Source organism: Roseicella aerolata, from assembly GCF_020523605.1.
Classification (GTDB): domain Bacteria; phylum Pseudomonadota; class Alphaproteobacteria; order Acetobacterales; family Acetobacteraceae; genus Paracraurococcus; species Paracraurococcus aerolatus.
Genome location: NZ_JAJAQI010000006.1, coordinates 111080 through 166763 on the forward strand (window position 1 = coordinate 111080; position 55684 = coordinate 166763).

44 protein-coding genes (1 of these 44 only partly in view) are annotated in these 55684 nt (G+C 73.2%); 21 read left to right on the forward strand and 23 right to left on the reverse strand.

Annotation, left to right across the window (positions count from 1 at the left end; all coding sequences use genetic code 11):
- A protein-coding gene (locus tag LHA35_RS05890; protein WP_226605728.1) for an ATP-binding protein crosses the window boundary here: on the forward strand, window positions 1–823 show its 3' portion. Its footprint begins 521 nt before the window's first position; 823 of the gene's 1344 nt are visible here — the last part of the coding sequence; its start codon lies beyond the left edge, outside the window; its stop codon occupies window positions 821–823.
- A 236-nt stretch (window positions 824–1059) separates the two neighbouring features.
- On the opposite strand, the gene LHA35_RS05895 is transcribed toward LHA35_RS05890, so the two are convergent.
- A complete protein-coding gene (locus tag LHA35_RS05895) occupies window positions 1060–2046 on the reverse strand; it encodes a Bug family tripartite tricarboxylate transporter substrate binding protein (RefSeq protein ID WP_226605732.1) in 987 nt (328 codons plus the stop codon).
- Window positions 2047–2468: 422 nt separating this feature from the next.
- A complete protein-coding gene (locus tag LHA35_RS05900; RefSeq protein WP_226605734.1) occupies window positions 2469–4799 on the reverse strand; it encodes a xanthine dehydrogenase family protein molybdopterin-binding subunit in 2331 nt (776 codons plus the stop codon).
- Between the two features lie 253 nt (window positions 4800–5052).
- Between LHA35_RS05900 and LHA35_RS05905 the strand changes: the two genes are divergently transcribed.
- Together LHA35_RS05905 and LHA35_RS05910 are read left to right on the forward strand one after the other, a co-directional pair.
- Entirely contained in the window at window positions 5053–5808 is a 756-nt protein-coding gene (locus tag LHA35_RS05905; protein WP_226605736.1) for a 2-keto-4-pentenoate hydratase, read from the forward strand.
- Between the two features lie 137 nt (window positions 5809–5945).
- Complete coding sequence (locus tag LHA35_RS05910) at window positions 5946–7229, forward strand: MFS transporter (RefSeq protein ID WP_226605737.1); 1284 nt, start codon at window positions 5946–5948, stop codon at window positions 7227–7229.
- A gap of 106 nt (window positions 7230–7335) precedes the next feature.
- Here the strand turns inward: LHA35_RS05910 and LHA35_RS05915 are convergent, their stop codons facing one another.
- Window positions 7336–7659, reverse strand: coding sequence for a hypothetical protein (locus LHA35_RS05915; RefSeq protein ID WP_226605740.1), 324 nt, complete (start codon window positions 7657–7659; stop codon window positions 7336–7338).
- Window positions 7660–7899: 240 nt separating this feature from the next.
- Between LHA35_RS05915 and LHA35_RS05920 the strand changes: the two genes are divergently transcribed.
- The 3 genes from LHA35_RS05920 (at window position 7900) to LHA35_RS05930 (ending at window position 10357) form a co-directional block, all read left to right on the forward strand.
- Window positions 7900–8895 carry a Vgb family protein gene (locus LHA35_RS05920; protein WP_226605743.1) on the forward strand — a complete coding sequence of 332 codons (996 nt, stop codon included), beginning with the start codon at window positions 7900–7902 and terminating at the stop codon, window positions 8893–8895.
- Window positions 8896–8929: 34 nt separating this feature from the next.
- Window positions 8930–9310, forward strand: a complete 381-nt coding sequence (locus tag LHA35_RS05925) for a c-type cytochrome (RefSeq protein WP_226605745.1) — start codon at window positions 8930–8932, stop codon at window positions 9308–9310.
- 81 nt (window positions 9311–9391) lie between these two features.
- A complete protein-coding gene (locus LHA35_RS05930) occupies window positions 9392–10357 on the forward strand; it encodes a tripartite tricarboxylate transporter substrate binding protein (protein WP_226605748.1) in 966 nt (321 codons plus the stop codon).
- Between the two features lie 7 nt (window positions 10358–10364).
- Here LHA35_RS05930 and LHA35_RS05935 read toward each other — a convergent pair whose 3' ends face one another.
- Window positions 10365–10649, reverse strand: a complete 285-nt coding sequence (locus tag LHA35_RS05935) for a hypothetical protein (RefSeq protein ID WP_226605751.1) — start codon at window positions 10647–10649, stop codon at window positions 10365–10367.
- A gap of 386 nt (window positions 10650–11035) precedes the next feature.
- Between LHA35_RS05935 and LHA35_RS05940 the strand changes: the two genes are divergently transcribed.
- The 5 genes from LHA35_RS05940 (at window position 11036) to LHA35_RS05955 (ending at window position 14493) form a co-directional block, all read left to right on the forward strand.
- On the forward strand, window positions 11036–11266 hold the full coding sequence (locus LHA35_RS05940; RefSeq protein ID WP_226605753.1) for a hypothetical protein: 231 nt from the start codon (window positions 11036–11038) through the stop codon (window positions 11264–11266).
- On the forward strand, window positions 11257–11382 hold the full coding sequence (locus tag LHA35_RS28590; RefSeq protein WP_264185389.1) for a hypothetical protein: 126 nt from the start codon (window positions 11257–11259) through the stop codon (window positions 11380–11382). The genes LHA35_RS05940 and LHA35_RS28590 overlap by 10 nt, the downstream gene beginning before the upstream one ends.
- A complete protein-coding gene (locus LHA35_RS05945) occupies window positions 11379–12335 on the forward strand; it encodes a Bug family tripartite tricarboxylate transporter substrate binding protein (RefSeq protein ID WP_226605756.1) in 957 nt (318 codons plus the stop codon). The genes LHA35_RS28590 and LHA35_RS05945 overlap by 4 nt, the downstream gene beginning before the upstream one ends.
- A 95-nt stretch (window positions 12336–12430) precedes the next feature.
- A complete protein-coding gene (locus tag LHA35_RS05950) occupies window positions 12431–13525 on the forward strand; it encodes an LLM class flavin-dependent oxidoreductase (protein ID WP_226605758.1) in 1095 nt (364 codons plus the stop codon).
- Window positions 13525–14493: a tripartite tricarboxylate transporter substrate-binding protein gene (locus LHA35_RS05955; RefSeq protein WP_226605760.1), complete on the forward strand. Its 969-nt coding sequence runs from the start codon at window positions 13525–13527 to the stop codon at window positions 14491–14493. Before LHA35_RS05950 ends, LHA35_RS05955 begins: the two co-directional genes overlap by 1 nt.
- Window positions 14494–14881: 388 nt before the next feature.
- Here LHA35_RS05955 and LHA35_RS05960 read toward each other — a convergent pair whose 3' ends face one another.
- Together LHA35_RS05960 and LHA35_RS05965 are read right to left on the reverse strand one after the other, a co-directional pair.
- Window positions 14882–16954 carry an HWE histidine kinase domain-containing protein gene (locus tag LHA35_RS05960; RefSeq protein WP_226605762.1) on the reverse strand — a complete coding sequence of 691 codons (2073 nt, stop codon included), beginning with the start codon at window positions 16952–16954 and terminating at the stop codon, window positions 14882–14884.
- A gap of 345 nt (window positions 16955–17299) precedes the next feature.
- On the reverse strand, window positions 17300–19060 hold the full coding sequence (locus LHA35_RS05965) for an ATP-binding protein (RefSeq protein WP_226605764.1): 1761 nt from the start codon (window positions 19058–19060) through the stop codon (window positions 17300–17302).
- A 123-nt stretch (window positions 19061–19183) separates the two neighbouring features.
- On the opposite strand from LHA35_RS05965, the gene LHA35_RS05970 reads away from it, so the two are divergent.
- Window positions 19184–20185, forward strand: coding sequence for an LLM class flavin-dependent oxidoreductase (locus tag LHA35_RS05970; RefSeq protein WP_226605766.1), 1002 nt, complete (start codon window positions 19184–19186; stop codon window positions 20183–20185).
- Between the two features lie 498 nt (window positions 20186–20683).
- Here LHA35_RS05970 and LHA35_RS05975 read toward each other — a convergent pair whose 3' ends face one another.
- From LHA35_RS05975 to LHA35_RS05990, 4 genes are all read right to left on the reverse strand, one after another.
- Window positions 20684–21517, reverse strand: coding sequence for a transporter substrate-binding domain-containing protein (locus LHA35_RS05975; protein WP_226605767.1), 834 nt, complete (start codon window positions 21515–21517; stop codon window positions 20684–20686).
- Window positions 21518–21807: 290 nt separating this feature from the next.
- The gene (locus LHA35_RS05980) at window positions 21808–22464 is read right to left on the reverse strand and encodes an arylsulfatase (RefSeq protein WP_226605770.1); all 657 of its coding nucleotides are present in this window, start codon (window positions 22462–22464) and stop codon (window positions 21808–21810) included.
- Window positions 22465–22504: 40 nt separating this feature from the next.
- Entirely contained in the window at window positions 22505–22978 is a 474-nt protein-coding gene (locus LHA35_RS05985; RefSeq protein WP_226605774.1) for a hypothetical protein, read from the reverse strand.
- A 93-nt stretch (window positions 22979–23071) separates the two neighbouring features.
- Entirely contained in the window at window positions 23072–24295 is a 1224-nt protein-coding gene (locus LHA35_RS05990) for an MFS transporter (RefSeq protein WP_226605777.1), read from the reverse strand.
- A gap of 174 nt (window positions 24296–24469) precedes the next feature.
- Between LHA35_RS05990 and LHA35_RS05995 the strand changes: the two genes are divergently transcribed.
- Together LHA35_RS05995 and LHA35_RS06000 are read left to right on the forward strand one after the other, a co-directional pair.
- Window positions 24470–25048: a YqaA family protein gene (locus LHA35_RS05995; RefSeq protein ID WP_226605779.1), complete on the forward strand. Its 579-nt coding sequence runs from the start codon at window positions 24470–24472 to the stop codon at window positions 25046–25048.
- Between the two features lie 128 nt (window positions 25049–25176).
- Window positions 25177–26031: an alpha/beta fold hydrolase gene (locus tag LHA35_RS06000; RefSeq protein ID WP_226605781.1), complete on the forward strand. Its 855-nt coding sequence runs from the start codon at window positions 25177–25179 to the stop codon at window positions 26029–26031.
- Between the two features lie 191 nt (window positions 26032–26222).
- Here the strand turns inward: LHA35_RS06000 and mtnC are convergent, their stop codons facing one another.
- The 4 genes from mtnC to LHA35_RS06020 form a co-directional block, all read right to left on the reverse strand.
- Window positions 26223–26915, reverse strand: coding sequence for an acireductone synthase (gene mtnC / locus LHA35_RS06005; RefSeq protein WP_226605783.1), 693 nt, complete (start codon window positions 26913–26915; stop codon window positions 26223–26225).
- A gap of 181 nt (window positions 26916–27096) precedes the next feature.
- Window positions 27097–27633, reverse strand: coding sequence for a 1,2-dihydroxy-3-keto-5-methylthiopentene dioxygenase (locus tag LHA35_RS06010; protein ID WP_226605785.1), 537 nt, complete (start codon window positions 27631–27633; stop codon window positions 27097–27099).
- 1 nt (window position 27634) lies between these two features.
- Window positions 27635–28252 (reverse strand): methylthioribulose 1-phosphate dehydratase, encoded by a 618-nt coding sequence (locus LHA35_RS06015; RefSeq protein WP_226605787.1) that lies wholly within the window; start codon window positions 28250–28252, stop codon window positions 27635–27637.
- A 142-nt stretch (window positions 28253–28394) separates the two neighbouring features.
- Window positions 28395–28661 carry a twin-arginine translocase TatA/TatE family subunit gene (locus LHA35_RS06020; protein ID WP_226605790.1) on the reverse strand — a complete coding sequence of 89 codons (267 nt, stop codon included), beginning with the start codon at window positions 28659–28661 and terminating at the stop codon, window positions 28395–28397.
- A gap of 415 nt (window positions 28662–29076) precedes the next feature.
- Between LHA35_RS06020 and LHA35_RS06025 the strand changes: the two genes are divergently transcribed.
- A complete protein-coding gene (locus LHA35_RS06025; RefSeq protein WP_226605793.1) occupies window positions 29077–30051 on the forward strand; it encodes a TerC family protein in 975 nt (324 codons plus the stop codon).
- Between the two features lie 181 nt (window positions 30052–30232).
- Here the strand turns inward: LHA35_RS06025 and LHA35_RS06030 are convergent, their stop codons facing one another.
- Complete coding sequence (locus LHA35_RS06030; protein WP_226605796.1) at window positions 30233–31114, reverse strand: hypothetical protein; 882 nt, start codon at window positions 31112–31114, stop codon at window positions 30233–30235.
- Window positions 31115–31247: 133 nt separating this feature from the next.
- Complete coding sequence (locus tag LHA35_RS06035) at window positions 31248–32219, reverse strand: Bug family tripartite tricarboxylate transporter substrate binding protein (protein WP_226605798.1); 972 nt, start codon at window positions 32217–32219, stop codon at window positions 31248–31250.
- Window positions 32220–32428: 209 nt separating this feature from the next.
- Between LHA35_RS06035 and LHA35_RS06040 the strand changes: the two genes are divergently transcribed.
- Window positions 32429–37075 carry a family 16 glycosylhydrolase gene (locus LHA35_RS06040; protein ID WP_226605800.1) on the forward strand — a complete coding sequence of 1549 codons (4647 nt, stop codon included), beginning with the start codon at window positions 32429–32431 and terminating at the stop codon, window positions 37073–37075.
- 13 nt (window positions 37076–37088) lie between these two features.
- Here LHA35_RS06040 and LHA35_RS06045 read toward each other — a convergent pair whose 3' ends face one another.
- A complete protein-coding gene (locus LHA35_RS06045) occupies window positions 37089–37586 on the reverse strand; it encodes an OmpA family protein (RefSeq protein ID WP_226605802.1) in 498 nt (165 codons plus the stop codon).
- Between the two features lie 11 nt (window positions 37587–37597).
- Window positions 37598–38824, reverse strand: a complete 1227-nt coding sequence (locus LHA35_RS06050; protein ID WP_226605804.1) for a cupin domain-containing protein — start codon at window positions 38822–38824, stop codon at window positions 37598–37600.
- Between the two features lie 142 nt (window positions 38825–38966).
- Here LHA35_RS06050 and LHA35_RS06055 point away from each other — a divergent pair, with 142 nt between their 5' ends.
- Complete coding sequence (locus LHA35_RS06055) at window positions 38967–43652, forward strand: NAD-glutamate dehydrogenase (protein ID WP_226605806.1); 4686 nt, start codon at window positions 38967–38969, stop codon at window positions 43650–43652.
- 29 nt (window positions 43653–43681) lie between these two features.
- The gene (locus tag LHA35_RS06060; RefSeq protein WP_226605808.1) at window positions 43682–44932 is read left to right on the forward strand and encodes an MFS transporter; all 1251 of its coding nucleotides are present in this window, start codon (window positions 43682–43684) and stop codon (window positions 44930–44932) included.
- A gap of 155 nt (window positions 44933–45087) precedes the next feature.
- Here LHA35_RS06060 and LHA35_RS06065 read toward each other — a convergent pair whose 3' ends face one another.
- Complete coding sequence (locus tag LHA35_RS06065; RefSeq protein ID WP_226605811.1) at window positions 45088–45786, reverse strand: CBS domain-containing protein; 699 nt, start codon at window positions 45784–45786, stop codon at window positions 45088–45090.
- Between the two features lie 207 nt (window positions 45787–45993).
- Between LHA35_RS06065 and LHA35_RS06070 the strand changes: the two genes are divergently transcribed.
- Together LHA35_RS06070 and LHA35_RS06075 are read left to right on the forward strand one after the other, a co-directional pair.
- On the forward strand, window positions 45994–46971 hold the full coding sequence (locus tag LHA35_RS06070) for a TAXI family TRAP transporter solute-binding subunit (protein ID WP_226605814.1): 978 nt from the start codon (window positions 45994–45996) through the stop codon (window positions 46969–46971).
- Window positions 46972–47212: 241 nt separating this feature from the next.
- On the forward strand, window positions 47213–49237 hold the full coding sequence (locus LHA35_RS06075; RefSeq protein ID WP_226605818.1) for a TRAP transporter permease: 2025 nt from the start codon (window positions 47213–47215) through the stop codon (window positions 49235–49237).
- An 18-nt stretch (window positions 49238–49255) separates the two neighbouring features.
- Here the strand turns inward: LHA35_RS06075 and LHA35_RS06080 are convergent, their stop codons facing one another.
- Complete coding sequence (locus LHA35_RS06080; RefSeq protein WP_226605821.1) at window positions 49256–49957, reverse strand: hypothetical protein; 702 nt, start codon at window positions 49955–49957, stop codon at window positions 49256–49258.
- A 357-nt stretch (window positions 49958–50314) separates the two neighbouring features.
- Between LHA35_RS06080 and LHA35_RS06085 the strand changes: the two genes are divergently transcribed.
- Window positions 50315–50950 (forward strand): YjbF family lipoprotein, encoded by a 636-nt coding sequence (locus LHA35_RS06085; protein WP_226605824.1) that lies wholly within the window; start codon window positions 50315–50317, stop codon window positions 50948–50950.
- A 220-nt stretch (window positions 50951–51170) separates the two neighbouring features.
- Here the strand turns inward: LHA35_RS06085 and LHA35_RS06090 are convergent, their stop codons facing one another.
- The 3 genes from LHA35_RS06090 to LHA35_RS06100 form a co-directional block, all read right to left on the reverse strand.
- Window positions 51171–52226, reverse strand: coding sequence for a glycosyltransferase family 4 protein (locus tag LHA35_RS06090; RefSeq protein WP_226605828.1), 1056 nt, complete (start codon window positions 52224–52226; stop codon window positions 51171–51173).
- A gap of 169 nt (window positions 52227–52395) precedes the next feature.
- On the reverse strand, window positions 52396–54486 hold the full coding sequence (locus tag LHA35_RS06095; RefSeq protein ID WP_226605830.1) for a YjbH domain-containing protein: 2091 nt from the start codon (window positions 54484–54486) through the stop codon (window positions 52396–52398).
- 157 nt (window positions 54487–54643) lie between these two features.
- Window positions 54644–55594 carry an SLBB domain-containing protein gene (locus LHA35_RS06100; protein ID WP_226605832.1) on the reverse strand — a complete coding sequence of 317 codons (951 nt, stop codon included), beginning with the start codon at window positions 55592–55594 and terminating at the stop codon, window positions 54644–54646.
- Window positions 55595–55684: the final 90 nt, after the last annotated feature.

Below are 55684 nucleotides of genomic sequence, written 5' to 3' on the forward strand. Positions count from 1 at the left end.
GGCGCTCGGCATCGTGCTCGCCTCCATCCTGGTGGTGCGCTGGCTGACCCGGCCGCTGCGGCGGCTGGCGGAGGCGGCGGACCGCTTCGGCCGCGGCGGCGCGCCGGTGCCGGTGCCGGAGGAGGGGCCGAGCGAGGTGCATGACGCGGCGCGCGCCTTCAACGCCATGCAGGCGCGCATCCACCGGCTGGTGGAGGACCGCACCCAGGCGCTGGCCGCCGTCAGCCACGACCTGCGCACGCCGATCACCCGGCTCAGGCTGCGCGTCGGCTTCCTGGAGGATGCCGAGGCGCAGGCGCGGATGGATGCCGATCTCGACGAGATGGAGGCGATGGTCGCGGCGACGCTCGCCTATCTCCGCGGCGAGGAGGGGGGCGAGCCGCGCAAGCGCGCCGACCTCGCGGCCATGCTGCGCACGCTGGTGGATGACGCGGCCGATGCCGGCCGCGCGGCCAGCTATGACGGCCCGGCCCATGCCGAGCTGGAATGCCGCCCCCTCGCGCTGAAGCGCGCCTTCGCCAACCTGGTCGAGAATGCGCTCGGCCATGGCGGCGCGGCGCGCGTCGCGCTGCGGGAGCAGGTGGGCGCGCTGACCGTCACCGTCTCGGATGACGGGCCGGGCATCCCCGAGGCGGAGCTGGAGCGGGTGTTCGAGCCCTTCCGGCGGCTCGATGACTCGCGCAGCCGGGCGACGGGTGGCGTCGGGCTCGGCCTTGCCATCGCGCGCCGGGCGATCGAGGCGGAGGGCGGCGGCGTGATCCTGCGCAACCGGCCGGGCGGCGGGCTGGATGCGGTGGTCACCCTGCCGCGCGGCGGGGGCTGACCGCTACGGGGGGGCGGCGGCGCGTGCTGGCCCTGCAAGGCACGCCGCGGCCGCTGCTCGATGGGCCGGCCGTGCTTTCCGGGCAGGGCACCGCATGCCGCGGCCCGCTTCGCGCGGCGGCCGGGATCGGCCACGCCGGAGCGGGCTTACGCCGATCCTGCGGAGCGAGGCCGTTCGGCGATCATGGCCGCGCCCGCCGGGATGGGGCGGCGCGCCGCGCCCGACCGGACCGCGCGCTACTCCCGCGCCAGGCCGGAGGCGCGGAGGATCTCCGTCCATTTCGCCATATCCGCCGCGATCCGCGCCTGCATCGCCGCCGGGCCGCGCTCCGCCGGCGGCGGGGCGGTGCTCGCCAGCTCGCGCAACCGCTCCTGCAAGGCCGGGTCCCGCTGCGCCGCCTCCAGCGCCTCCGCCAGCCGCGCCACCACCGGGGCAGGCGTGCCGGCGGGCGCGGCGAAGGCGTTCCAGATCACCAGGTCGAAGCCGGGCAGCCCCGCCTCGGCGAAGGTCGGGACATCAGGCAGTTGCGGGAGGCGCTGCGGCGCGCTGACCGCGAGCGCGACCGCGGTGCCGCCGCGATGCGCCGGGATCATGGTGACGGTCTGGTCGATCACCGCATCCACCACGCCGGCCGCGAGGTCGTTCATCGCCGGCCCGGCACCGCGATAGGACACGAGCGTGCCCTTCAGCTTCGCCAGGTGCAGCAGGTAGCCGGGCGCGAGATGGCTGGTGGTGCCGAGGCCGGCGGTGCCGAAGGTCACCTTCTCGCCCTCCTGCCGCAGGCGCTCCAGCAGCGCGGCGAGGGTGCGGGTGCCGCCGCGCGGGCTGGCCGCCAGCACCATCGGCACATCGGCGGCGAGGGAGATGGGCGCGAGGTCCCGCCGCGGGTCGAAGCCGCCCTGCGGGTGCAGCACCGCGCCGACCGCCATGACGCCCATATTGCCGAAGGCGAGGGTATGGCCATCCGGCTCCGCCCGCGCCGCGCGCAGCATCCCGATCAGGCCGCCGCCGCCGCCGACATTCTCGACCACCACGTTGCGCCCGAGGCCGGGGGCCATCGCCTGGGCGAAGAAGCGCGCCAGCGCGTCCAGCGTGCCGCCGGGGGCGGAGGGGACGATGATGGTGATGTTGCGCTGCGGGAAATCCTGCGCGCGGGTGATCGCCGGCATGGCCGGCAGGGTGGCGAGGGCCAGCGCGGCGCGCCGGCCGATCTTCCTGGTCATGATGCTCCTCCCCCGGACGCTTCGCGTCTTGTCGTTGAACGCGCGCCCCGCCTTGCATGCGGCGGGCCGGCATGATCATGGCCCCGGCCGGCACGCCGCCGAAAGGGGCTGCGGGAGGCTGCGGGGCTGGACCGGCGAAGGCGCGTGGTGACGCAGGCCCGGCCATGGCCTGCGCGCGCGTTGCGCCGGCCGGGTGGGGCCACCCGGCCGGGTCTTGCTCCGCAGCGGAGGACGTCCGGATCGGAAGGCCAATCCGCCGCGGGCCATGGCCCGCGGCGCAGGGTCCCGGCCGGGGGCGTTCACGCCCCTCCGCGATCCGCCCTACGGCGGACAGGCGCGCATATCCGAAGGCCTGCCCGCCGGTGCTCTTGTTTTCGGGCAGGGGTACGCGCCCGGCCGTTCACGGCCTTCCGCGGTCTTCTCTACCCGCCCGCCGCGCCGTGCAGCAGCGCCCAGACCCGCGGCGGCGTCAGCGGCATCTGCAGCGCCTCCGCCGCCGCCGTTCGCCCGCTCCGCGCCAGCGCATCCGCCACCGCGTTCACGATCGCCGGCGTCGCGCCGATGGTGCCGAGCTCGCCCACGCCCTTCACGCCGAGCGGGTTGGTCCGGCAGGGCACGGACTGGTCGAGCGCGGTGACGTAGCCGGCGATCAGGTCGGCCCGCGGCATGGCGTAGTCCATGAAGCTGGCCGAGAGCGGCTGGCCCGAGTCCGGGTCGTAGATCACCTGCTCGCACAGGGCCTGGCCGATGCCCTGCAGCGCCCCGCCGGCGATCTGGCCCTCCACGATCAGCGGGTTCACCACCCGCCCGGCGTCGTTGGCCGAGACATAGGAGGCGATCTCGACATCGCCGGTCTCGGGGTCGATCTCCACCTCGCAGATATGGCAGCCATTCGGCCAGGTGGGGCCGGAGACGCTGCTGGTGGAATCGATGAAGATCCGCCCTTCCGGCTGCTTCGCCGCCAGCTCGAACAGCCCGATGCCGCGGTCCGTGCCCGCCACCTGGATGCGGCCGTTGCGGTACTCCAGGTCCACCGCCGCCACCTCCAGCGCATCGGCCGCCAGGTCCTTCGCGGTGTCCACCGTCTTGTCGGCGGCGACCTTCACGGCGGAGCCGGCGGTGAAGAGCGAGCGCGAGCCGGCGCTGCCGAAGCCGCTGCCGCGGTCGCTGTCGCCGAACACCACATTGACCCTCTCGATCGGCACGCCGAAGACATCGACCGCAAGCTGGGCGTAGGAGGTGGCGATGCCCTGGCCCATGGCCTGGGTGGTCGCGTAGATCTCGATCTCGCCATCCCCCTTCACGGCGACGGTCACGCGCTCCTCGAAAACATTGCCGCCGGTCCATTCGAGGAAGGTAGCGATCCCCCGCCCGCGGATCTTTCCGCGTGCCTTCGATGCCTCCGCGCGCGCCGCGAAGCCCTGCCAGTCCGCCAGCCTCAGCCCCTGGTCCATCACCTGCTCGAAGCTGCCGCTGTCATAGGTCTGGCCCATGGCATTGGTGTAGGGCATCTGCGCGGGGCGGATCATGTTGCGCCGGCGCAGCTCGGCGGGGTCGAGTCCCATCCGGCGCGCCGCCGTGTCCAGCAGCCGCTCGATCAGGTAGATCGCCTCCGGCCGGCCGGCGCCGCGATAGGGACCGGTGGGCGCGGTGTTGGTCAGCATCGCGGTGAAGGCGAAGTCCACCGTGGTGATGTCGTAGATGCTGGTGGAGACCCAGGGGCCGATCAGCAATTGGATGGCGATGCCCGGGTTGCGCGGATAGGCGCCCATATCCGCCAGCGTGCGCACGCGGAAGCCGAGCACCTTGCCGCCGGCATCCAGCGCCAGCTCTGCCCGGCTCTCGGTGTCGCGGCCATGCAGGGCCGAGAGGAAGTCATCCAGCCGCGTCGCCGCCCATTTCACCGGTCGCCCGAGCTGCTTCGCGGCGAAGGCGACCACCGCATCCTCGGGGTAGAGGCCGGTCTTCATGCCGAAGCCGCCGCCGACATCGCCGACCAGCACCCGCACCTTCTCGGCCGGGATGCCCAGCACCTCCTTGGCGATGGCGTCGCGCGCGCCCGAGGGCATCTGGCTGCTCATCCGCACGGTGATGCGGTCATCCACCCTGTCATGCTCGGCCAGCACCACGCGCGGCTCCATCGAGACGGGCGCGAGGCGCTGGTTGACGAGGTCGAGCGAGACGACATGCGCCGCCGCCCTGAAGGCGGCCTCGGTGGCGGCGGCATCGCCGTAGCGCGTCTCCGCCACGACATTGCCGCCCGCCTGCGGCCAGACCAGCGGGGCACCGGCCGCGGCGGCCGCTTGCAGCCCGATCACGGCGGGCAGCTCCTCATACTCCACCAGCACCGCCTCGGCGCCGTCGCGCGCCGCGGCCGGGCTTTCGGCGATCACCGCCGCGACGGCCTCACCGACGAAGCGCACATGCCCCTGCGCCAGGATCGGCCGCGGCGGCGCCGCCAGCGCCGAGCCGTCCGGCCGCTTGAAGGGCAGGGTGACATCCATCGGCTTCACGCCGGCCCTGGCCAGGTCCTCCCCGGTGATCACCGCCAGCACGCCGGGCAGCGCCAGCGCCGGCGCCGTGTCGATCGAGGCAATCCGCGCATGCGCATGCGGGGCGCGGAGGAAGTGGAGATGCGTCAGGCCAGCCGGGGCGAAATCGTCGGTGAAGCGGCCGGCACCGGCGAGCAGCGCCCGGTCCTCGATGCGCCGCACCGCCTGGCCGCTGCCGAAGCGGCCGACACTGGACTCCATGCTGTCTGGCAAGGTCGAATCCTCCCGGGGATCGGTCGATGGTCTTGGCTGGTCGGCGTGCCGCCTTCGGACCCCTCCGGCGAAGCGCGCCGGGCCACGCCTGGCGCTGCCGATGGGCGGCCGCGGCGTGGCCGTGCTGGGCCGAGCCTAGGCGGGCCAGGCCGGCGGCGGCAAGCCGGCGCGGGGGAGGGGGCTTCATCCCGGCCGCATCCGCAGCCATGCTGCGCGCCCTGCGACGCAACGGACTCCCCGCATGACCGACAGCATCATCGAACAGGCCGCCGATCTCCTCGTCGCCATCCGCCGCGGTGCCCCGAAGCTGGCCGGTCTCGGCGCCGCCGCGCCGCGGACCGAGGCCGAGGCCTGGGCGGTGCAGCGGGAGGTGCTGCGGCGCCTCGGCGCCACAGCGGGCGGCTGGAAATGCGCCGCCCCGCCCGGCAAGCCCGCCTCCGGCGCCATGCTGGACGCCGCCGGGCTGCGCCCCGCCCCGGCGCGCTGGCCGGTGCCGCCCGGGCAGAAGATCGGCATCGAGACCGAGATCGCCTTCCGCCTCGGCCGCGGCCTGCCGAAGCGCGCCACGCCCTACGCGCGGGAGGAGGTGCTGGACGCCGTCGCGGCCGCCTTCCCGGCGATGGAGATGGTGGAGAGCCGCTACCTCGACCCCGCCGCGGTCTCGCCGCTGGAGGCGATGGCCGACAGCATCGCTCATGCCGGGCTGGTGCTGGGCGCGGATGTGCCGGGCTGGCGTGGCATGGACCTCGCCGGCCTCACCGTGCGGCAGACCTGCGGCGGGGCGGTGCAGGTGGAGAAGGTGGGCGGCAACCCCTCGGGCGATCCGGTCACGCCGCTGGTCTGGCTGGCCAACCACCTGCCGACGCTCGGCCTCCAGTTGGAAGCGGGGCAGGTGGTCACCACCGGCAGCTGCACCGGCCTGCTCTGGGTGGATGGCGGGCAGCGCGTGACCGGCGGCTTCGCCGGCTTCGGCGAGGTGGTGGTCGATCTTGACTGAGCACGGCAGGGACAGGGGCGCCCGGCCGGCGCCCCGGAGCCTTGTTCCCGCCCGCCCGGCCGGTGCCGGCGGGGTGCCTTGCCGGAGGCCGGCATCGCCTCGCCCGGAGAATGCCGGCCCGACCGTCGGAGGGGCCGATGTCCCGGGGCCTTGACCCGGCCCGCGCGGCCAATGGCGGCCCCACGGCCGGCGACACATCGCCCCACGCAACCGGAGCGGCCCCGCCTGCCGCCGCCGCGGTGCCGCCGCGCCGGCGCGTGCTCCTGGCGCTGGCCGCCGTGGTGGCGCTGAACCTGCCGCTCGGCACCGTCTATGCCTTCAGCGTCTTCATCCGGCCGCTGGAGGCGGTGCTCGCCGTCAGCCGGGCCGAGCTCTCCTTCGTCTTCGGCCTGGCGCTCGTCGCTTTCACCCTGGGGATGAACCTCGCGCCGCTGTTCGCCCGCATGGCCTCGGCCCCGGTGCTGATCGCGGGCAGCACGGCGGTCACCGTGCTCGGCATGGCGCTGGCCGCGACCGCGCCGGGCATCGTGCAGCTCACCCTGGGCTACGGCCTGCTGTTCGGGCTCGGCGGCGGCGTCGCCTATGTCGTGCTGCTGCAGGGCGTGAACCTGATGCTGGGCAGCGCAAGGCGCGGGCTGGCCAATGGCTTCATCGTCAGCCTCTACCCGGCCGGCGCCATGATCGGCGCGCCGCTCTTCGGCTGGGCGCTGGCGCAATGGGGGCTGCGGCCGACGCTGGGCGGGCTCGCCGGCACGCTCGCGGCGGCGGGCCTGGTCTCCGCCCTCCTGGCGGCGGCGGCCGGCATGCGCATGGCGCCGCCCGCGGGCAGCCCGGCAGGGCCGCCGCCGGAGCGGCAAGCCTCGATCTTCTGGCGGCTCTGGCTGATCTTCTTCCTGGCCGCCGCGGCCGGGCTCACCGTGCTCGGCCAGGCGGCGGGCATGGTGGAGGCCTATGGTGGCACCACGGCGCTGGCCCTCTCGGCCACCACCGCCATCACCGGCTTCGTCGCGGCGGCGCGGATCGGCGGCGGCTGGCTGGCGGACCGCTTCCCGGCGCCGCTCGTCCTGGCCGGGGCGCATGTGCTGGCCCTCGCCGGGGATGCGCTGCTGCTGCTGTTCCCCGGGCCGCTGGTGGCGGTGGCGACGCTCGGGATGATCGGTATGGGCTACGGGCTGGTCAGCGGCAGCACCGCGGCGGCGATCGGGATCTACTGGGGCGCCACCCAATATGGCCGGATCGCCGGGCGGCTCTATGCCGCCTGGTGCGTGGCGGCGATCACCCTGCCGGTCGTCGCCGGCCGGCTGTTCGACCTGACCGGCGGCTACACGGCGACGGTGATGATCGCGCTGGCCGGCAACCTGCTGGGCGTCGCCATCGCCGCCAGCCTGCCGCGGCGGCCCGTGGTGGTGGCCGTGGCCTGAGCGGCGGAGGCGCCGCGGGGTGGTCCGCCGGGTATCCCCCGACCCGGCGCCCGCTGCCCGGCCGGGGCCTGTGCCGCCAGGGCGGCTGCCGTCGTGCCGCGGACCGTCACCCGCCGGCCGGGAACTCGCCGGCCACTTCCAGGAGGTCGCGCGTCCGGATCACCCGGTTCTCCCAGACGCGGTCGAATTCGGCGACGAGGTCCTTCAGCGCGGGCGAGGCGAGCACCGCCTCCGCCCGCGCCGCATCGGCGAATTCGTAGAAGGCGATGTGCACGGAGGGGTCGGTGCGGCTCCAGCAGCGCCAGGCGCGCTTCGTCTCGAAGGCGCGGGCGGCGTCGGGCAGGTGCTCCGCCTCGTACCAGCGGTCGAAGCGCGGCCGGTCGGCCGCTTCCGCCACCACCGCACGCACCATGAGATAGGCTTTTGCCATGTCCGTTCTCCCTCCCTCGGGTCCGTCCGGCCGCGGCGGCCGCCGGACCCGCCTGCGATCCGATCTGGGCGCGGTGGGACGGCATTGCGAGGGCAGCGGCCCGGCCCCCCTGGCGGCCGGGTGGGCTGGTGGCCCGAAGCGTCCCCGGCCGGCGCCGCGGCAGGTGAAGCCGGCCCGCCCCCTCGACGTTCCGCCGCATGTGCCCCAGCTTCAGCCTCACGCCCTCAGGGAGGACCCCGCATGCAGCGCCGCAGCCTCTTCGCCCTTGCCGGCGCGGCCCTCGCCGCGTCTGCGGCCCGCGCCACCGCCCCCGTCCCGCCCGGCTACCGCGTCACCTGGTTCGATGCTGCGGCACCCGGCGGTGGCCGCGTCGGCGCCCGCGACATCACGGCGGCGGGCGACGGCAGCTTCTGGTTCTGCGGCCAGCGCAACGGCACGCTGAACCGGCTGGACCCGCGCGACGGCAGCATCCGCGTGGTCCCGCTCGGCCAGGGCGCGGCGCCGCATGGCGTCATCCGCGGGCCGGACGGCGCGGCCTGGGTGACGGAGGGCGGCCAGAACGCCATCGCCCGCGTCGATCCCGCCGACCACAAGGTCCGGCTCTGGCCGCTGCCGGAGCGCTTCGCCAATGCCAACCTCAATACCGGCGTCTTCGATGCGCGCGGCACCTACTGGTTAACCGGCCAGAACGGCATCTATGGCCGCTTCGATCCCGGGGCCGAGCGGATGGAGGTCTGGGAGGCGCCGCGCGGCCGCGGCCCCTATGGCATCACCCGCACGCCGCAGGGCACGCTCTGGTATGTCTCGCTCGCCGGCAACCACCTGGCGCAGATCGAGGACCCGGAGACCGGCCGCGTCCGGATCGTGGAGCCGCCAACGCCGAACCAGGGCGCCCGCCGCGTCTGGTCCGACAGCGCCGGCCGGCTCTGGATCAGCGAGTGGAACAGCGGCAATGTCTCCCTGCACGATCCGCGCGACGGGTCCTGGAAGGTCTGGAAACTGCCGGGGCAGCGGCCGCGCGCCTATTCCGTCTGGGTCGATCCCTCCGACAAGGTCTGGCTGACCGATTTCGCGGCCAATGCGATCCTGCGGTTCGACCCGCAGACGGAGGAGTTCCTCGGCTTCCCCTCGGACCGTCCGGGCGCGAATGTCCGGCAGATGGATGGCGTCGCCGGCGAGGCCTGGGGCGGCGAGAGCGGCACGGACCGCATCATCCGCATCCAGTACGGGCTGTGATGCCGGGGCGCGCGCATCCTCCCCGCCGGGCCGCATGAGGTCCGCCGCCCTCGCCTGGCTGCTGGCCGCGCTGCTGCCCGGTCTCGCCATGGCGGCCGAGGGGCGGCAGGTGTTCGAGCGGCGTTGCGCCTCCTGCCACGCAGCGGCGGCCGGGGGGCCGGCCGGGGCGGGGCCGAACCTCGCCGGCCTGATCGGCCGGCGCGTCGCCGGCGACCCGGAATTCGACTACTCGCCCGCGCTGCTCGCGGCAGGCGAGGCCGGGCAGGCCTGGGATGCCGCCCTGCTCGATCGCTTCCTGGCCGACCCGGAGGAGATGTTCCCCGGCCTCTGGATGGGCGCGAACGGGCTGCCGGGCGCGGCGGACCGCGCCGCGGTGGTGGCCTTCCTGGCGGCGATGCGTCCGCATTCCGATTGACGCCCCGCGCGCCGGCCCGGCAGGCTGCCGGCAAGGAAGCCCGGCCGCATCCCAGGACGGCCGGCCCGGGGAGGACAAGCCATGCACCGCAGAGGCCTGCTGGGCGCCCTCGCGCTCTCGGCGCCCGCCATCCGCGCCGCCGCCGCACAAGGGGCCGATCGCTGGCCGAACCGCGAGATCCAGCTCGTCACCGGCTTCGGCCCGGGCGGCGGCACCGATCTCGTCGCGCGCGCGGTCGCGGCGCATATGGAGAAGTCGCTCGGCGTCCCGGTCGTCGTGCGCAACACGCCGGGCGCGGGCGGCACGCTCGGCCCGACGCGCATCGCCCAGTCCAGGCCGGATGGCTACACCTTCGGCCTGGTGGGCTTCTCTGCGCTGGTGGTGGCGCCGCTGACCATGGACGTGCCCTACAAGCCTTGGGAGAGCTTCGACTTCCTCGGCATCACCTCGGAACTGCGGATCGGCATGCCGGTCGGCCCTTCCCTGCCGCAGGTCCGCACGCTCGCCGATTTGATTGCCGAGGGGCGGAGGCGCCCGCTCACCGTCGCCAGCACCAATCCCGGCTCCGCCGTCAGCTTCTTCGACCTGGCGCGGATGACCGGCATGCAACTGACCTATGTGCAGATCAGCAGCATCACCGAGGCGGCGAGCCAGGTCGCGGGCGGGCATATCGACAGCTACACCGGCACCTCGGAGATGATCGGGCTGGTGAAGGGCGACAAGCTGCGCATGCTGGCCAGCGCCAGCATCGACCGCTGGCCGGAATTCCCCGAGGTGCCGACGCTGATCGAGCAGGGCTACGAGTCGGCGACGCGCCAGCTCATCATCTGGGCGGGGCCGGCCGGCCTGCCGCCCGCCATCCGGGACCGGCTGGAAGGGGCGCTGATGGCCGCGGCGCGCGACCCGGAGGTTCTGGCGCGGCAGCAGGCGGCGAGCATCGCGCCGCGGCCGGTGGGCCGGGTTGAGGCGATGAAGCTGATGCAGGAGGTGCGGCCGGGCGTCGAGGCGGCGCTGGATGCCTCCGGCATGGTGCGCAAGCGCGGCTGAACCCGCGCTACGCCCCGGGCCGGGCGGGCGCGGCCAGCGCCAGCAGCAGGGCGCGGCCCGGCCGCGCCGGCCTGTCCGGCACCGCGGCCGCGATCATGGCCGCCTGCTCCTGCGCCAGCACGCGCGGCAGGCCCGGCCGCAACACCACGAGATAGGCCACCAGCTCGGCCAACGCCGCCTCCGCATCGCAGCCGCTGGCGAGCAGGCGGCGATAGCGCCGCGCTGCGCCGCGAAGATGCGGGGCGAACTCCGGCGACGGCCCGCCAGGGGGCGGTAAGGGGGCATCGGGCATGCCTCTGACTAGAACATAAGATGAACAAACTGGCCAGCAGAACTCATGCCGGGGAGGGCACGCCGTGCGCCGGCCGTCATTGCGCGACAATGAATCGTGGAAAATAGGATTTCACGAAAATGCCGCTTGACGCAATACGAACCATGATCGCTAAATAACCTCGCCGCCGACGCATTCCGCGTTGGCGCCGCGGGATTTGATGGATGCAGCTTGCACCGCGATACCAAGCGCTAAAGCGCCACCGCCGTGATCACGGGCCCTGCATGGCCCGCCATCCCGGCGCGCGCTGTCGGCGCTGACCCACCGGGCGCCCGGCGCCCGCACCCCCAGCCCTTCAGACCCGGGCCGCGGAGCATTCCCCTGCCTCGTGGCCGGCAGGATTCCCCATGCACACCTCCCGCCCCATCGAGGTGGAGGGACGCTTCCTCGGCGTCGCCGTCACCCAGGCCACCGATCACCTTGATTCGGTCTGGCGCTTCATCGCCACCGACCCCGCCGCCCGCGATCTGGACGGCATCACCTTCCCGAGCCCGGCCGAGGCCCGGCGTGCCGCCGGCCAGGTCGTGCAGCGCGACCGCCGCCCTGCCGGCCCGCAAGGACCGGCGGAGTGGCGATGATCAGCCTCGCCCTCCGCACCCTGTTCGTCCTCGCCGTGCTGCTTGCCGTGCTGGCCGTCACCGGCCTCGCCCAGCCGCCGCACCTGCCCACCCTCATCACGGATCTCTCCCGATGATCTCCCGCCGCCTGCTGCTCGGCGCCGGCCTCGCCGCGCCCTTCGTCACCCGTGCCCATGCCCAGGGCTTCCCCGAGCGGCCGATCCGCTACCTCGTCCCCTTCACCCCCGGCGCGACCAACGACAATGTCGCCCGCACCATGGCGCGCGCCCTGCTGCCGAGGCTCGGCCAGCCTGTTATCGTCGAGAACAAGGCCGGCGCCGGCGGCGCCATCGGCGCCCGCTTTGTCGCGGAGGCGAAGCCGGACGGCCATGTGCTGCTCAACGCCTCGGCCGCCAACCTCACCATCGCGCCGCACCTGAACCCGGTGGGCTACGACCCGCTGCGGAGCTTCGCCCCCGTCGCCCTGGCCGGCGAGGCCTTCGCCCTGGTCGCGGTCAACAACGACCTGCCGGTGCGCAGCCTGCCGGAGCTGATCGCCCATGGCCGGAAACATCCCGGCGCGCTGAACTACGCCTCCCCCGGCATCGGCTCCGTCGCCCAGCTCCGCGCCGCGCTGCTGGCCGATGAGGGCGGCATCGAGGCGGTGCACGTGCCCTTCCCCGGCAGCGCCCCGGCCGCGACCAGCGTCATCGCCGGCGACTGCCACATCCTGATCGACCCGATCGCCGCCCCGCATGTGGAGGCCGGGCGGCTGCGCGCGCTCGCCGTGGTCGGCGCCACGCGCTGGGATGCCTTCCCGGATGTGCCGGCCCTCGGCGAGTTCGGGATCGGCCAGGAATGGCCGGGCAGTGGCTGGTTCGGCATGGTCGCGCCCGCCGGCACGCCGGCGCCGGTGGTGGCGCGGCTGAATCAGGCCTTCAACGAGAGCCTGGCCGAGCCGGAGGTGGAGGCGGCGCTCCGCCGCTTCGGCCTGCGGCCGGAGGCGGTGGCGCCGGAAGAATTGGCGCGGCGCCTGCTGGCCGACCATGCTGCCGCCGGGGAGGCGCTGCGGCGCCTCCGCATCGCCTGACGGCGGCGGATCGATGGCCGAAGCGCCACGCGGCGCGGCGGCCTGAACCGATCCGCCCGGAATGCAGTTCGGCAGGCCAAGGAAGGAGGCGTCGCATGGCCCACCCCCTCGAGTTCATCGGCATGATCTCCCACCGGCGGCAGTCGGAGATCCATCCGCCCAGCGGGCCGGTGGTGGACCCGGACTACATCCGCCGCTTCGCCCGGGCGCATGAGGAAGCGGGCTTCGACCGCATCCTCATCGCCTGGGGCAGCACCGGCCCGGATGCGCTGCTGGTGGCGAGCCAGGCGGCGGCGGCCACCAGCCGCATCGGCTTCATGGTGGCGCACCGGCCGGGCTTCATCGCGCCGACGCTGGCGGCGCGGCAATTCGCCACCTTCGACCACCTTTCGGGCGGGCGCGCCGCCATCCATGTCATCAGCGGCGGCAACCCGGCGGAGCAGAAGCGCGACGGCGACTTCCTGCCGCATGACGAGCGCTACCAGCGCAGCGAGGAGTACATCGCGCTGCTGAAGCGCCTCTGGACCGAGCCGAAGCCCTTCGATCACGCAGGGACGTATTACCGCTTCGAGCAGGGCTTCGCCGAGGTGAAGCCGCTGCAGCAGCCGCATATCCCGGTCTTCTTCGGCGGCTCCTCCGACATCGCGATCGAGATCGCCGGCCGCCACGCCGACACCTACGCCTTCTGGGGCGAGACGCTGGAACAGGCGCGCGACACCATCGCCCGCATCCGCGCCAGCGTGGCGAGGGCCGGGCGCGACCCCGCCGCCATCCGCTTCAGCCTCTCCTTCCGCCCCGTGCTGGCGGCGACCGAGGAGGCCGCCTGGGCCCGCGCCGACCGCATCCTGGCCCGCATCAAGGAGTTGCGCTCGGCCGGCTCCGGCGGGCCGAAGCCCGAGAGCGTGGGGTCGCAGCGGCTGCTGGAGGCGGCCGCGGGCGGCCGGGTGCGCGACAAGCGGCTCTGGACCGAGGTGGCGGCGGCGGTCGGCGCCGGCTCCAACACCACCGCGCTGGTCGGCACGGCCGAGCAGGTGGCGGACAGCCTCGCCGATTACCATGCGCTCGGCGTCACCACCTTCCTGATCCGCGGTTTCGACCCGCTGGAGGATGTGGCGGAGTATGGCCGCAGCCTGCTGCCGGCGGTGCGGGCGGCCATCGCCGCGCGCGGCGCCGCCCCAGTGGCGGCGTGATGCGCCTCTCGCGCCGGGCGGCGCTGCTCGCGCCCGCCGGCCTGCTGGCCGCGCCGGCGCGCGCCCAGGATTTCCCCGAGCGTACGGTGCGCGTCATCGTCCCCTTCACCCCGGCCGGCCAGACCGACCTGATCAGCCGCCTGGTCGCCCAGCGGCTGCAGCAGGATTGGGGCAGGCCGGTGCTGGTGGAGAACCGGCCGGGCGGCAATGCGCAGATCGGCGCCGATGCCGTGGCGAAGGCGGCACCCGATGGGCACACGCTGCTCTCGATCACGCTCACCCATGCTGTCAATGCCTCGCTCTTCCCGCAGGCGCCCTACGACTTCCTGCGGGACCTGCAGACGCTGACCCTGCTCGGCTCCCTGCCGCTGGTCGTCGTGGTGCGAACCGGGGCACCCTGGCGCGACCTCGGGGCGCTTGCCGCCGCGGCACGGGGCGGGGCGCGGCTGGCTGTCGGCTCCTCCGGCACCGGCTCGCCGCCGCATCTCGGGCTGGAGCTGTTCCGCCGCGCGACCGGGGCGCGGGAGACCCTGACGCATGTGCCCTATCGCGGCGGCGCGCCCTCCGTCACCGATCTGGTCGCCGGCAATCTCGACCTGCTGGTCTCCAACCTCCCGGAATGCATCGCCCAGGTGCAGGCCGGCCGGCTGCGGGCGCTGGCGGTGACGGATGGCGCGCGGCACCGCCTGTTGCCGGAGGTGCCGACCACGGCGGAGGCGGGGCTGCCGGCGCTCAGGATCACGAGCTGGACGGCGATCCAGGCGCCGGCCGGCCTGCCGGAGCCCCTGGCGCAGCGGATCGCCGCCGCCATCCGGCGTGCCCTGGCCGATCCCGCGCTGCGGGAGAAGGCGTCGGAACTGGGCTTCGACCTCATCGGCGCGGATATGGCGGAGTCGCGCCGCTTCGTCGCCGCCGAGGTGCAGCGCTACGCCCAGCTGGTGGCGGAGGCGAATATCCGGGCGGAGTAGCGCAGGGCGCGGAACGCCCGGCAGGCATCGCAGCGGCGGCGTCGAGATCGACGGCCCGGGGATGCGTAGTGCCAGCGGCGTGACTCGAACCTTCATCCCGAACGGCGCCGCCACGGATACGCGGGGGGCGGCGTAGCACGCTTCGCGGAGCAGACTGCCCGGCGATCGAGGGGGCCATATTGATCGGGCACCATCGACGGCTGGTGGTTCATGCGCATCCCGGCAGGAGCGCCGCAACTGCGGCGGGCCGTAGCCGCCGACCCGATGCGGGCCGTCGGCCGCATGGCATGGATCACCGGGCAAGGCTGGTGATGGGAGGGACGGCCGCATGGGACACAAGACGCTGGCCGCTGCGCGCCAGGTCCCAGGGTGGAGGCGCGGCGGGCGTTCAGGTCGCAGCCGCCACCCGCGCCAGCGGCAGCTCCGCCTCCAGCACCAGCCCGCTCGCCGGCCAGTCGCGCCGGATCCGGCCGCCGAGCTGGTTCGTCAGCGTCGCCTCCAGCACCCGCGTGCCGAAACCCTCGCGCTCCGGCGCGCCGGATGGCGGCGGGCCGCCCCGCTCCACCCAGCGCAGCCGCAGCAGGCCGGCCGCGCGGTCCACCGCCCAGGACAGGGCGACCATCCCGTCCGGCACGGACAGGGCACCATATTTCGCCGCATTGGTCGCCAGCTCGTGCAGCGCCATGGAGACCGGCTGCACCGCGCCCTCCGCCAGGCTCAGCGCCGGGCCGTCATAGGAGACCCTGGGGCCGTGCTCCTCCCCCGCCAGCACGGTGGCGACCTCGCCCTCGGCCAGCGCGCGCAGGTCGGCGCCGCGCCCGCCGGCCTCGGCCAGCAGGAACTGCGCCCGCGCCAGTGCCGCGACGCGCCCCTCCACCAGCCGGATGAACTCCGCCGTGTCGGTCGCGCGGGTCATGCGTACCGCCGCGCCCACCAGCTGCAGCGCGTTCTTGGCCCGGTGTGCCACCTCCTGCGCCACCAGCGCGCGCCGTTCCTCCGCCGCGCGGCGGTCGGTGATATCGACATTCACCCCGATCAGCCGGTTCCCGGCGCCGCCGCGCCCCATCAGGCGCCGCCCACGTCCGAGCATCCAGCGCAGCTCCGGCGGCCCGTCCGGCCGCGGCCGCAGGATACGGAATTCGGCCTCATAGGCGCCGCGCCGGAGTGCCTCGCGTGTCGCCGCCTTGACCGTGGCGCGATCCTCGGGATGCACCAGCCCGAGGAAGCGGCCGACGCTGATCGTCGGTTCCCGCTCCGGGTCCAGGCCGAACAGCGCGTATTGCTCGGGCGACCAGCGGCTCAGCCCGGTCTCCGGGTTCCATTCCCAGATGCCGATGCCGGCCGCCTCCTGCGCCAGGCGCAGCCGCGCCTCGCTCTCGGCCAGGTCCTGTGTGCGGGCGGCGACGCGCTGCTCCAGCGTCGCATTGGCCTCCGCCAGCGCCCGCTGCCGTCGCCAGACCGCGCCCGCCATGCCGAGCAGCAGCATCCAGGCCGGCAGGCCAACCGCCAGCGCCCCCGTCGCGTGCTCCCACCAGCGGCGCCGGATGGCGGATTCCGGCCGCGCCGCCACGGCATAGACCGGCCAGCCCTCGACCCGCTGATAGACCGCCAGGCGGTGGACGCCGTCGAGGGTGGAGCGGGTGGTGGAGACGGTGCGCTCCCCGCCCTGCGCCATGAAGGCGAGCAGCGGGGAGTCGGCGGCGATGCGCAGCGGCGGGCCGCCCGGCCCGAAGCCGGCGGAGCGGGCCAGCACCTCCCCATCCGTCCGCACGAGGGAGAGCACGTCCTCCGGCCCCGGCAGCAGCCGGTGCAGCGCCGCGCTGGCGTTGTCGGTATAGACCGAGACCTCGACGATGCCGTCATAGCCCCCCGGCACCGGCGGGTTGCCCGACTCCCGCCGCCGGCGGCTGACGGCGAAGAAGGGGCGCCCGTCGATGCGGCCGATATGAACGCGGCTCACATGCGGCTCCGGCACCGCCGGGTCGCGCAGCGCCTGGTTGAAGTCCCGGTCGGAGAAGTCGAGGTCGCGCGGCACCGGGAAGAGCGTGGCGCCGACCAGCAGCCGCGCCTCCCGGTCGAAGGCGGAGAGGGTCAGCGGCCCGCTGCCATCCGCTTCCCGCCCCGCGATGCGGATGAAGGCCCGGTGCAGCCGTGCCTCATCGGCGCGGATCTCGGCATCGGAGAGGCCGGCGATCAGATCGTTCGCACGCTGGATCCGGAGGTCGTGGCCATCCAGGACACGCCGCAGATACTCGGCGGCACCCTCGGCGCCGTGCAGCATCTCCTGCTCGGCATCCCGCCAGGTCTGCTGCCAGCCATGCCAGGCGGCGCCGGCCATCAGCAGCGGCGGCAGGGCGAGAATGCCCGCAAGCAGGGCCATCAGGCTGCGGCCAGCGCGATGCGGCGGCGGGTCGCCGCGGACCTGCGGGGCCGCAGGCTCCACCGGCCGCAGCACGGTCATCCTCGGTTCCCCCGATCCAGCCCGCCGAATTGGGCGGGGTGGCGCAATAATCCGTCAAGCAAAGAGAAGAGGGGCGACATCACGGAGGCGTGTGTCTGATCCGGCCTTGCTTTGGGGTGAAAAACGGCGGCTATTTTCTTTCCAAAGTTGATGGTCCTGACCAAAATCGGGCCGATCGGGGTGCTGCGGGCGGGGACCATCCCCGCACAGGGCAGATCGCGGGAGGGCGTGAACGACCGGGCGCGTGATCCTGCCCGAAGAACAAAGAACGGCAGCGGATCGGCCCCCGGTCCTGAACGCCATCCGCTGCGGCCGGGCGCGGCCGCCTGCCGTGCCGCGGCGCGATCAACAGGCCGTGGCGGGGCTGTCCGCCGCCACCGCCCCGGCCTTCGGCATCGGCAGGGCGGCCAGGGCGGCGGCCATCTGCCCGCCGCTGACCGGCTTGCGCAGCAGGGCGAAATCGCGCTCCGCCGCCTCGTCCTCGACATCGCCGGCAAAGCCGGTCAGCAGCACGGCAGGCAGGCCGCGGCGGTGGAGGCGGGCGTGGTCGATCAGCGCCAGTCCGCTCATCCCCGGCATGGAAAGGTCGGTCACCAGCACGTCGATGGGTGCCGGGCCGCGCAGCAGCGGGATTGCCGCTTCCCCGCTCTCGACCGCGGTGACCCGGCAGCCGAGATCACGCAACTCGGCGGCCACCGTCTCCCGCACCGGCCGCTCGTCATCCACCAGCAGGACCGCGAGGCCGCAGAGGAGGCCGGGGGGCGGGGCCGGCGCGGCGGCGGCGCAATCCTCCGGCCCGGCCTGCGGCAGCCAGAGCGTCACGGTGGTGCCCCGGCCGGGCGCGCTCTCGACCAGCATGCCGCCGCCCGATTGCTCGGCGAAGCCGCGCGCCATGGCGAGGCCGAGGCCGGTTCCCTGGCCGACCTCCTTGGTGGTGAAGAAGGGCTCGGCGATGCGCGACAGCACCTCCGGCGTCATGCCCATGCCGGTGTCGCGGACCGCGAGCCGCAGATAGGCGCCGGGCGCGAGCGCGACGGGGTGGGGGCCGGTCACCTGCTCGGCCGTGGCCGAGAGGGTGAGGGTGCCACCCTCCGGCATGGCGTCGCGCGCATTCGTGGCGAGGTTGACCAGCACGGTCTCCAGCTGGGCCTTGTCGGCCAGCAGGGGCGGCAGGGGCGCGGTGGCCTCGATGCGGATCGTCAGCGGCCGGCCGAGGGTATGCGCCAGCATGTCGTGCAGCCCCTCCAGCAGCGCCGGCGCGTCCACCGGCTCGGCCTGCAATGCGCCGCGGCGGGCGAAGGCGAGGAGGCGGTTGGTGACGGCGGCGCCGCGGGCCGTGGCCTCCGTGACCAGCCGGGAGAGGCGGCGGATCGCCTCCGGATCCTCGGCGCGGCGCTGCATCAGGCCGGTCGCGGCGCCGACCGCCTGCAGCACGTTGTTGAAGTCATGCGCGATGCCGCCGGCGAGCTGGCCGAGCGCCTGCAGCCGCTCGGCATGGGCGGCGCGGATCTGGGCCGCCTCCCGGGCCGCGACCTCGGCCTCCACCCGCGCCTGCAGGTCCTGGTTCACCGCCTGCAGCCGGGCCTCGCTGGCCGCCAGCCGCTGCCGCACCGCCTCCCCCTCGGCAAGGGCCGCGCGCAGCTCCTCCTCCCGCCGGCCCAGCTCCGTAAGGCGCTGCGCCAGCTCCCCCGTCAGGGCGGCGTTGCGGCGCTGCTCGGCCCGCACCCGGGCGAGCGAGCGGTTCATGACATGGATGACGATGCAGTCGACCAGCAGGATCACCGCGAAGAAGACCAGGGCGATCACATCGGCCGTGGTCTTCAGCGCGAAGGAGCCGGCCGGCGGCATGAAGGAATGCCAGGCGGCCAGGATGCTGAGCGCCGAGACCAGCAGGCCCGGCCCCAGGCCGCCGAGGAAGGCGGTGAGGAGGACGGCGGGGAAGAAGGTGAGGAAGGGGAAGCCGGTCGGCGGCAGCACGCCGACCAGGGCGAAACGGGCCGCCAGCGCCAGGGCGAAGGCCAGCAGGCCGGTCGCATAGCCGCGCCAGTGCGGTCCCTGCGTGTCGCGTGCCAGGCCGGCTCCGGTTTCGGGGGGGGAGGTTTGCATCAGCCTGTCGCAGGGAGGTGGAAACCAGGAAGCGAAATCGCCCCCGCTCTGGTTTCCTACCGGCTTCGGCGGGCGTTGGGGAGGCCGGTTGGACCCTCGGCGCTTCATGCCAATATCAGGGCCATGGCCCATCTTTCCATCCTCGATCTCTCCCCCGTGCCGGAAGGCAGCGATGCCGGCGAGGCGCTGCGCAACTCGGCCGACCTCGCCCGCCATGCCGAGGCGCTGGGCTACAACCGCTTCTGGATGGCCGAGCACCACAACATGCCGGGCATCGCCAGCGCCGCGACGGCGGTGGCGCTGGCGCATGTGGCGGCAGGAACGCAGCGCATCCGGATCGGTGCCGGCGGGATCATGCTGCCGAACCATGCGCCACTGATCATCGCGGAACAGTTCGGCACGCTCGCCGCGCTGCATCCGGGGCGGGTGGATCTCGGCCTCGGCCGCGCGCCGGGGACGGACCAGGTGGCGGCGCATGCGATGCGGCGGAACCTGGCGGGGGATGTCGATGACTTCCCGCGCGATGTCATGGAATTGATGCGCTACTTCGAGCCGGCGCAGCCCGGGCAGCGCCTGCGCGCGGTGCCGGGGGAGGGGCTCGACATCCCGGTCTGGATCCTCGGCTCCTCCACCTATGGCGCGCAGCTCGCGGCCATGCTGGGGCTGCCCTATGCCTTCGCCTCCCATTTCGCGCCGGCCATGATGATGGAGGCCATCGCCGCCTATCGCGCGGAATTCCGCCCCTCGGCGCGGTTGGCGAAGCCGCATGTCATGCTCGGCATCCCGGTCTGCGCGGCGGAGACGGAAGCGGAGGCGCGCTTCCTCTTCTCCTCCCAGCAGCAGGCCATGCTGAACATCCGCCGCGGCCTGCCGGGCAAGCTGCCGCGGCCGGTGGAGGGGTTCGAGGCGCAGCTCGACCCGCGCGCGCGGATGGTGCTGGAGCATACGCTCGGCTGCGCCGTGGTCGGCGGGCCGGAAGCGGTGCGGCGGGGCATCGCCGACTTCATCGCGCGCACCGGGGCGGATGAGCTGATGGTGACGGCGCAGATCCACGACCACGCCGCGCGCAAGCGGTCCTACGAGATCCTGGCCGGGGTGCATGGGGAGATGGCGAAGGCGGCGTAGGGCGGATCGGCCATCAGGGTTGCACGCCGATCCGCTGTTGAGCAGGCGGCGGCACCGTGGTGCGCCCGGCCAGGGCGGGTCCCGCCACAGCGTCTCGACCCGGCCATCCGGGCCAGGGGCTGCCCACCCGCCCGGGCGGGCTCCGGGCCGGGAGTCTCATACCGACCGGCATAAATGCTGACGCATTTATGCGGCCTCAGTCGCCGGCGCCGCTTCGCGGCTTGGCTACGCGCCACTTGGCGCGGCGCCCGTTAGGGCGCTCAGCCGCCTTCGACCGACCGGCGTCAATTCTGGCTTGCAGCCGCCATCGGCGGCCGAGGCCACGTGAATGTGTCAGCATGTATGCGGGACGGTGTCGTGCAACGGCCCGGATGCATGACCGCATCCGGGCAGGAGCGCCGCAGTTGCGGCAGGCGGCAGAAGCCGCCTCAGCACGGGCTGGCGCCCAGGCTGCAGGCCACTGATCATGGCCGGTGGCATGACGCGGGCCGCACGCCCTCAATCCGGTGCGACATGCACCCCGCGCAGGCCGGCCTGCCCGATGGCACGCGCGATGCTGCCGTCCCGCTTCATCTCCGCGACGAATTGCCGGAGGTAGTCGAGCCCCTCCGCGCCGCGTCCCTTCGGGAGGGCGATGGCCATCTGCACGACGTTGAACCGCCCCTCCAGGATGCGCGCGCCGGCCGGCAGCCGGGCCATGACGCCATGCAGGAAATGCGCGTTCTCGCCATAGGCATCCGCGCGGCCGGAGAGCAGCGCCTCGCGTGCCGGCTCGGCGCCGCCGGGCAGCCGCACGATCTCGGCATTGCGGATGCTGCGGGAGAGGAAGAGGTCCGGCCCGCTGCCGCGCGGCACGGCGATGCGCACGCCGGGCTGGTCCATATCGGCGAGGCTGGCAAGCCGCGAGCCTGGCGGGACCAGAAAGACATTGTCCACTTCCATGAAAGTGGGGCTGAAATCCAGGAATTGGCCGCGTGCCGGGTCGCGCGCGGCGAAACCCGCATCCCAGGGGATCTCGCCCGCCAGGCTCTCGGCATACTGGGCCGGGGTCGCATAGGGCACCGGTTCCAGCGGCACGCCCAGGCGCCCGGCCAGGGCGCGCGCCAACTCCACCGAGACGCCCACGGGCGCGCCCGTGGCGGAATCCCGCTGCACCAGGACGGGGTTGGAGAGGATCAGCGCGGCCCGCAGCCGGCCGGTCGGCGCCAGGGCGGCCCGGGCGGCCTCGGGCACCGGCTGGGCGCGGGCCATGCCGCGGGGGATGGCGGCCGCGGCGAGGAGCGGGGCGGCCCCCCGCAGGACCCAGCGGCGCGTGCACGGCAAACGCGGCATGGCGGCCTCCTGCCCGGATGCGGGCCCGCCGCGGCAGCCTGCGGCCCCGCCGCCGCAACGGTCAACGCCGCCCTGGCAGGCTGATCCGGTCAGGCGGCGGACATGGCGCGGGAGAGGGCCTACCGGTCGACATGGGTCCCGACCTGCGGCCGCATACATGCCTCAGCAATTAAGCGGCGCAGGATGATGCGCCGGCGGGCGGGACCCGGCGGTCATCCGGTGGAGGGACGCCGCTCCGGACCAGCGACCCATCCCCTGGGGCAGGCCGCCGCGCCGGTGGGTAGGGGGCGCTACGCCCCGAGCAGCCGCCGCAGCTTGCGCACCGCGCTGTCCGGCGTGGTGAAGACCGGCCGGCCGGTCGCTGCCGCCACCAGCGGGGCGGCGCGCGCCAGGCTGAACTGCGCCAGCGCGATCACGTCGCACTCCTTGAGGCGCAGGGCCGCATGCGCCGCCAGCCGGTCATGCTCCGCCGCATCGCCGCGGTCGAGCGCGGCGAGCGAGCCTTCGGCATGGCAGGGCAGGATCTCCACATCGCCGGGGAATTCCGGCGGCATGCTCTCCAGCGTCGGGGCGAAGGTGGCCAGCAGCCCGAGGCGCGGCCGGCGCCCGCCCGCCGCCTCGCGCGCCGCCGCGACCGCCTCCTCGATCATTGCCTCGTTCGGCTTGAGGACGGGCATCGGCGCGCGCTCGGCCGCCACCGCCTCGATGCAGGGGCCGAAGGCGGAGCAGGTGAAGAGGATGCCGTTGGCGCCCGTGCCGGCGGCATAGCGCGAGAGGGTGAGGAACCGCTCCGTCATGGCCGGCGTCAGCGACCCGTCCCGCGCCAGATCGGCCGAGAGGCTGTCATCCAGCAGGTTCATCAGCCGCGCCTCCGGCCAGAGCCGGGCGAAGGCGGCCTCGATCGGCGGCGGGGAGTGGCGAAGGGCGTGGATCAGCGCGATGCGCATGGCTGGAACTCCGGTCCGGCTGGCCGTTGCGGGCCGCCGCTCACTTCGCCGCCGTGGTGCAGCGCTTGAGGGTGGAGGGGAATTCGGTGCAGCCGGGAAAGGCGATCTCGTCCGGGCCCTTGCGCTCCACCCGCAGGATGTTGGGATTGCCGCCGCAGCCGAAGCCGGCATCGGGCGGCATGCGGTTGCCGAGCGGCCCGACCACCGGCGCCATGGGCGTGAAGCGGAATTCCAGCCCGTCCGGCTGCAGCGCCACCGTCTCGATCGTGCGCTGGCGATAGGCGGTGTCGAGCACCGAGACGCGCATGACGACGTCGCGGGTGAAGATGACGGTCGGGCTGCCGAAGCAGGCGGGGGTCCCGGTATCCCCGGCGGGGTAGAGGCCACCGGTCCAGACCCCGAAGGTCCATTCATGCGGCGGGCCCTGGCGCTGCTGCGCCCCGGCATCCACGGCCCCGGCAAGCGGCAGCCCCAGGGCAGCCAAGGGGGCGAGCAACAGGGCCCAACGCCGCATCCGATATCCTCCGTCCAGGTAAGGGGGCTGTTCTAGCCCTGAACCGGCCAGGGCCCAAACCGGCGCGAACCACCGGGCGTCCGGGACACCCCCTCAGGCCGGCACGGCCACCGGCTTCGGCGGCCCGTCCTTCACCGGCATGTGCACGATGGCGGCGAAGGCGGCGGCCAGGATGGAGATCACCCACATCAGGTCGTAGCTGCCGGTCCGGTCGAAGACCAGGCCACCCAGCCAGGCGCCGGTGAAGCCGCCGATCTGGTGGGCGAGGAAGACCAGCCCGAAGATCGTCGCCAGCCAGCGCATGCCGAAATTCCGGGCGCAGAGCGCCACCGTCGGCGGCACGGTGGAGAGCCAGAGCAACCCCATGACGGCGGAGAAGATGAGCACGCTGGCCGTGGTCTTCTCGGCGAACAGGAACACCGTCATCACCACGCCGCGGGAGGCATAGATCCCCACCAGCAGCTCCCGCCGCTTCCAGCGGGTGGAGAGTTCCCCCGCGAGCAGCGAGCCGGCCACGTTGAACAGCCCGATCAGGCTGATGGCGCCGGCGCCCACCGCGGCCGGCAGGTGGCAGGAGGCGACGAAGCCCGGTAGGTGGATCGCCAGGAACGACACATGCATGCCGCAGACGAAGAAGCCGCAGCAGAGATACCAGAAGGTCGGGGTCCGGAGCGCGAGGCGGAAGGCCTCCATCGCCGTCTGCTCGGCGACTGCGTCGGGGGCGGCAGGGGCCGGCCGGTCGTTGAGCGGCAGGGCCAGCGGGATCATCAGCAGGGAGGCGAGGGCGACGCCCACCAGCGCCATCTGCCAGCCGAAGCCGGTGATGCCGAGCTGGACCAGCGGCACCACCAGGAACTGCCCGAAGGAGGAGCCGGCGGTGCCGAGCCCGACCGCCCGGCCGCGCTGCGCCTCCGGCAGCAGCCGGGTCAGGCTGGCCATGATCACCGGCATGCCGGCGGCCGAGACGGCGAAGCCCATGACCAGGCCGGCGAAAAAGGTGAAGAGCGGCAGGCCCTCGGACAGCGCCATGCCAAGCACGCCGATGAGCTGGAGCAGCGCCCCGCCCATGATGACCCGCCGGCCGCCGATCCGGTCCGCGATCTGGCCCATGATCGGCTGCGAGATGCCGTTCATCAGCACCTGCAGCGCGATCGCGAAGGCGAAGCCGGAGGCGGACCAGGCATGCGCCGCGGTCATCGGCGCGAGGAAGAGGCCGAAGCTCTGCCGGAGGCCCATGGCCAGGGCGGCGCAGACCACCGCGCAGCCCATGAGCACCCCGACCGTCACCGCGGGACCCCGCGACACCTCGCCTGACATCGCGTGCTCCTGCTGCTGCGATGCGGCATGATCCCATCGCGGTACGTCCCGCCACAACCCGCCCCGGACGCATGGCGGCCTTTCCCCGCCATGACTCTGCCGCAAGGCAATCGGCTTTGAATTGCGCCGCGGGCAGGGGCGTGCGAAGCCCGCCGCAACCGCAGGGACCCCTTCATGCTTCGTGCCCTTTATGACCGGGTGCTGGCGCTGTCCGCGCACCGGCACGCCCCGGGCTGGCTGGCCGGCGTCAGCTTCGCCGAGAGCAGCGTCTTCCCCATCCCGCCCGATGCCATGCTCATTCCCATGTGCATCGCGCGGCCGGACCAGGCCTATCGCTACGCCTTCATCTGCACCATCGCCTCGGTGCTCGGCGGCATCGCGGGCTATGCGATCGGCTACTACCTGTTCGAGGCGCTGGCCGAGCCGGTGCTGCGGGCCTATGGCTATGCCGATGCGCTGCTGCGCTTCGAGAGCTGGTACGAGCAGTGGGGAGCGACGGTCATCCTGATCAAGGGCCTGACGCCGATCCCCTACAAGATCGTGACGATTGCCTCCGGCGCGGCCAAGTTCAGCTTCGCGATCTTCATCGCGGCCAGCGTGGTGACGCGCGGCGCGCGCTTCTTCCTGCTGGCCTTCCTGCTGCGCCGCTTCGGCCCGCCCATCCGGGACTTCATCGAGCGGCGGCTGACCCTGGTGACCACCAGCGCCGCGGCGGGGATCGTGGCGGGATTCGTGGTGCTGAAGTTCCTGTAGGCCGGGCCTTCGGCCGAGGGCGCGTCCTGTGCCCTTTGCCGAAGCAGGCCTTCGCCGCCGGAGCGGTCCCGCCCGGTTGATCGCCGCCCGGGCGGGTGCTGTCCTGCCACCCTGGGGAGGGCCGCGGCATGGACACAGGCAAGCTGCCGACGAGGGATGGCCTCGTCTTCGAGGTCTCGGTCGCCGGCGATCCGGCGGCGCCGCTCGTGCTGTTGCTGCACGGCTTCGCCGTCTCCCGCCACCTCTATGATGCGCAACTGCCCGCCCTGGCCGCGGCCGGCTATTTCGCCGCGGCACCCAACCAGCGCGGCTATTCCCCCGGGGCGCGGCCGGACCCGGCCGACCGCGCGCAATACGATATCGAGCTGCTGATCCGGGACGCGCTGGATCTGGTCGAGGCCCTCGGCCATGGCGGGCGGCGCTTCCATCTGGTCGGGCATGACTGGGGCGGCAGCCTCGCCTGGGAGATCGCGGCGCATTGGCCCGAGCGGCTGGCCTCGCTCACCATGCTCTCCCGCCCGCATCCCGGCGCCTTCGCCCGGGCGCTGGCGGAGGATCCGGAGCAGCCCCTGCGCTCCCGCCACCACAAGGCCTTCCTGGAGCCGGATGCGGTGCCGAAGCTGCTGGCCGATGACTGCGCCTGGCTGCGGAACCGCCACCGGGCGCAGGGCATCCCGCCAGGCCAGACGGAGAAGCACCTGTCCGTGCTGGGCAATGCGCCGGCCATGGAAGCGGCCCTCGCCTGGTACCGCGCCCGCGGCACCGTGCACCGGCCGATCCCGAAGATCCGGGTGCCGACGCTCTTCCTCTGGGGCGATGCCGACGACACGGTCGGGCGCATGGCGGCGAAGGGCACGGGCGACTTCATCGCGGCGCCCTACCGCTTCGTCGAACTGCCCGGCATCGGCCATTACGCGCCGGACCAGGTGCCGGAGCGGGTGAATGCGCTGCTGCTGGAGCATCTGGCGGCGCATCCGGCCTGAAACGGATCACGGAGCGGCGTAATGCCGATCCGCTGTGGTCCGCCCGCAGCCGCGCTGTGCGCCAGCGGGCGCGTCGGTCACGCCCCGCGACGGCGGAACGGGATGCGGCGTTCAATCCCGTGGAACGCCTCAGCCAGGCCGGGCCGAATTGCCGAGGACGTTGCCGGGGCGGGCGAGGCGTCCCGCCCGCGTCACGCCGCCGGCAGCCCGAAGCGCCTGGCGACGCCGGGGAAATCGGCCTCCTCCGGATGCCGGCCGGAGGCCAGCGTGCCATCCGCCGGCCGGACGAGCTGGCAGACCCGCATCCCGGCCGCCGCCGCCGCGTCCAGCTCCTCCGCGATGTCGGAGAGGAAGAGGATGTCGCCCGGCGGCAGGCCGAGGGCGGCGGCGATCGCCGCATAGCTCGGCGCCTCCCGCTTCGCGCCGACCCGCGTGTCGAAGAAGCCGCGGAACAGCGGCACCAGATCGCCATGTTCGGTATGACCGAAGAGGTCGCGCTGCGCCGCGACCGAGCCGGAGGAATAGACGGCGAGGGTGACGCCCCCCGCATGCCAGGCCCGCAGGCAGGCCGCGACATCGGGCCAGAGATGGCCCTTGAGCCGCCCGTCGGCATAGCCCTGGCGCCAGATCAGCCCCTGCAGCGCCTTCAGCGGCGTGACCTTGGCATCCGTTGCCATCCAGCCGCGCAGCGCCGCAACCGGGTCCTGCCCCGGCGCCGCGGCGCGCACCTGATCGAGGATCGCCGCCACCTCCGGCGCCGATCCCTGCGCCGCGAAGAAGCCGTCCAGCGCCGCCTCGGCAAAGGGAAAAAGGCGGTCCTTCACAAAGGCGATGCTGGTGGTCGTCCCCTCGATATCCATGAGGACGGCGCGCGGGCTGGTCATGCCGGACAGGCCTCTCTCCGCTTGGCGGCGACAGCGCCGATCGCGTGGGGCCACGGAAGGCCGCACGCGACCGGGCGCGAAAGACTGGAATTTTTCGCGGATCGGTGGCCCGGGACAGCAGCGCCAATCCGCGGCGTCGGGCGGTGGCGCGGGGGCGCCGGCCGCCCCGGGATGGGCGCGGTCAGGCCGCGACCGGGAAGCGCTCCGCGATGTCGCTGCCGGTGAAATGCGCCACCCAGCCGGACTGGTCGGTGAAGACGCGCAGCGCGGTGAAATACGGGCGCTCGCCGGCGTCGAACCAGTGCCGGGTATTGGCCGGCACGCTGATCAGGTCGCCCTGCACGCAATGCGCGTCCCAGACCTTGCCGTCCACATGCATGACGAAATCGCCGCTGCCGCGGACGAAGAAGCGCACCTCATCCTCGGTATGGACATGCTCCGAGAGGAACTTGGCGCGCATCGCCCCGGCCTGCGGGTGGTCCGGCGTCAGGGAGACCACATCGGCGCTGCCCGCGCCTGTCTCGCCCATCAGCTTGCTGAGATAGGGGCGGTAGGCTTCCAGCACCTGCTCGTTCGTCGCGCTCTCGGGCAGGGCGACGCCCTCCCAGCGCTCGAAGCGCACCCCGATTCCCTGCAGCGCCGCGGCGATCTCGGCGGCATCCTCGGTCTTCAGAAGCTGGCGGCCGGTCTCGGCCTCCCACACGGTCAGGCGGCTCATCTCAGGCGGCCCTCCTCTTCTCCAATTCGCAGGCGAGCATGAATTCCAGCGCCTCCAGCCGCATCAGCGCGGCCGGCATGTCGGCGCCCCAGACATAGATGCCATGGCCCCGGATCAGGTAGCCCGGCGGCACTTGTCCAAGTTCGTCCCAGCGGCGGTCCACCGCGGACTGCAGCCGGGCAATGTCCTGGTCGTTGTCGAAGACCGGCAGCGCGATCGCCGCCTCATGCGTCGGCAGGCCCGGGAAGGCCTTCAGCAGCTCGTAGCCTTCCAGCCGGATGCTGTCGCCGCCGGTCCGGGAAAGGTGGGTGACCGGCACGGAATGGCCGTGCAGCACCGCGCCCGCATCGGGGAAGCGGCGGTAGATGCCGCAATGCAGCCCGGTCTCGGCCGAGGGGCGGTCGCCGGGGCGGAGCGGGCGGCCGTCCAGGTCCACCCGGATCACGCCGTTGACGTCGAGGAAGCCCTTATGACCGCCCGAGCGCGTGATGGCGACGGCGTCGTCCGGCAGGCGGACGGAAATATTGCCCGCCGTGGCGGGGACCCAGCCGAAGCGGTCCATCCGCTGGCCGGCCGCGATGATCGCCGCCGTGGCGGCGGCGAAGGCGTCGTCGGACATCCTGCAACCTGAAAAGGAACGAAAGCGGGCGCCGCCCGCGCGGGAGGCGCCCTTTCTCAACCAGCCCTGGGGAAGGCAAGGCGCGGCATGGCCTGTCCGCGCCGCCCTCCAGGGGGGGCGCGGTCGGCCCGGCCGGGCCGTCTCAGGCGGCCGGGCGGCTCGTCGAGGTGGTGCTGGCCTGGTTCGGCTGGGTGGCCGCGGGGCCGCTGATGGTGCCGGCCGGCGGGGTCGCCGCGGGAGGCGCGCTTTCGGCCAGCGAGGCGTCCGGTTCGTCGTCCTTCATGTTCTTCTTGAAGGACTTGATGCCGGTGGCCAGGTCGCCCATGAGCCCGCTGATCTTGCCGCTGCCGAAGAGCAGCAGGACGACCAGCAGCACGACGAGCCAGTGCCAGATGCTGAAGGAACCCATGTGACGCCCCGATAACCCTGTCTGTTGTCGCGCCCGGCGCTGCCTTCGGGTCCCCTGGACGTCGCGGTGCGACATCGTCAGGGGACCTGCTCCGGCGGCGCTGGGCGGCCACGCCCTGCCCTGGTTCCGGCCGCGGTCTTCCCGCCCCTCGCCATGGCACTCGCGCGGACACTAGTGCGCCACCCCCGGCAGCGCAAACCCGGAGATGGGCCGGCGACCGCGCCGAGACAACGGGCTTGAAACCGGAATCGAGTTCTCCTAGCTTGGTCCCTATCCGGGCCCCTCTGGCGGTGCCGGCAGTCCCGTCTGTTCGCCGGGCTGCCAGCCGCGATGTCGGATGCGTGCAACCATTGCGCGTCCGGGCCCGCGGATTCCACCGCATGCTTCCTCCGGGCGCGCCAGAGAGGATCATGTGATGGAACCGAACATCTGGTTCTGGGTCACCTTCAACGCAGCCGTGCTCGGCCTGCTGCTGCTGGATCTCGGCGTCTTTGCCAAGAAGGACGCCAATGGCGACCCGGCCCCGGTGCCGGTGAAGACCGCGCTGATCAAGTCCGGCGCCTATGTCCTCCTCGCCCTCGGCTTCTGCGCCTTCCTCTGGACCTCCTACGGCCCGGCCGAGGAGCGTTCCACCCGCGCCCTCGAATTCCTGACCGGCTATGTGATCGAGTGGTCGCTCTCGGTCGACAACATCTTCGTCTTCGTCCTGATCTTCGGCCGGTTCGGCGTGCCGCCGCAGTACCAGCATCGCGTGCTGTTCTGGGGCATCCTCGGGGCGCTGGTCATGCGCGGGGCGATGATCCTGCTTGGCACCTCCCTGCTCCGGGAATTCGACTGGATCATGATCCTCTTCGGCCTGTTCCTGATCTGGAGCGGCTACAAGATGCTGCGCTCGGTCGGCGAGGAGGAGGGCGACCCGCGGGACAACCCGGTGCTCAAGTGGATGGAGCGCCGCCTGCCGGTGACCGACGGCTACCGCGGCAACCGCTTCACCGTGCGGGAGGCCGGGAAGTGGATGCTGACGCCGCTGGCCCTGGTGCTGGTGCTGGTCGAGCTGACCGACCTGGTCTTCGCGCTCGACAGCATCCCGGCCATCTTCGCGGTCACGACCGATCCCTTCATCGTCTACACCGCCAATGTCTTTGCCATCCTCGGCCTGCGGGCGATGTATTTCGCGCTCTCCGGCATCATCCACCGCTTCAAGTACCTGAAGCACGGCCTGTCGATCGTGCTGATGATCGTGGGCGCCAAGATGCTGGCGAACTACGTCGCGGGCGGCAAGGCGGTGCCGGTGGAATACGCCCTGGCGCTGACCGGCACCATCATCGCCGGCTCCATCGCGCTCAGCCTGTGGCGGACGCGGGGGGAGGGGAAGCCGGCGACGGTCTGACCCCGGGGCGGCGCGGGCGGCACCGCCCGCGCCACGGCAACCGGGCCCGGATGCGGTGGCGCATCCGGGCCTTTTTCATGCGCCGGCCGCAGGAGGGCCCGACCCTGGCCGGCGGCCCCGCGGCCGCTGCGCAACGCCGCCGGGCGCGCAGCCGCCCACCGCCGGCGCACCGCGCCGGGCATCACCGGCGGCTGGCCTGCACGGCCCGCTCCGGGGCGAGGGCCCGGGCGAAGAACCGGGCAATGTCCTGCCGCGCCAGCTCGGCCCGCAGCGCGTCGAAGCGCAGCGGGTCGAAGGCGGCATCGCGCGCCTGCCAGGCCGTGGCGGGCCAGAGGTCGAAGCCGTAGCCGAGTGAATCATAGCTGCGCAGCAGCACGGGATCGGTTGCCGGCCGGCCCTGCGGATCGAACAGCCGGGCGCAGCCGCCCGGCAGGTCACCCGCCCCGCCGGCATGCGGCAGGATGAGCAGGACCGGAGCGCCGCCGGCCGGGGCCGCCCCGGCTTCCCGCAGCGCCGGGCTGGCGCAGGTGGGGTAGAGCGCGGCATGGGCGCGGAAGCGCGACACCCCGGGCGGGGGTGCCGCCCGTGCCGCCAGCAGCGCCGCCTCCCCGCCCGTGCCGAGGCCGAGCAGGCCGATCGCCCGGCGCGGCCCGCCCTCGGGCGGCAGCCCTTGCTCCTCGAGCCGGGCCAGCAGGGCGACGAGCACCGGCAGCAGCGCCGGCGCGGCCTCCGCCCGCAGGCCCGGCCGCGGCCGCAGCCGGTCGCCAAGCCCCATGCCAGGCTCGGCCGGCAGGTCGAGCAGCACCACCGCCAGGCCGCGCTCCAGCATCGCCGCGGCATGGAAGGCGCCGCGGGCATCCAGGCCGAGATGGTCGGGCACCAGCACCACGGTCGGCCGGCCGGCCGCCACCCAGGCGTCGCGCAGCGGCTGGGAGGGCAGGAGATCGATCATGCCCGGTGCCGCCGGCTCGGCCGGTGCGGGGGTCGCCAGCGCCGGCAGCAGGGCAAGATGCAGCGCCAGGAGCCAGAACCCCGCAGGCGCGCAGCGGTGGACGGACGGCATGCGGGATGGCCTCCGCCGATCAGGGACCCGGCGGCGCCAGCATGGATCGGCCGCGGCAGGGTGGCGCTGACGATCGGGGGAGGGGAGGGCGGCTCCCGTCAGGGTGACATCGGGCCGGCGCCGCGCCCGGCGCTCACGCCTCCGCCTTGATTCCGAGGCGCGTGATCAGCCCGCTCCAGCGCCTGGTTTCCGCCGCGACGAAGCGCGCCGCCTCCTCCGGCCCGCTCCCCACCACCTCGAAGCCGCCGGCTTCCAGGGCGCCGCGGGTCTGCGGTTCGGCCAGCGCCTTCGCCGCCTCCTCCGCCAGGCGCGCCACGCGGGCGGGGGGCGTGGAGGCCGGCGCGATCAGCGCGTTCCAGGCATAGCTCGCGGCATCCGGGACACCGGCCTCGGCCAGGGTCGGGACATCGGGCGCCTGCGGAATGCGCCGCTCCGCGGTCACGGCGAGCGCGCGCACCCGTCCCTCCCGGACCTGCGGCAGGATGCCGGCCGAGACCACCACCATCGCCTCGATCCGTCCCGCCACCAGGTCGAGGGTCGCCTGCGGGAAGCCGCGATAGGGGACATGCACCATGTCGAGCCCGGCCCGCGCCATCAGATCCGCCATGGCGAGATGCCCGCCCGAGCCGGAGCCGACCGAGCCGAAGGAGAGCTTGCCGGGATTGGCCCGCACATGCGCGACGAAGCCGGCCAGGTCCTGCGCCGGCACCGCAGGGTGCACCACCAGCAGTTGCGCCGCCCGCACGAGCAGGGAGGCGATGGTGAGGTCCCGGCCCGGGTCGTAGGGCAGGTCCGGGTAGAGCGCCCGCGCGGTGCTCAACGGGCCGTTGATGGTCAGGCCGATGGTGTGGCCGTCGGTCGCCTTGGCGACCGCATCCGTGCCGATATTGCCGCCGGCGCCGGGGCGGTTCTCCACCACGAAGGGCTGGCCGAAGGCGCGGGCGAAATGCGCCGCGACCGCCCGGCCGGTGGTGTCCGGGGTGGAGCCTGCCGGGAAGGGCACGATGAAGCGCACCGGCCGCTCCGGCCAGGGCGCCTGGGCAGCGGCGCGGGCCGCCGGCAGCAGGGCCGGAAGGGCGAGCAGGGTGCGGCGCGGGATCGGCATGCAGGGTTGTCCTCCGGCGGGGCGTATCGGCCCGCTTCCAGCACGGCCGCTGCGGCGACGTAAAGGGCGGTCTGCCCCGGCCATTTTGCCGGATGTAACTACTTGTGGTTGTTTGGCGGACTCAAACAGCTAGCTATGGTTTTATGCTGGAACTCCAGATCGGGTCTGAAAGCGCCCGCCCAGAACAATTTCGCCCGGGAAAATCCAACATGTCCGACGACCTCCAGAGCATCGTGGCGGCAGCCCTCGGCCTGCCCCGCAGCGCCGTCCCTGGCCAGAGCATCATCGGCAAGCTGCCCGATCTCCTGGTCGAGGGTACGCCCGGCGATGACGCTTTGCAGGGCCCGCCCGGCAGCGGCCGGGCCACCCTGCTCGGCGGCGCGGGCGATGACACCTACCACCTGGCCCGCGGCTACGACATGGTCATCGAGCGGGCGGGGGAAGGGGTGGACACCATCATCTCCACCGCCCTCTCGGTCATCCTGCCGGAGGAGGTCGAGAACCTCGTCCTCCTCGGCGACCGTGCCTATGGCGGGGGCAACGCCCTGGCCAACCGCATCGAGGGGAACGACCACGCCCAGGTCCTGAACGGCGGCGGCGGCAACGACCTGCTGACGGGCGGCGGCGGCGCGGACCAGTTCCAGATGCTGGCCGGCGGCGGCTGGGACGTCATCACCGATTTCCAGCCCGGCGAGGACCGCCTCCACCTCGCCGCCTTTCCCGGCTTCGGGACGCCGGAAGCGGTGCTGGCGGCCCTGCGGCAGGACGGCGCCGACCTGCATCTCGATCTCGGCGGCGGGCAGGGCGTCACCCTGCTCGGGGTCGATCGCGCGGCGCTCTCGGCCGCCGACATCATGCTGCCGCCGGATGTCGCCATGCTCACCCTGACCTTCGCCGAGGAGTTCGACAGCTTCACCTGGTCCGCCGATGGCAGCCAGGGCTGGCGCACCACCTATTCCGGGAACGGCCGCACCCTCAGCAGCAACGGGGAGCGGCAATACTACTCGGATGCCTCGGTGGGGGTGGACCCCTTCCGGCTGGAGGACGGGGCGCTGGTGATCAGCGCCGCGCCGGGCGGCAATCCGCTGGGCCTGCCCTTCACCTCCGGCCTCATCACCACGCAAGGGTCCTTCGCCCAGCTCTACGGTTATTTCGAGGCCCGGATGCAACTACCCGCCGGCCTCGGCTGGTGGCCGGCCTTCTGGATGCTGCCGGTGGATCTCAGCTGGCCGCCGGAGATCGATGTGCTGGAGAGTTTCGGGCGGGGGGACGGGACGGTGAGCTTCACCGTCCACACCAATATCGGCGCCACGCGCGACTCCATCAGCCTGCCGGTGGCCTTCGACGGTACCGGCGGCTACCACACCTATGGCGTGAGCTGGCTGCCCGACCAGATCCGCTGGTACCTGGACGGGGTGGAGGTGGCCAGCGCGCCGACGCCGGCCGATGTGAGCCAGCCGATGTACCTGCTGCTCAACCTGGCCGTCACCAGCCTTGCCGATACCGCCGGCCCCGGCGCCGAGCTCCGCATCGACCATGTCCGCGCCTATGCCTATGCGCCCGAGACGATTGCAGCCCATGTCGACACTCGTGACACCCTGGTCAGCGATGTCGATGCGGTGCTGCCCGACGGGATGCACAATCTCCGGCTGTCGGGATCGGCGGACCTCACCGGCACCGGGAATGCGCTCGACAACCGGCTCTATGCGGGCCTCGGCCATACGCTGCTCCTCGGCCTGGAGGGGCGGGACTATCTGATCGGCGGCCCCGGCCATGACACGCTGGACGGGGGCAGCGGCGCGGACCGGATGATCGGCATGGGCGGCGACGATACCTATATCGTCGACAGCACGAGCGATGTCGTCGTCGAGCGCGCGGGCGAGGGGACCGACCTCGTCCGCAGCAGCGTGAGCTACACCCTCGGCAATGCGGTCGAGTATCTCACCCTGACCGGCATGGCAGTGATCGGCGGCACCGGCAACGCGCTGGACAACCGCATGACCGCCAATGCCGCCGGCTCGCGCCTCTTCGCGCTGGGCGGCGCGGATACGCTGATCGGCGGGGCGGGCAACGATACCCTGGATGGCGGGACGGGCGCCGACCTGATGGCGGGCGGCGCCGGCGATGACAGCTATGTGGTGGACGATCCGGGCGACCAGGTGGTGGAACTGGCCGGTGAGGGCAATGACGTCGTCACCGCCAGCCTCTCCTGGACCCTCGGCGCCCATCTGGAGCGGCTGGTGCTGGCCGGCACCGCCGATCTCGCCGGCACCGGCAACGAGCTGGACAACCGCATCTTCGGCAATGCCGGCGCGAATACCCTGGATGGCGGCGCGGGCCATGATTCGCTGCATGGCGGGGCCGGCGCGGATCTGATGATCGGCGGCACCGGCAACGACACCTTCAGCGTCGATGATGCGGCCGATCGGGTGGTGGAATTGCCGGGCGAGGGCATCGACCTCGTCTCCGCCTCCCTCTCCTGGGTGCTGGGCGCCGAGCTGGAGAAGCTGACCCTGACCGGCACCGCCGACCTTACCGGCACCGGCAACGAGCTGGACAACACCCTGACCGGCAATGCCGGGCGGAACCGGCTGGAAGGGCTGGCGGGCCATGACTGGCTGGATGGCGGGGCCGGGGCCGATACGCTGATCGGCGGCCCGGGCAATGACACCTATGTGGTCGATGATCCATCGGACCTGATCGTGGAACTGCCCGGGGAAGGCACCGACCTGGTGCGGAGCTCCATCTCCTATGCGCTCGGCGCCGCGCTGGAGAACCTCACCCTCATCGGTACGGCGGCGATCGAGGGCACCGGCAATGCGCTGAGCAACCGGCTCACCGCCAATGCCGCCGGCTCGCGCCTGCTGGGCCTGGAGGGCAACGACACGCTGACCGGTGGGGCGGGCGCCGATTGGCTGGAGGGCGGGACCGGCGCGGATTCCATGACCGGTGGCGGCGGCGATGACACCTATGTCGTGGACGACCCGGGCGACCGGGTGGTCGAGGCCGCCGGTGGCGGCCATGACACCGTGCGCAGCAGCCTGTCCTACATCCTCGGCACCCAGCTCGAGGCGCTGGTGCTGACCGGCACCGCCGACCTCACCGGCACCGGCAACGCGCTGGACAACATCCTGACCGGCAATGCCGGGCGGAACCGGCTGGAAGGGCTGGCGGGTTATGATTGGCTGGATGGCGGGGCCGGGGCCGATACGCTGATCGGCGGCCTTGGCGACGACACCTATGTGATCGACGACCCGCAGGACCTGATCGTGGAACAGCCCGGGGAAGGGACCGACCTGGTGCGGAGCGCCATCAGCTACACGCTCGGCGCCGCGTTGGAAAATCTCACCCTGACCGGGACGGCGGCGATCGAGGGCACCGGCAATGCGCTGGACAACCGGCTCACCGCCAATGCCGCCGGCTCGCGCCTGCTGGGTCTGGAGGGCAACGACACGCTGACCGGCGGGGCGGGCGCCGATTGGCTGGAGGGCGGGACCGGCGCCGACCTGATGGCAGGCGGCGCCGGCGATGACAGCTATGTGGTGGACGATCCGGGCGACCAGGTGGTGGAACTGGCCGGCGAGGGCAATGACGGCGTCACCGCGAGCCTCTCCTGGACCCTCGGCGCGCATCTGGAATGGCTGGTGCTGGCCGGCACCGCCGGGCTCGCCGGCACCGGCAACGAGCTGGCCAACCGGATGACCGGCAATGCCGGGCGGAACCGGCTGGAGGGGCTGGCGGGCGATGACTGGCTGGATGGCGGCGCCGGAGCCGATACGCTGATTGGCGGCCTTGGCGACGACACCTATGTGATCGACGACCCGCAGGACTTGGTCGTGGAACAGCTCGGGGAAGGGACCGACCTGGTGCGGAGCGCCATCAGCTACACGCTCGGCGCGGCGGTCGAGAACCTCACGCTTATCGGCATGGCGGCGATCGGCGGCACCGGCAACGCGCTGGACAACCGCATGACCGCCAATGCCGCCGGCTCGCGCCTCTTCGCGCTGGGCGGCGCGGATACGCTGATCGGCGGGGCGGGCAACGATACCCTGGATGGCGGGACGGGCGCCGACCTGATGGCGGGCGGCGCCGGCGATGACAGCTATGTGGTGGACGATCCGGGCGACCAGGTGGTGGAACTGGCCGGTGAGGGCAATGACGTCGTCACCGCCAGCCTCTCCTGGACCCTCGGCGCCCATCTGGAGCGGCTGGTGCTGGCCGGCACCGCCGACCTCGCCGGCACCGGCAACGAGCTGGACAACAGGATGATCGGCAATGCCGGGCGGAACCGGCTGGAAGGGCTGGCGGGCGATGACTGGCTGGATGGCGGCGCCGGGGCCGATACGCTGATCGGCGGCCTCGGCGACGACACCTATGTGGTCGATGATCCATCCGACCTGGTCGTGGAACTGCCCGGCGAGGGCCTTGATTCGGTGCAGAGCAGCGTGACCTTCACGCTCGGCGTGGCGCTCGAGAATCTGCGGCTGACCGGGACCGCCCCGATCGCCGGCACCGGCAACGAGCTGGACAACCGCATCATCGGCAATGCCGCCGCGAATACCCTGGATGGCGGGGCAGGCAATGACTGGCTGGATGGCGGCGCCGGCGCGGATTGGCTGATCGGCGGCACGGGCGATGATACCTTCGCCTTCGCGCCGGGCTGCGGCGCCGACACCGTGGCGGATTTCGGCCTCGGGCGGGACCGGCTCGACCTGCGCGGCTTCCAGGCCCAACTCTCCGACCTGGTCATCACCCCCACCGGGGGCGATATCCTGCTGCAATTCGCGGGCGGTGATTCGATCCTGCTGAAGGGCGTGACCTCTGTCACGCTGCAGGGGGACTACGTCCTCGCCTGAGGGCGCGGTGCGTTCAGGGGCGCGCCGCCGGCCGCTCCGCCTCCGGCGCGCGCGCGGGAGGGCGGGCCGGGGCTTCGGTGCCCTCCGCGGGCCTGGCCGCCCCTGGCACCACCGGCATCAGCACCACCGTCACGCTCCGCTCCTCCGGCACCGCTCCGCGGGCGAAGGCGGCGCGGCGGGCCTCGGCGCGGATGCGGTCGCGCTCGATGCCGAGCTTCGCCAGCGCCGCCGCCACCTCCCCCGCGCGTTTCGCCGCCAGTTGCAGGCCGGATTGCGCCCCGCCCTCCTGCGGCCCGGCATGGCCGAGGACGCAGAGGTTGCGCTCCGGCTCGCGCTTCGCCCGCTCCACCGCCGCGGCCAGGTTGGTCCGTGCCGCCTCGCCCGGCGCGGTGGCGCCGCGGGCGAAGGGGATGGCGAAGACATCCTCCTCCAGATGTTCGGCCCCGACGCAGGTGAAGGCGCGCGGCTGGGCCAGGGCGGTGCCCGGCACCAGCGCGGCGAGAAGCAGCATGGCGGGCAGCATCAGGCGGCCGCCAGCAGGCCGGCATCGCGCAGCCGGGCGAGCAGCGCCGGCGCATCCACCGCCGGATGCGCGGCGCGCAGCTCCGGTTCCGCCACATCCGGTCGCGCCAGGATCCAGCCTGCCGCCTCGGCCTCCGGCGGCGCCAGCGGCAGGCTGCCCTGCGCGGTCCTGATCACCCAGTCCGCGCCGCGCCGCACCGGCCTGGTGCCCGGCGCCAGCACCTTCCAGGCGGGGGCGTCCTCGCCGGCGCCCGCCGCCGCGACCTCCGGCGCCGCCAGCCCGCGCGCCGCCAGCAGGTCGTTGCCGCCGCGCTCGAACCGGTAGCCGGCGACGAAGCGCTCCAGCACCTCCATCACCTTCGGGTCGCGGCACAGCTCCGCGAGGCGCTGGCCGAGCAGCGCGGCCCGGCTGGTGAGAGCGAATTTCGCGGCGGCCGAGCCGTCCTGCCGCGGCAGCGGCTTGCGGAACTCCGCATCGTAGAGCGCCCGCTCATGCAGGATGTTGAGCAGGTCCATCCCGAGCGGCGCATGCACGCCATAGGCGATGTGGACCGAGGCCGGCGCCTCGGCCAGCGCGTCATGGTACCAGCCGCGCGGCAGGTAGAGGAGGTCGCCCGCCTTCAGCAGCACCTTCTCGCGCAGCCTGCCCTTGGCCTGCTCATGCTGCGCCTGGCTCACGGTGCGGAAGGCCGGGTGCGGGATGGGCCAGTCCGCGCGGCCTTCCCAGAGATTCCAGGTCTTCTCGCCCTCCACCTGCACCGCCCAGACATCATGGGTGTCGTAATGCGTCGGGAAGGCCTTGTGGCTCTGCCAGGAGATGTAGACATTGCCCTGCGCCTTGCCGAGCCCGGCGGATTCCAGCGCATGGCTGACCGCGGCGAGGCCGGGGGTCAGGCTGTCCACGTCGTTCAGCACCACGCTGGCGCCGCGCCGCACCCAGTCCTGCACCATCGCCGCCACCGGCTGCATCACCTGGTCGTTGTCCCGGCTGGTGGCGCGGGCGCAGTACTGCTCGGCCGGGATGGGCGTGCCGTCCAGCACCAGCTTCAGCGACTGGCTGGACCAGATATGCGTCATGTCCAGCAGCCGGTTGATCTGCCGCCAGGACAGCACGCCGGCGAATTTCGCCAGGCCCCCGCGGATGTGCAGCGGCTTGCGGTCATAATACTCGGCGAAGAACTGTTCCGGCGTCATCGGCGCCAGCAGCTCGGCGAAGGTCATGCTCATGGACGCCAAGCCTAACCGATCCGGGGCCGGCGGGTCATGCCCCAAGCGCTGTGCGCGGAATCGCAACGGAGGCGGCGCGGGCGGGTTGTGCCCGGGCCGGGGAGGCCCGACCTAACCCATGGCCAGGGAGAATGACGCCGCCATGACGGATCTTGCCCCCGCGGGCGATACCGCGCGCCAGGAACTGCTCCGCACGGCCGAGGAGGCGCTCGCCCGCCTCGCACCCGACCTGCCGCCGGATGCGGCGCGGCTGCTGCACCTGCTGCATGCGGGGGTGCCGACCGCCGAGCTTGCCGCCATGCCGGCCGAGGCGGTGGCGGCGGCTGCGGCCAGCCTCTTCGCCCTCGCCCAGGACCGGCCGCCGGGCCAGGCGCGCATCCGCCTGCTGCCGCCGGGGCCGGGCCAGGGTCCGCATGCGGTCGCCGAGATCGTCACCGACGACATGCCCTTCCTGGTGGACAGCGCCCTTGGCGCGCTGGCGCGGCAGGGGCGGGTGGTGAAGCAATTGCTGCACCCGGTTGTGCCGGTGCGGCGGGACGCCGCCGGGCGGCTGCTCGCGCTGGACCCGCCGCCGGGGGAGGATGGCGGCGGCGCGGCCGAGAGCATGATGCGCATCACCCTTGGCGCCATGCCGGCCGCCATGCTGCCGGGCCAGGCCCGCGGCGCGGCGGATGACTGGCCGGCGCTGGAGGCGGCGCTGGACCGCGCCATGGCCGATGTCCGCCAGGCGGTGACGGATTTCCCCGATATGGCGGCGGCGCTGCGCAGGGCGGAGCAGGAGGTCGCCGCCGCGCCCCCAGGCGCCGAGCCGGGCGGGGCCGCCTTCCTGCGCTGGCTGGCCGAGGACAATTTCGTCCTGCTCGGCCACCGCCGCCTCGCGCTCTCGCCGGAGGGCGAGATCTCGGTCGTCGCGGCGGAGAATCTCGGCCTGCTGCGCGACCCGGACCTGCCGGTCTTCGACGTGCTGCGCGACCCGGCGCATCTGCCGCCCGCCGTGCGCGCGGCGCTGGGGGAGCCGACGCCGGTCACGGTCGCCAAGGCCAATATGCGCAGCTCGGTGCACCGGCCGCAGCATGCCGATGTGGTGGCGACGCGCCTCTTCGGGCCGGACGGGCGCGTCACGGGCGGGCGGCTCTTCCTCGGCCTCTTCGCCGCCGCGGCCTACAACCGCAACCCGCGCAGCATCCCGATGCTGGCGGAGAAGGTGGGGCGCATCCAGGCCGCCTCCGGCCTCGATCCCGAGGGGCATGACGGACGGGCGCTGCGCAACATCCTCGACACCTGGCCGCGCGACGAGCTGTTCCAGGCGCCGGAGGCGGCGATCCTGGAGGGCGCGCGCCGCGCGCTCGACCTGCAGGTGCGCCCGCGCCCGGCGCTGGTGCTGCGCCCCGACCCCTTCGGGCGCTTCGTCTCCGCCATCGCCTGGCTGCCGCGCGACACCTTCGACACGCGGCTGCGGGAGCGCGTCGGCGCGATGCTGGCGCGGGCCTATGACGGGAGCCTCAGCGCCTTCTACATCGCGATGGGCGATTCGCCCCTGGCCCGCATCCACTACATCATCGGCACCACGCCCGGCCGCGTGCCGGCGGTGGACGGGGCGGTGCTGGAGGCGGCGATCGCCCAGGCCGCCCGCAGCTTCCCCGACCGGCTGGCGGAGGCGCTGGCGGCCGAGCGCGGGGAGGGCGGCGCGGCCCGGGCGCTGGCGCGCTGGCGGGACGCCTTCCCCGCCGCCTACCGGGAGGGGGCGACGGGCGCCCAGGGCGTCGCCGACCTGGCGCTGGCCGAGCGTGCCCTGGCGGAGGGGAAGCCCGCCGCCGCGCTGGTGCATCCGCCGGGGGCGGAGGGGCTGCTGCTGCGCCTGGCCAATCCCGGCCGGCCGCTGCCCCTGGCCGATGTCCTGCCGCTCTTCGAGAGCCTGGACCTGCGGGCCATCGAGGAAGTGCCCTATCGGCTGGTGCCGGCGGATGGCGCGGCGGTGGTGCTGCATGTCTTCACGCTGCTGCCCGCCGCACCAGCGGGGCCGGAGCGATTCCCGGCGCTGCTCGAGGCCCTGGAGGCGCTGATGGACGGGCGCGCCGAGGCGGATGGCTTCAACCGGCTGGTGCTGCGCGCGGGCCTCGGCTGGCGGGAATGCTGGCTGCTGCGCGCGATGTACCGTTACCTGAAGCAGGTGGGCTTCGGCTTCTCGCAGCAGGCGGTGGAGGCGGCCCTGGTGGCGCAGCCGCGGGCGGCGCGGCTGCTGCTCGACCTCTTCCATGCGCGCTTCGACCCCGATGGCGAGGGCGAGGCGGCGCTGCCTGCGGAATGGGTCGCGCTGCTCGACCAGGTGGAGAACCCGGACGAGGACCGCATCCTGACGCGGCTGCGCCGGCTGCTCGATGCCGTGCTGCGGACCAACTACCACCAGGGCAGGACCTGGCTGTCGCTGAAGATCGACAGCGCCGCGGCCGGCGAGATGCCGGCGCCAAGGCCCTGGCGGGAGATCTTCGTCCACTCGCCGCGGATGGAAGGCACCCATCTGCGCGCGGGGCCGGTGGCCCGGGGCGGGATCCGGTGGTCGGACCGCAGGGAGGATTACCGCACGGAAATCCTCGGCCTCATGAAGGCGCAACGGGTCAAGAACGTCGTCATCGTGCCGACCGGCGCCAAGGGCGGCTTCATCGTCAAGCACCCGCCGCCCGCGAGCGACCGCGAGGCCTTCCTGGCCGAGGGCATCGAATGCTACCGCATCCTCGTCCGCGGCATGCTCGACATCACCGACAACCTGGTGGAGGGCCGCGTGGTGCCGCCCGAGCGGATGGCGCGCCGCGACGGCGACGATCCCTATCTGGTCGTCGCCGCCGACAAGGGCACCGCCACCTTCTCCGACATCGCCAATGCGCTCTCGGCCGAATACGGCTTCTGGCTGGGCGATGCCTTCGCCAGTGGCGGCTCGGCCGGCTATGACCACAAGGCCATGGGCATCACCGCCCGCGGCGCCTGGGTGATGGTGGCGCGGCATTTTTCCGAAATGGGCCACGACATCTTCGCGCAGGAATTCACCTGCGCGGGCGTCGGCGACATGAGCGGCGACGTTTTCGGCAACGGGTTGCTGATCAGCCGCAAGACGAAGCTGGTCGCGGCCTTCGACCACCGGCACATCTTCCTCGACCCCGATCCGGACCCGGACACCAGCTATGCCGAGCGGGCGCGGCTCTTCGCCCTGCCGCGCTCCTCCTGGGCGGATTACGACAAGGCGCTCATCTCGCATGGCGGCGGGGTCTTCCCGCGCACGCTGAAGACCATCCCGCTCTCGCCCGAGATCCGTGCGCTGCTCGGCCTCGAGGCGGAGCGCGCCGAGCCCGCGCAGGTGATGCAGGCGATCCTGAAGGCGCGGGTCGATCTGCTCTATTTCGGCGGCATCGGCACCTATGTGAAAGCGGACACGGAAAGCCAGGCCGAGGCCGGCGACCGCGCCAACGACGCCATCCGCGTGAACGGCGCGGAACTGCGGGCGAAGGTGGTGGGGGAGGGCGCCAATCTCGCCGTCACCCAGGCCGGGCGCGTCGAATACGCGCGCGCCGGCGGGAGGATCAACACCGATGCGCTGGACAACGCCGCCGGCGTCTCGACCAGCGACCATGAGGTCAACATCAAGATCCTGCTGGCCGATGCCGAGCGGAGCGGCCGGCTGACGCGGGTGCAGCGCGACGCGCTGCTGCGGGAGATGACGGCGGAGGTCGGCCAGCTGGTGCTGCGCGACAACCACCGCCAGCACCTGGCGGTGACGCTGGAGGAGCGGCTGGGCGCCGAGGCGATGCCGGCCCAGGCGATGCTGATGGCGCGGCTGGAAGCGGCCGGCGTGCTGGATCGCAGCGTCGCCGGTCTGCCGGATGCGGCGACCATGCTCGCGCGCATCGGGGCGGGGGATGCGCTGACGCGCCCGGCGATCTGCGCCCTGCTGCCGCTGGCGAAGCTCTGGCTGACCGATGCGGTGGCGGAGAGCGACCTGCCGGACGACCCGGCCTTCGGGCCGGTGCTGCTGGCCTATTTCCCGAAGCCCCTGCAGCAGCGCTTCCCCGACCTGATCGCGCGGCACCGGCTGCGGCGGGAGCTGGTGGCGACCGCCATTGCCAATGAGGTGGCGAACCGGCTGGGCTGCGCCGGCCTCGCGCGCCTCGCGGCCGAGGCCGGGCCGGTCGCCGCAGCCCGCGCCGCCTGGCTGGCCGGGGAGGGCTTCGGCCTGCCCGAGGCGGCGGATGCGGCGGATGCCGCGCCCGCGCCGGCAGCGGCGAGGCTGGAGGTGCTGCTGGCGCTGCGGCGGCTGCAGGAGGAGGCGGCGCAGGCGCTGCTCGGCACCGCCGAGGGCCCGGTCGGGACGGCGCTGGAGGCGCTGCGGCCTGGCCTTGCGGCCCTGGTGGCAGCCGCGGGGACGGAGACCCCCGGCGCGGCATCCTGGCGTGCCGCCGGCATCCCGGAGCGCGCCGTGGTCCTGGCCGCCGCCGCGCCGCGCCTGGCCGCCGCGCCGATCGTGCTGCGCCTCGCCGCCGAGACCGGCGCGCCGGCCGAGGCCGCGGCGACCGCCTGGGCCGAGATCGGTGCCCGCTTCCGGATCGACGCGCTGCGCCAGGCGGCCGCCGCCGCGCCCGCGCCCGGTGCCTTCGGTCCCCGCGCCAGGACGGCGCTGCTGGAGGATCTCGGCGCCGCCCAGGCCCGGCTGGCGGCGGCGCGGCTGCGCGGGCAGGTGCCGGACGGCGCGGCCCTGGCGCAGCTTGCGCAGGAGGCGGTGACGGCCGGCGACCTCGCGGCGATCGGCGTCGCCGTGCGGGCGTTGCGGACCCTGGCATAGCGGATGCGAAGCGGGGCAGTCTGCCCCGCATGAACCGTCGCGCCTGGGCCTGGGCCCTGTATGACTGGGCGAACAGCGCCTTTCCGACGATCGTCTCCACCTTCGTCATCGCCGCCTATTTCGCCCGCGGCATCGCGCCCGATCCCGCCACGGGCCAGGCGCAATGGGGCTGGATGCAGACCCTGGCCGGGATCGGCATCGCGCTGCTCTCGCCGCTGCTGGGCGCCGTCGCGGATGCGGGCGGGCGCAGGCGGCTCATGCTCGCGCTCTGCACCGCGGTGCTGGTGCTGGCCACGGCCGGGATCTGGTTCGCCCGGCCCGATCCGGCCTTCACCCTCTGGGCGCTCGCCTGCGTCGGCCTGGCGACCCTCGCCTTCGAACTGGCGATGGTCTTCTACAACGCGCTGCTGCCGCAGGTCGCCGGGGAGAGGGAGATGGGCCGCGTCTCCGGCCTCGCCTGGGGGCTCGGCTATGCCGGCGGCCTGCTCTGCCTCGTCATCGCCCTGGTGCTGCTTGTGCGGCCGGATCCCTCGCCCTTCGGCCTCGACCGCGGGCAGGCGGAGCATGTGCGGGCGACGGCGCTGCTGACCGCGGCCTGGATCGCGCTCTTCGCCTGGCCGGTGCTGCTGGCCCTGCCCGATCCCGCCGGCGCGCGCCCGCCATGGGGCGCTGCCATGCGCGACGGCCTCGCCGAGATCACCGCCGTGCTGCGCCGGCTGCCGAGCAACCCCGGCCTCGCGCGCTTCCTGGTGGCGCGGCTGTTCTACACGGATGGCCTCAACACCCTGTTTGCCTTCGGCGCCATCTATGCCGCCGGCGTCTTCGGCATGGGGTTCGAGGAGATTCTGCTCTTCGGCATCGCGCTGAACCTCACCGCCGGGCTCGGCGCCGCCGGCTTCGGCCTGGTGGAGGACCGGCTCGGCTCGAAGCGCACCGTCATGGTGGCGCTCTCGGCGTTGATCCTGCTCGGCTCCGGGCTGCTGGTGGCGGAGGGCAAGTCGTTCTTCTGGGCGCTGGCCCTCGCGCTCGGCATCTTCATCGGCCCGGCCCAGGCGGCCAGCCGGACGCTGATGGCGCGGCTTTCCCCGCCGGCCGAGGTGGCGGCGCATTTCGGCCTCTTCGCCCTCTCGGGCCGCATCACCGGCTTCCTCGGCCCCGCCCTGCTGGCCGCGGTCACGACGGCGACCGGCAGCCAGCGCGCCGGCATGGCCACGGTGGTGGTGTTCCTGGCGCTTGGGGCGGTGATCCTGGCGGGCGTGCGGGAGCCGGCGCGCGGCTGAGCGGCGCGCCATGCCCGGCCGCGCCCTGTCCAGCGCGGCCGGCCGCCCCGGCTACGGCGGATTGCGTTCGTATCTGAACGCCCATCCGCTGCAGCTCTTGTTGTTTTTCGAGCAGCTTCACGCTCCCGGGCGTTCACGCCCGTCCGCGATCTGCTCTAAACCCCGCCGTAGAGATAGACCGGCATGGGCTGGGTCTTGTCCACCACGCCCTTCACGCCTGGCACCTGCTCGGCCAGCACCCGGAGGCCGCGCTTGACCTGCTCGGTCCGCATGAAGCCGTGGAACTCCACGATGCCGTCCTTCACCTCGACCAGCGTGTAGAAGGTGTCGGCCCAGGGCTCCTTGCGCATGGCCGCCAGCACCGCCTGGCGGATGCGTTCATCCGAAAGCTCGCCCTCCACCCGCGGCGGCGAGACCAGCGCCCGCAGCAGATCGGCGCGGGAGACGATGCCGCGCAACCGGCCGTCCTGCAGCACCAGCACGCGGCGGATGCCCCGCTCCTCCATCAGGTGGGCGATATGCGTCGCGGTGTCCGCCTCGCTCACCGCGACCACCTCCTCGGTCATGATCTCCTCGGCCGTGCTGCCATGGGTGCGGGCATAGCGGTCGGCCTGCGCGCCCGGATCGGAGAAGAGCGAACGCAGCCAGCCCTGCGGCTGGTCCTCCTCGCCCGCCAGGCGGCGGATCAGGTCGGCCTCGGTCACGACGCCCAGCACCTTGCCGGCCTTGTCCATCACCGGCACGGCGGAGATGCCGCGCTCCGCCAGCAGCCGCGCCACCGCGATCACCGGGGTCTCCGGCGGCACGGTCACGACATCGGGTGTCATCAGGTCGCGGGCGGTCAGGTGGGACATGGATTCCTCCATCGGAACATGCCGGAAGCCTGCGCTCCTCCCGCCGCGCGGGCCTTGAGGCAGCGCAAGCAGGGCCGGTTCGCCACCAGTCCCGATGCTGCAACCGCCACCATTGCCCGGGGTTTCCAGGCGGGAGCTGCCCCTTTTGCGGATCAATCGCCGCGACTATCTATACCACCAACGAAACCCATCCGGGAGGATGACTCCATGACCGGCCCCACCCGCCGCACCCTGATCGCCACGGGCGCCGCCGCCCTTGCCCTGCCCGGCCTGGCACGGGCGCAAGGCAGCACGCAACTCGCCATCGCCACCGGCACCACGGGCGGCGTCTACTACCCGCTGGGCGGCGCGCTCGCGAACATCCTGTCGCGCAACATCCCGGGCATGAGCGCGACCGTCGAGGTCACCGGCGGCTCCATCGCCAACAACCAGCTGCTCGGCGCCGGCCGGGTCGGGCTGATCTTCAGCCAGGTGGATGCCAGCGTGGACGCCGTCCGCGGGGAGGACCGCTTCCGCGGCCGCCCGGTGAAGGTGCGCGCCATCGCCGTGCTCTACACCAACCGCATGCAGGTGGTGACCACCGCCGCCTCCGGCATCCGGACCATGGCCGACCTGAAGGGCAAGCGCGTCTCGACCGGCGCGCCCGGCTCGGCCACCGAGATCATGGCCTTCCGCCTGATCGAGGGCGCCGGCCTCGACCGCGAGAAGGATTTCCGCGCGCGCGAGCGCCTGTCGCCCGCCGAGAGCACCAACGCCATCAAGGACGGCAAGCTGGACGCGTATTTCTTCGTCTCCGGCGTGCCGACCAGCGCCGTCACCGATCTCGGCGCCTCGCCCGGCGTGCAGCTGCGCCTGATCGACCATGCGGAATACGTCCCGAAGATCACGGAGAAGCACGGGCCGGTCTATTTCCCGGAAGTGATCCCCGCCGGCACCTATCCGGGCCAGACCACCGACAACCAGCAGATGTCGGTCGCCAACATCCTGGCGGTGCTGGACACCATGCCGGACGCCATGGTCCGCCAGATCCTCGAGACCACCTGGGCCAATCGCGCCGACCTGGCGACGGTCCATGCCGAGGGCCGCAACTTCACCCTCGACAAGCAGAAGACCGCCGCCGCCGGCGTGCCCTGGCACCCCGCCGCCGAGGCTTTCTGGAAGGCCCAGGGCGCGACGCTGGCCTGAGGCCACACGGGCGTCTGATCGGGGACGTTGCAGGGGGCGCTGCCCCCTGCACCCCCGCCGGGGACCGAACCGGTCCCCGGCCCCCTGTGTCAGTCCATCGCCATGAGGGGGGACCCCATCGGGCCCCCCCCCCTCATGGCGATAAACTCATGGGATCCAAGGGCCTTTCGGCCCTTGGCGGGAGGGTGCAGGGAGGGCAGCGCCCTCCCTGCGACACCCGGAACATACGCACGAGAGCCACATGACCAGCACCACGACCTTGCCTCCCGAAGTGCCGCCGGGCGCGCTGGATGACGACACCGCCGCGCGGGTCGAGCGGCTGATCGAGGAGGAGGAGGGCGCGCAGAACCGCTTCGGCGGCTGGCTCGGGGTGGTCGGCACCGCGGCGGCGCTGGCGATGGCGCTGTTCCATCTCTGGGCTGCCTGGGACATCGTGCCGACGACGGTGCTGCGCTTCGTCCATGTCGGCTTCGCCATGGTGCTGGGGTTCCTGCTGTTTCCCATGCTGCGGCGGCACCGGCACCGGCTGATGCCCTGGGACGTGCTACTGATCGCGGCGGCGCTCTACGTCACCTGGTACCTGCTGATCGGCGGCGACCAGATCGGCAACGAGCCGCTGCTGGACCGTTATGTCTTCCCCGAGGCGCAAGACCTCATCGTCGGCTGGGTCCTGATCCTGCTGGTGCTGGAGGTGACGCGGCGCGCGACCGGCTTCGTCATGCCGGTGGTGGCCGGGCTGTTCCTGGCCTATGGCTTCTTCGGCAACTACCTGCCGGCGCCCTGGACGCACCAGGGCTATGACTCGGAGAGGCTGATCCCGCACCTGACCATCACGCTGGACGGCATCTTCGGCACGGCGGTGGACGTCTCCGCCTCGCTCATCATCCTCTTCACCATCTACGGCGCCATCCTGCAGATGAGCGGGGCGGGCAAGTTCTTCGTCGATTTCTCCTTCGCCGCGACCGGCGGCAAGGCGACCTCGGCGGGGCGGACGGTGGTGCTCTCCTCCTTCCTGCTCGGCGGGCCGTCCGGCTCGGGCGTGGCGACGACCGTCACGCTCGGCACCGTGGCCTGGCCGATGATGCGCCGGGTGGGCTATCGGGCCGATGATGCGGGCGGGCTGCTCGCGGCCGGCGGGCTCGGCGCCATCATCTCTCCGCCCGTGCTTGGTGCCGCGGCTTTCCTGATCGCCGAGTACCTCAAGATCGGCTACCTTGAGGTGCTGCGCATGGCGGTGGTGCCGACCGTGCTCTACTACGCCTCGCTGCTCTTCATGGTGGAGCTCGACCAGCGCCGCATCGGCGCCTCCGGCGCGGCGCGGGAGACGATCGCCACCGAGGGCGCCTGGGCGCTGACGAAGAAATACGGCTTCCACTTCTCCTCGCTGCTGGCAATCGTCGTCTTCATGCTGCTCGGCTACTCGCCGACCATGTCGGTGCTCTACGCCATGGGCGTCGCGGTGCTGCTCTCCTTCCTCCGGCGGGAGAGTGCGCTCTGGCCGCGGCGGCTGACCGAGGCGCTGGCGGGCGGCGCGGTGCAGGCGGTCGGCATCGCTGCCACCTGCGCCTGCGCCGGCATCATCGTGGGCGTCATCACCCTGACCGGCCTCGGGCTGAAATTCAGCGAAATCGCCATCCAGGCGGCGGGCGGATCGCTGGTGGTCACCGCGCTCTACACCGCGCTGATCGTCTGGATCGTCGGCCTCGCGGTGCCGGTCACCGCCAGCTACATCATCTGCGCGGTGGTGGCGGCGCCGGCGCTGATCAAGCTCGGCGTGCCGGACTACGCCGCGCATATGTTCGTCTTCTACTATGCCGTGCTGTCGGAGGTCTCGCCGCCGACCGCGCTGAGCCCCTTCGCCGCCGCGGCGATCACCGGCGCCGGGCCCTACCGCACCACGCTGCAGGCCTGGAAATACACCCTGCCGGCCTTCGTCCTGCCCTTCGTCTTCGTCATCGACCCGGACGGCGTCGGCCTGCTGCTGGCCTTCAAGCCCGGCATGGGCTGGGGCGACGTGCTCTGGCAGATCCTGCTGGCGGCATGCGGGCTGGCGGCCCTGGCGGCGGCCTGCCAGGGCTTCGCGCGGCGGGCGCTGGCGGGGTGGGAGCGGGCGGGGCTTACCCTCGCCGGGCTGCTGATGATCTTCCCCGCGCTGATCGAGACGGTGCTGGGCGGCGCGCTGCCGGCGCCGCACTGGATCGGCCTCGCGCTCGGCGCGGCGCTGCTGGCGCTGCAATGGCGCGGGCCGCGCCTGGCGCCCGGCTGATCCGGGCCGGCGACGCGGTCAGAAACTGGCGCTGATGCCGAGGGTGACGCGCTGCGTCGCCTCCCCGGGGCAGGAGCCCGCGAGGCGCAGCGGCGGGCCGCCGGCCCAGCGCACCGCCAGCCCAAGCTCGCAGGATGGCGGACGATCCAGGCCATGATCGGCCGCAATCGTCCGGATGGTGGTGACCTGGAATTCCGTGCGGACCGGCGCGCCCACGACCTGGCCCTGCATGGCGACCGTGGCCCTGGCCCGCAGCGTCGGCGCCGCGCCGCTGGGCAGGCCGCCGAGGCCGGCGGCCGCGATCCGGTCATGCAGGCCGATCGTGGCGGCGATGCGGGTCTGGCCCGGCAGGGACAGCGCCAGTTCCTGCTCCAGCATGCCGTTGATCGCGTGGGCGGTGGGCAGGCCGTTCGGGTCCCCTGCCGTCTCGACGCGCAGTTGCGGCGCCACGGACCAGGACAGTTGCGGCAGCAGCGTGAGTTCCCGGCGGGCGCCGAGGGCGATGGCGCCGCGCCCGAAGCCGCCCTCGCTGAGCGGCGAGGGCTCCGGATGGGCGCGGGAGGCTTCGCCCTGGGCCCAGAACAGACCGCCCGGGGCATCCCAGCGCAGGCGGGAGGGCTGCGCCGGCAGGACCGAGCGGCCGAACTGGCCGGTCAGTTGCTGGGCGGGTGTGGTCGCCTCCTGGCCCGCCGCCGGTGGCACGAGAAGCAGGCAGGTCACCAGGGCGAGCGGGGCTGCAACAGCGGCGCGGACAGGGCAATACGGGATACAATGAGACGAAATCATGGCGCCGGGGGTACCCGCCGCTTCCGCCGTATCTCAAGCGATCAATCCAGAAACGAGGAAGCTCGGGCCGGCGTGTTGCACTGCCGCATCACGTATACGTGTTGACGCCCTGGCCAGAGGTGGCGAATCGGCGGGCGCCATGATTTGGGAATGCGTGACCATTGCTCATCTATTAATGGCAGGGGGTCCTGCCGGCCGGCCTGTCGGGTTTTTCGCCTCCTCGCCTCCCATGCCCGCGGTCGGGCGGCCGAATCGCTCGTATCGTTGCGACGCCGCCGCTAGACTCCCCGCATGCGCGCCGCCTCGGCCCTGCTCCTGCCCGTGCTGCTCCTCGCGGGTTGCGGGGATTCGCTCTGGGGTGGGCTTGCGCCCGCCGCCTCCCGGCCCGCCGCGGCCGAGGCGGAGCCCGCTGGCCCCGCCCTCCGCCTGACCCTGCGTGGCCGCGCCCGCTATGCCCTGCCGGTGCAGGCGGTGGGGGAACGCCGGCTGTGGCGCACCGCCGGCCAGGAGGTGGTGGAGACGGATCGCGGCCGCATCCTCGCCACCGCCGGCTTCGGGGAGATGCTGGTGGCCACGCGCTTCGACGGGCCGGACCCGCTGGCCGATCCGGCCGCGTTGCTGGACCGGCCGGCGGCCGCGCGCCGCCTGGTGGACCTGATGCGAGCCGATCGCGCGGCGGAAGGCATGCGCTTCGGCGTCCCGGTCGAATGCCGGCTGGATGCCAGGCAAACCGAGGAGCCGGCGGTGCTGCTGGTGGAGGAGCGCTGCCGCGCCAAGGGGGCCGGCCGCTTCACCAACCGCTTCTGGGTGGCGGCCGAGGGCGGCGCGGTGCTGCAGGCGCAGCAATGGATCGGCCCCGGCCTGCCGCTGCTGACCGTGGAGTTCCTGGAGCCAGCGCCCGCAGCGCCGGCCTGGCCGGGCCCGTGAGGCGGGGCGGCTGAACCAGCGGGGGCGCGCCGGCGATGCGCGCCCGACGACCTGCCTCCCCCTTGCCTGGACCGAGCGGATGGCGCCGCCTGCCTGGCCTCACCCGGCGGCCTTGGCCCTGTGGCGGATCGCCTTCGCCGCCGAGCGCCGATCCGCCGCAATTCACTGTCGGCAGGGCGGAGTCACGCCGCCGGGCCGTCACGCCCCTCCGCGATCCGCTCTACCCCCGCCAGCTCAGCCCGGCCCGGCGGACCCGCGCAAGGACGAGCGCGAGCCAGACCAGTTGCACGGCCAGCGCCGGCAGCACGATGAGCGGCTTCGCGGTGGCCGGCATCTGCAGGAACAGCGCGGCCAGCACGGCATGGAAGGCCACGAATCCCCAATGGGTGGCGGCGACGGCCCGCGTGCCCATGCCGGCGCGCTGCGCCATCTGGTACAGATGCGTCCGGTGCGGCGCGCCCACCTTGTCGCCCATCGCGGCCCGGCGCAGCAGCGTGAAGCCGGCATCGAAGAGCAGGCCGAAGAGCAGCAGCGGCACGATCAGGAAGCTGAGCTGGTTCACGTCGAACCGGCTGGCCGCGACCGCCAGCACCGCCAGCATGAAGCCCGCGAACTGGCTGCCAACATCGCCCATGAAGATGCGCGCGGGATGCAGGTTGAAGGGCAGGAAGCCGGCGAAGCCCGCGGTCAGGAACAGCGCCGCGGCGTAGACGAAGCCGCCGCCCTGCAGCGCCGCGATGGCGGTCAGCGCCGCGCAGGCGATGAACAGCGTGCCGCCGACCAGCCCGTCCAGCCCGTCCATGAAGTTCACGGCGTTGGTGCAGGCCAGGATCCAGAAGATGGTCAGCAGCGTGCCGGCGAAGCCGAGATCGACCGGGCCGATATAGGGGAAGGCGAGGCGGGTGAGGGACAGCCCGCTCCCCACCGCGACCAGCGCCGCGGCGAGCTGCGCGCCGAAGCGCAACCGGGCCGGGAGGGGGCGGATATCGTCCACCAGGGCGACGCCGGCGATGGCGATGGCCGCCAGGATGACGCCGATGAACTGCCGCTCCGCGATGCGGGCCGCATCCGCCACCTGGTAGAGCACCAGCATGCCGATGATGAAGACGAGCACCGCGCCGACGCCGCCGCCGCGCGGCGTCGGCCGGACATGCGCGCTGCGGTGGTTCGGATGGTCGAGGATGGGCCAGGCGATCATCGCCCGCACGGCGGCCGCCGAGAGCAGGGCGAGGCCGCAGGCGAAGACGAGATGCTGGAGGAGGGCGGCAAGGGTCATTGCGGGCCGCGGTGTGGCGGAAGGCGGGGCAGGGGGCAAGCCGGCACAGGCGCAGGGCAGGGCCTCGAGCCACGCCCTGTGTCATGCCCGCCTGCCGGACCGCCCGGCATGGCCCGCGGCGGCTTGCCTTCCTGGCTGATCCGAATGCAAGCCGCCGCCGCGGCCCGATCTATCTCAGGAAGCCCATATAGCCGCGCGCCAGCGCATCCGCCCGTCCCTCCCGCGTCACTTCCCAAAGCGGGTTGTCGACGATCAGCCGCTGCCCGCCATCCCGCACCACCGGCCGGATCACCGCCTCCGCCCGCGCCGTCGTCTCCGGCCCCAGCAGTTGCAGCGGCATGCGGAGATAGATCCCCTTGTCGAAGCTGCCCTCGCCGAACTTGCTGAAGGGCACGTCCGTGAGGGTGGCGAAGGCTCCCACCTCGATCCCGCTCCCGAACCGCCGGCCGAGCTCGATCGTTCCGCCCCAGTCGCCGGCCAGGTACCGCCCGGCCCGCAGCACCGTGTAGAGATTCCAGACCGGCAGGTCGGCATGGAGCGAGAGATGGCCGGTCGCGACCGTATAGCCGAGCGCCCCGAATCCCCCCCGGTAGTCCCGCTGCGCCACCCAGGCCAGGTCGAGGCCGAGCGCGAGCGGCCGGTCCATCGGCCGCCACAGCACCTCGCCCGAGACGCCCTGGAACATCGGCTCCAGCAGCCCGCCCGTGACCCGCGCGAACCAGTCCGGCGCCAGGGTCCAGATCCGCTCGGCATAGAGGGTGGGGAGGGAGGTCTTCCCCTCCCGCGCATAGCGGCCGAGATCGCTGCGGACATGCGGCAGCGCGCTGTCCGAGGGGCGGCCTTCCTCGAGATTGCCCGCCAGGGCCTGCGCCAGGCTGCCCGCCACCGCGAAACCCTGCCCGAGGCCGAGCCGCGCCCCCGCCAACGCCGCGGCCTGCCAGCGCACCGCCGCCCCGGGATCGCCGAGCTGGAGCGCCACGCGCGGCTCGACCGCCCAGCTGAGGCCGGGCCTGGCGAGGCCACCGGGGAAAGGCTGCGCCTCGGCCGGCAGCAGGGTGGAGGAGACCAGCACCTCCTCGGCGCTGCCGAAACCGGTGGCGGCGCCCTCCATCGCCTCCCGCAGCAGCACCAGCCGGGCGACCGGGGCGCCGGCGCGGTGCCAGGCGATCTCGATCCGCTCCACCTCCGGCGGCAGGTGCGGCTGGGCGAGCCGCGCCACCCGCCCCGCAGCCTGCGCCAGCGTCGGGAAACGCCCGCCCCCGACCGCGATCCGCGCCAGCCCGCCCGTGATCTCGAGGCCGAGCGGCTGGAAGCCGGCCGCCCGCAGCGCCGGGGCCAGGCGGTCCTCGGCCCCGATCCCGGGCCGGGGCTGCATCGCGGGCGGGGGCGGCCGCGGCACCTCCGGCGGCCGGGACGGGTCCATGCGGAGCGAGAGGCGCAGCAGCGCATCCGTCCCATGCACGAAATGCACCCCGGCATCGAGCCAGGGGCTGGGCTGCCATTGCAGGCCGAGATTCAGCCGCGACCGCGCCTCCCCGCGCAGCCCGCTGGTCCGCGCGGGATAGCCGCCGCGCTCGTCGCGCAGCGCATCGCCCGACCATTCGAGTTTGGCGCGCAGCCCCTCGACCTCCCCGAAGGGAGTCGGCAGGCCAGGCAGGCTCCATTCGACCCCGCCGAACAGCGCCACCTCCTCCCCGCGGAACCAGCTGCCGAAGGCGGGCGTGCCGCCCTCGCCGACCCGGCGTCGGCGCGCGCGGTTCCCGAGCGGGTTGGGCAGGTCCCCGCCCGTCCCGAGCCGTCCCCAGCCCAGCCCTAGCGAGACATCCAGCGGGCCGAAACGCTTGGAGGCCACCAGATACTCGCCGCCATAGATCCCGGTGCCGATCGCATCCTGCAGTCCGATGGCGAGCGCCGGGCGCCACGGCCCTTCCTCCCAGAGCCGGAACTTGAGATCGAAGGCGCGGTCATTCGTGGTGCCCCAGCCGCGGGTGCCGTCCAGCCGGTCCGTCAGGCGGAAGCTGGTCTCCAGGAAGGGCAGCGCCTGGAAGGAGAGGAACCAGAATTGCCGCTGGTGCCGAAGCGCCGCCCCCGCCTCCAGCGTGCCGTCCGGCCGGAAGCGGGCATTGCGCATCTCGATCAGCCCGACGCCACCGTAGTCGCTGCCCGTCGCCGGCACCTCCTGCGCGGCGGCCGGGGTGGCGAGGAGCGTGAGGGCCAGCAGCGCAGGGGGGACGCTGCCCCCCCTGTACCCCCCTGCCAAGGGCCGAAGGGCCCTTGGAACCCTTGGGTGTATCGCTCTCCGGAGGACCCCCGAGTGGATCCTCCGGAGAGCGATGAAAAACGCACACAGCGGCCCGGGGACCGGTTCGGTCCCCGACGGGGGTCCAGGGGGCGGAGCCCCCTGGGATGCCGGCCCTTCACCGCCCACTCGACCGCACGATGACCGCCAGCGCGGCGCTCGACAGCGCGACCTGCGACAGCACCTGGGTCACGTCGCGCAGGAAGCCCCAGGTCTCGTAGGGGGAGGGGTCCTGCGGCACCACCACGGTGCTGCCGGGCGGGATGGGCGGCCCGCCCGATTGCCAGGCGCCAAGCCCGGCCGGCGCCGACTGGCCGTTCGGCAGCACCACGAAGGCGCGGCGGCCATCGGCGAAGCGCTGCTCCCCGCCGGCGCCGCGGACATAGTCGCCGGCCTTCCAGCCGGTGGCGAATTGCAGGCTGCCCGGGTTCAGCACCGCGCCGACCACCGTCACCTCGTTCGGCCGCTTCGGCATCGCCACCAGGTCGCCCGGTTCCATCAGCACATCGAGGTCGGGGCGGCCGGCCAGCACCACCGGATTCGCCTCCACCACCATCCGCCCGGCGGCGCGCGCCTGGCGCAGGGAATTGGCCAGCGCCTGCCCGGCCTGGATGGCGCCCGAGAGGTCGGTGGAGCCGCGCATGCCCGCCACCGCCTGCCCGGCCGCCACCTGCATCAGTCCCTGCTCCAGCTCCCGCGCCGTGCGCTGGAAGCCCTCCTGCTGGCGCAGCCGCACGCTTTCGCGGCTGAAGACTGCGCCATAGGGGTAGGCCTGCGGGGTGAGGCCGCCGGCGCGGGCGATCACCTCCGAGAGCCGTTCGCCCCGGCGGATGTCGTAGACGCCGGGCCGGAGGAATTCGCCGATCAGCGTGACCGGCCCGGTGTCGCGGTCGCCGAAGCCGCGCGGCAGCCGCACCGCATCGCGCGGGGAGAGCCGCACGGCGGCGAAGTTGCGGGAGCGCAGGTCGAGCAGCGTGCGCGACAGCGGCAGGGTCGCGGTCTGCTCCGCCGGCTCCCGCGCCAGCTCGACGGTCGAGAGGTCCGGTCTTATGTAGCAGCCGCACCTCACGGGAGCGTGCGGTGAAAGGCCGCACGCAACGACGCGCGCGGCATATCCTAACTGCGCTCGTTGTATGGGGCTGCGTAGACCTCATCGGCG

Bases quoted from the DNA above. Each gene is read 5' to 3' on its own strand.
- LHA35_RS05895 (WP_226605732.1), bottom strand. From the start codon at position 2,046: ATGACCAGGAAGATCGGCCGGCGCGCCGCGCTGGCCCTCGCCACCCTG.
- LHA35_RS05900 (WP_226605734.1), bottom strand. From the start codon at position 4,799: ATGGAGTCCAGTGTCGGCCGCTTCGGCAGCGGCCAGGCGGTGCGGCGC.
- LHA35_RS05905 (WP_226605736.1), top strand. From the start codon at position 5,053: ATGACCGACAGCATCATCGAACAGGCCGCCGATCTCCTCGTCGCCATC.
- LHA35_RS05910 (WP_226605737.1), top strand. From the start codon at position 5,946: ATGTCCCGGGGCCTTGACCCGGCCCGCGCGGCCAATGGCGGCCCCACG.
- LHA35_RS05915 (WP_226605740.1), bottom strand. From the start codon at position 7,659: ATGGCAAAAGCCTATCTCATGGTGCGTGCGGTGGTGGCGGAAGCGGCC.
- LHA35_RS05920 (WP_226605743.1), top strand. From the start codon at position 7,900: ATGCAGCGCCGCAGCCTCTTCGCCCTTGCCGGCGCGGCCCTCGCCGCG.
- LHA35_RS05925 (WP_226605745.1), top strand. From the start codon at position 8,930: ATGAGGTCCGCCGCCCTCGCCTGGCTGCTGGCCGCGCTGCTGCCCGGT.
- LHA35_RS05930 (WP_226605748.1), top strand. From the start codon at position 9,392: ATGCACCGCAGAGGCCTGCTGGGCGCCCTCGCGCTCTCGGCGCCCGCC.
- LHA35_RS05935 (WP_226605751.1), bottom strand. From the start codon at position 10,649: ATGCCCGATGCCCCCTTACCGCCCCCTGGCGGGCCGTCGCCGGAGTTC.
- LHA35_RS05940 (WP_226605753.1), top strand. From the start codon at position 11,036: ATGCACACCTCCCGCCCCATCGAGGTGGAGGGACGCTTCCTCGGCGTC.
- LHA35_RS05945 (WP_226605756.1), top strand. From the start codon at position 11,379: ATGATCTCCCGCCGCCTGCTGCTCGGCGCCGGCCTCGCCGCGCCCTTC.
- LHA35_RS05950 (WP_226605758.1), top strand. From the start codon at position 12,431: ATGGCCCACCCCCTCGAGTTCATCGGCATGATCTCCCACCGGCGGCAG.
- LHA35_RS05955 (WP_226605760.1), top strand. From the start codon at position 13,525: ATGCGCCTCTCGCGCCGGGCGGCGCTGCTCGCGCCCGCCGGCCTGCTG.
- LHA35_RS05960 (WP_226605762.1), bottom strand. From the start codon at position 16,954: ATGACCGTGCTGCGGCCGGTGGAGCCTGCGGCCCCGCAGGTCCGCGGC.
- LHA35_RS05965 (WP_226605764.1), bottom strand. From the start codon at position 19,060: ATGCAAACCTCCCCCCCCGAAACCGGAGCCGGCCTGGCACGCGACACG.
- LHA35_RS05970 (WP_226605766.1), top strand. From the start codon at position 19,184: ATGGCCCATCTTTCCATCCTCGATCTCTCCCCCGTGCCGGAAGGCAGC.
- LHA35_RS05975 (WP_226605767.1), bottom strand. From the start codon at position 21,517: ATGCCGCGTTTGCCGTGCACGCGCCGCTGGGTCCTGCGGGGGGCCGCC.
- LHA35_RS05980 (WP_226605770.1), bottom strand. From the start codon at position 22,464: ATGCGCATCGCGCTGATCCACGCCCTTCGCCACTCCCCGCCGCCGATC.
- LHA35_RS05985 (WP_226605774.1), bottom strand. From the start codon at position 22,978: ATGCGGCGTTGGGCCCTGTTGCTCGCCCCCTTGGCTGCCCTGGGGCTG.
- LHA35_RS05990 (WP_226605777.1), bottom strand. From the start codon at position 24,295: ATGTCAGGCGAGGTGTCGCGGGGTCCCGCGGTGACGGTCGGGGTGCTC.
- LHA35_RS05995 (WP_226605779.1), top strand. From the start codon at position 24,470: ATGCTTCGTGCCCTTTATGACCGGGTGCTGGCGCTGTCCGCGCACCGG.
- LHA35_RS06000 (WP_226605781.1), top strand. From the start codon at position 25,177: ATGGACACAGGCAAGCTGCCGACGAGGGATGGCCTCGTCTTCGAGGTC.
- mtnC (WP_226605783.1), bottom strand. From the start codon at position 26,915: ATGACCAGCCCGCGCGCCGTCCTCATGGATATCGAGGGGACGACCACC.
- LHA35_RS06010 (WP_226605785.1), bottom strand. From the start codon at position 27,633: ATGAGCCGCCTGACCGTGTGGGAGGCCGAGACCGGCCGCCAGCTTCTG.
- LHA35_RS06015 (WP_226605787.1), bottom strand. From the start codon at position 28,252: ATGTCCGACGACGCCTTCGCCGCCGCCACGGCGGCGATCATCGCGGCC.
- LHA35_RS06020 (WP_226605790.1), bottom strand. From the start codon at position 28,661: ATGGGTTCCTTCAGCATCTGGCACTGGCTCGTCGTGCTGCTGGTCGTC.
- LHA35_RS06025 (WP_226605793.1), top strand. From the start codon at position 29,077: ATGGAACCGAACATCTGGTTCTGGGTCACCTTCAACGCAGCCGTGCTC.
- LHA35_RS06030 (WP_226605796.1), bottom strand. From the start codon at position 31,114: ATGCCGTCCGTCCACCGCTGCGCGCCTGCGGGGTTCTGGCTCCTGGCG.
- LHA35_RS06035 (WP_226605798.1), bottom strand. From the start codon at position 32,219: ATGCCGATCCCGCGCCGCACCCTGCTCGCCCTTCCGGCCCTGCTGCCG.
- LHA35_RS06040 (WP_226605800.1), top strand. From the start codon at position 32,429: ATGTCCGACGACCTCCAGAGCATCGTGGCGGCAGCCCTCGGCCTGCCC.
- LHA35_RS06045 (WP_226605802.1), bottom strand. From the start codon at position 37,586: ATGCTGCTTCTCGCCGCGCTGGTGCCGGGCACCGCCCTGGCCCAGCCG.
- LHA35_RS06050 (WP_226605804.1), bottom strand. From the start codon at position 38,824: ATGAGCATGACCTTCGCCGAGCTGCTGGCGCCGATGACGCCGGAACAG.
- LHA35_RS06055 (WP_226605806.1), top strand. From the start codon at position 38,967: ATGACGGATCTTGCCCCCGCGGGCGATACCGCGCGCCAGGAACTGCTC.
- LHA35_RS06060 (WP_226605808.1), top strand. From the start codon at position 43,682: ATGAACCGTCGCGCCTGGGCCTGGGCCCTGTATGACTGGGCGAACAGC.
- LHA35_RS06065 (WP_226605811.1), bottom strand. From the start codon at position 45,786: ATGTCCCACCTGACCGCCCGCGACCTGATGACACCCGATGTCGTGACC.
- LHA35_RS06070 (WP_226605814.1), top strand. From the start codon at position 45,994: ATGACCGGCCCCACCCGCCGCACCCTGATCGCCACGGGCGCCGCCGCC.
- LHA35_RS06075 (WP_226605818.1), top strand. From the start codon at position 47,213: ATGACCAGCACCACGACCTTGCCTCCCGAAGTGCCGCCGGGCGCGCTG.
- LHA35_RS06085 (WP_226605824.1), top strand. From the start codon at position 50,315: ATGCGCGCCGCCTCGGCCCTGCTCCTGCCCGTGCTGCTCCTCGCGGGT.
- LHA35_RS06090 (WP_226605828.1), bottom strand. From the start codon at position 52,226: ATGACCCTTGCCGCCCTCCTCCAGCATCTCGTCTTCGCCTGCGGCCTC.